The sequence below is a fragment of the Lacinutrix sp. MEBiC02404 genome (assembly GCF_053601575.1).
Genome location: NZ_JBSHNV010000220.1, coordinates 57,672 through 115,342, shown reverse-complemented (window position 1 = coordinate 115,342; position 57,671 = coordinate 57,672). Strand labels below are relative to the sequence as shown.

The following is a 57,671-nucleotide window of genomic DNA, read 5'->3' as shown; positions in this document are numbered from 1 at the left end:
TAACAACTAGAAATCTAAATACCATTTCTATAAACCCGTTTGTAGAAAACCATGTATTTATAAGCTCTTTTCAGGATGGATTATTAGAAGTAAGCGATGATGTTCCAACCATTTTGCATGACCAAACCAATAGTGGTTTGGAGTCTTTAGTGGTACCAAGCAATCCAAATGTAGTTAGTATTAGGCAAGGAGCTTCCAATTTTGATAGAAATGGACTTTTATGGACTATGACAGCAAGAGTAGAAAGGCCTTTAAAATCTTATGATCCTTCCACAGATCAATGGCAAAGCTATGATTTTTCATCCTTAATTCAAGACCCATTAAATGACGAATGGGGTTATGGGGATTTGGTAATCGATAGTAATGGTACCAAATGGTTTGGAGGTTATACTTTCGGACTTATGGGCTACAACGAAAATAATACTGGTGAAAAGTTAAACGCCATTTATACCGAAGAGCAAAATATGCCTTCTACAACGGTTACCGCGCTAGCTGTGGATAGTCGGAATCAAATTTGGTTTGGTACAAACAAAGGTTTAAGAGTATTGTATAATACATCTTCCTTTTTTACAGAGCCAGATCCTGTAGCAAGTGAAATTATTATTTTAGAAGATGGAGTACCTCAAGAGTTGTTGTTTCAGCAATTTATTACAGATATTGAAGTAGATGGATCTAATAATAAATGGGTGGCAACGCTTTCTTCAGGAGTGTTTTATTTCTCCTCAGACGGACAAGAAACTATTTATCATTTTACTAAAAGCAATTCGCCTTTACCAACAAACAATATTATAGATTTATCTATAGACAATTCTAACGGAACCGTTTATATAGCAACACAAAATGGTTTAGTATCTTTTAAAGCTGGAGGATCTGCTGCTTTAGAAGGTTTAGAAGATGCTTATGTGTACCCTAATCCGGTAAGGCCAACATTTAACTTGGAGCAGGACAAAGTGAAAATTAAAGATATTTCAGAAAATGTAAACATCAAAATTACAGATATCGAAGGTAATTTAGTTGCAGAAGCAGAAACAAGAACCAACACAAGATATAAAGGATATAATTTAGAAATAGATGGAGGAACTGCTTTTTGGAATGGTAAAAACCTTTCTAATAACACCGTAGCTTCTGGTGTTTATTTAATTATGCTTTCCGATTTAGACACCTTTGAAACTAAAGTTTTAAAAATAATGGTGGTGAGATAATGATTGCAAAAACCAATGCTATTGTTTTATCTAAAATAAAGTATGGCGAGAATGACTTAATTATAAAGTGTTATACTGAAGAATTTGGTGTCGTAAGCTTTTTACAAAAAGGAATTCTAAAAGCTAAAAAAGGAAAAGTAAAAAAGGCCTATTTTCAGTTGCTTACACTATTACAACTGGAAATTACATACCAAGATAATAGATCCCTTCAATATATTAAAGAAGTAAAACCCCATGTAATATATACTACGCTACATAATGATATTTTAAAAAGTACCATTGTTATGTTCTTGGCAGAGGTATTATCTACTTCATTACAAGAAGAGGAAGAAAACAAATCCCTTTATACGTATTTAGAGACCACATTGCAATGGCTAGATATGCAAGATAGTTGTCCTAATTTTCATTTGCTGTTTTTATTAAAGTTAACCAAGCATCTTGGTTTTTATCCAGAACAAAATATTCAGAATAGTCCATTTTTTAATTTAAAAGATGGGAGATTTCAAGATAAACCGACCGACTTTTATAGTATTTCAGGCGAAAATTTAACACTTCTAAAACAACTACTAGGCACAATTTTTGATGACCTATCTGAAATCAAAATAAATGCAAAACAAAGACAGGCCTTTTTAGCTATGTTACTGCTGTATTTTGATTTACATTTGGGCAGTTTTAAAAAACCCAAATCGTTAGAAATTTTTAATCAATTATTTAGTCCCTAACATGAAGTATTTTAGTATTCTGATTTTTTGCCTTTTTACAAGCCTTTTTACACAAGCACAACAAGTTCAGGTTATTAGTAAAGCTACCGGTGAAACCTTGCCAAGTGTTGCTATATATAATGAAAGTAAAACGAAAAGTACCACCACTAATTTGGATGGTGAAGCTAATTTAGGTGCCTTTGAAGCGCAAGAACGTTTATACTTTCAACATCTTTCCTTTGAAGTTTTTTCTATTGTAAAGTCGAAAATAATAGCTTCCAAAGTGGCGCTTCATCCTAACGCTCAAGATTTAGAAGAAGTGGTAATCTCCGCTTCCAAATTCAAACAAAGTAAACGAGATATTCCGCAAAAAATAACCAATATCAGTGCCAAGAATATTCAGTTTTCCAATCCGCAAACAAGTGCAGATTTATTAGAACAATCTGGACAAGTATATATTCAAAAAAGCCAATTAGGTGGTGGAAGTCCAATGATTAGAGGTTTTTCTACCAATAGATTACTACTTACTGTAGATGGCGTACGTATGAATAATGCTATTTTTAGAGGCGGTAATCTTCAAAATGTTATCTCTGTAGATCCGTTTAGTATTCAAAATACCGAAGTTACGCTAGGAGCCGGTTCTATTATTTATGGTAGTGATGCCATTGGTGGTGTGATGAGCTTTTATACCAAAACGCCAAAATTATCGTATACAGATTCTCTTAAATTTAATGCCAACGCAGCAGTTCGCTATGCTTCTGCTTCCAATGAAAAAACAGGGCATTTAGATTTTAATATCGGACTCAAAAAATGGGCGTTTTTTACCAATGCGAGTTATACCTATTTTGACGATTTAAGAATGGGATCACATGGTCCAGACGATTATTTAAGACCAGAATATGTAGCGACCATTAATGGCGAAGATGTTATGGTAGCAAATAGCAATCCGAAGATCCAAAAATTTACAGGCTATGACCAAATTAATCTTATGCAAAAAGTACGCTATGAAGCATCTAATGATTTAAGCTTCGATTTAGGTTTGTATTATTCTGCAACTTCAGATTATCCAAGATACGATAGATTAATACGTTATAGAGGTGATGATTTACGTTCTGCACAATGGGATTATGGCCCACAAAAATGGTTGATGGCTAACTTCGGATTAACAAAATTAAGTAGTGGTTCTGACTTCTATGATAAAATAAAATTTGTAACCGCGTATCAAAACTTTCAGGAAAGCAGAATCGATAGAGATTACCAATCTACAACACAAGATAATAGTGAAGAGCATGTAGATGCCTATTCTGCAAATCTGGATTTTGAAAAATTATTAAGTCCAAAATCCGAATTATTCTACGGTGTAGAATATGTCTATAACCAGGTGTTTTCTAAGGCATATGCAAGAAATATAGAAACCAACGAAACCGAGGCTATTGTGACTAGGTATCCAGATAATTCTAGTTGGCAATCTGCAGCAGCGTACGCGAGTTTAAAATATAAACCAAATACCAAGTTCGTTTTACAATCGGGGATCCGTTATAACCACGTTTCTTATACCGCAGATTTTACCGAAAACAATGTGTTTTTAGACCTGCCATTCGATACTACTCAGAGTGACTTTGGTGCATTTACAGGAACCGCAGGAATAAGTTGGTTACCAAATAAAACCATACAATGGAAATTGAATGCATCTACCGCATTTAGAGCGCCAAATATTGATGATGTTGGTAAAGTTTTTGACAGCGAACCAGGATCGGTAGTAGTGCCAAACGAAAATCTAAAACCAGAATATGCATATAGCGGAGAGTTAGGTTTGAAATTAGATTTTGATAATGTATTCATTTTAGATTTAGCAACCTATTATACCTATTTAGACGATGCCTTAGTACGTCGCGATTACACCTTAAACGGCGAAAGCGAAATTATGTACAATGGCGAACTAAGTAATGTGCAAGCGATGCAAAATGCGTCTAAAGCGTGGATTTACGGATTCGAAGTTGGTATGAAAATGAATCTGTCTAAAAAGTTACAGTTTACTTCCCAATACAATGTGATTGGTGGTACAGAAGAAGATCATGATATCGAAGTTCCGGTGAGACATATTGCTCCCAATTTTGGAAATACACATCTAACGTGGAAATCCGACAAATTGAAATTCGATGCTTATGCAGAATATAATAATGAGTTATCGTTTCTAAGTTTAGCACCTTCCGAAGCCGAAAAAGATTATATCTATGCGCTAGATAGCAACGGAAATCCATATTCACCTTCTTGGTATACGCTAAATTTTAGAGCACAAATGGAGGTGTATAAGAACACTACAGTGACGGCAAGTTTAGAGAATATTACAGACCAGCGTTATAAAACATATTCTTCGGGTATTGCTGCTCCAGGAAGAAATTTAATTATAGCAGTAAGTTACGCTTTATAATATTTACGTATTTTAATTTGGGCGTTTATTACTTCGCAAAAGCTACGTAATACCAGGCTGTACATTATATCTTTTTATGTTTTAAAACTTTAGGTGTACAATAGTATAAAGAAGTAATACAAGCTTTAATCTCGTGCAAAGGACTATAGTATAACATAAAAAGGATGCCATTTCCATCCTTAACGCAAAAAAGCCTTTCTAATTAAAGAAAGGCTTTTTGTTGTTTTAAGCATATCCGAGAAATCGATATTATTTAGTTTCTCTTAATCGCTTTTTTAGTGATTACTACATCATTAGATAAAGTGACTTTAGCAAGATAAGCAGCTTGGCTTAACTTATCTAAGTTATAGGTTTCTGTACTAGAGTTTCCGCTTAGGTTATACAGTAGTCTACCCAATACATCATACACTTTTACATTTTTAATTTGTAAAGCATTAGAAGTGCTAAATTTCACCGTACCATCTGGTTGTTCTATCATGGTAAGCGCATTGCTTAATTCGTTTTCATTTGTAGATAATCGGTTATCGTTAAATACAATTTCAAAACGATCATTAAATATACCGGTTTCCGAAGTGAAAGAATAATCACTTGCACTTAGATCATGAAGCACATCCATCAATTTATCGTGTAAATAAACCGTGTTGTTGATTAAGAAATCACCTTGTATTTCAGCAATGCTAAAGTTGTAAATAGTTGCTTCCGTAATACTCGTTGTAAATCCTAAAGGTATAATTTCATCTAGATCTAAGCTTTCCGGAGCTTTACCTTGAATGGCTAATTTGTTTTTACCAGATGCATCGGCAATAACCGAGTAAAGTGACGAATAAGAATCTGTTGCTAAATTCTTTGGCGCATCATAGTACATGCCATCATAAGCATTGGTTGCACCAGGAACATAACCAATTAAAATTTGGTTAAAAACACCATTGTCTGAAGTTAAATTAATCCATATTTTTTCATGTGGATTGCTGTTTTCTGTTCTAAAAAACTGATTGTTATTTCCAGTAACACGCATGCTATTATTAAAAATAACATCTGCTGTTTTTATATCTCCAGAAACCGTTGTTGCTGGTGCTGTATTAGACATCGATACAAAAAATGCTTGTCCAGAAGGAATAAATCGATCTGGTGTAACACCATCTCCACCAGAAGTTTGTCCTACACCATTGATAATCGCATAATCGCTTTGTGCAAAATTTAAAACCTGATTACCGTTATTGGTATCTGTATATGGGGAATTTTGAGACCAGAAAAAGATAGCGCCATCAGTAACACCTGAGGTTATTTCAGAAACATTATCGTCAATAACGGTGTTGGCAGCGAGAAAAGCATCTGCATTTATTGCAGAAGCATACGGGTTTCCTATAAGATTCCAGTTATTATCTAGAGATTCTAGATCGTTTCTATAGATAGGTGCGCTGTAGTCTCCAGTATGTAAAGCACCTTCAAAAGTATATTCGTAATTTGCTCCTGGCATACCAAAACCTGTTTGACTATGCATTGCTGCGTAACCAACAGCTGGTTGCATGATATCTGTGTTGCTGGTGTATTGCCAGTCGTCACCATTATCATCTATATCATCTTGACCAGATACGGTTGCATTGTTATTAGCCGTTTCTTTCGTTCGGTCTAAATAGTTTTGACCATTATACCAAAAACGTCTTGTTGGGTGCGCTTCTTGTAAGCCATTTCCAATAGTTTCATTTTCCACAGGAGAACTCCAATAGGTGTATTCGTAATAATTATTTAAAGGAGCTGTTCGTTTATTAACTTGTGTTACCGCATTGGTGTGTAGCGTATAAGTTCCGGCATTTACACCATCACCATGTTGTACAAAACTTCCTTTGTCTTCTACAAGAATACCGTCTAAACCAGTACCATCACCGTATACATCTACATTGTTCGCAACTTCCACGTAATCTCCATTTGCAATAACTAATTGGTTTCCTGCATTTACCAGTAATTGGCAAGCGCTAAAGCTACCACCATCATTAAGTGTGTTGTAATCTCCATCAATTATTGCTATAGTGTTTATATCTGGAGGAGTGCTGTTTGTCCAATCGGTACCATCCCAAGTAGTTGCGGCAGATTTTATTCTAACACTGTTAGAAGCGGTATAGCAAGTAGCTGTGTCTTCTCTTACTTCACAGTAATATTGATAGTCATTTAAAGTCAGCGTATTTAAAATATTAAGCGTGCTGCCCGTTGCTCCAGTATATATTGCACTATTGGTAACTGCAGTCCAAGAAGTGTCTCCAGGAGCGCTGTAATACCATTGGTATGCTAATGGGTTTCCACCTGCAAACCCTTCGGTAGCGTTTACATTTAATGTAGCGGTTAGATCACAATTAGAATTAGGATCGGTAGGCTGGGTAGTCACGATAGGAGGAACACCAACAGAAAAATCATAGTTTCCAATATCACTGTAATCTACAGGAGTAAAACTATCCCAATCATTAGTATTCCACGTTGTGCTTGGTGCAGTAATTCCTGAATTTTTTCTTCTATATGTATAGTTTTTTGTTGCTATAGTAAAATCATCTCCAGTGTAATCTGCAAGTCCCCAAAGATCTACCCAAGTTGTGTTTTTATATAATCTAATTGGGTCATTACTATTAACACCACTGGTGTTATTCGCTAAATCATAGCCATGAGATGCGTAATTAATTGTGGATTGTGTACTTCCAAACGCAACTACAAATACTTCGTTGTTAGGTAAAGTTCCAGTTAAGGCTATGGTTCCTGTTGCAGTCATGTTTCCATTACCATGAATACGTAATTCGTAATCACTTAAATCCACTGTGGCTCCTGTACCATTAAACAATTCTACATAAGAATGGGATCCAGAACCATGGTCTGTGATTTCACTAATAAAGATATCGGAAGGGGTACTAGCTGTACTTCCTTCGCAGTCTGAAATAAGTTGATCTATAACCGTAAAAAGACTGGAGCTTAAGCAGCCTAGATTATCATTAATTTCTAAACTTCCTGTGTTTGCACCAGCGGGAATGGTGACTTCTATTTCGTTGGCTGCAATTATAGTAACTGTAGCAGCAATACCATTTATAGATGCTGTTGTAGATACTCCAAAATTAGAACCACTAGAGGTAACATTCACTATGGTATTCACGGGGCCATTGTCTGGGGATAAGGTTAATGTTGCTCCTGCACAATTTCCGTTTCCTTGTACATCAAATTGGTAAGAACCTTCGTTTGCATCATCATTATTTATTGTTATAACTGCGGTTCTTAGACCAACGGCAGTTGGAGAAAAAGTGATTTCGAAATCTATCTCTGTTCCAGGTGCAATAATAGATACTCCGGGATTTAAAGTAATGGCGAATTCTGCGTTATTAGAAGAAATAAGACTAGATACATTTAAGTCTGCTGTACCTTCATTACTAATATGAAAAGTTTTTGGTGCAGAAGAATCTCCCATAGTTGTTGCTGCAAAAATAGTATTATATGCTGTGTTTGCGGCTGCTCCATCCGGAATGGAGTTACCTGAATTTCGCTCTATATCAATTTCGGGAACAGGTATAAAGCCTTCACCGGTTAGGTTTACGGTACAAGCTCCTTCGTCTAGATCGTTGTTATTTATTGTTAATATTCCTGTTCTTGTTCCGATAACGGTTGGTGTGAATCGCACGGTAACGGTTTGGTTATTTCCAGCAGTTACATTAAATGGAGCTGCAGGAGAAACAATAGTGTAATCTCCTATTATTCCAAGGGAGCTAATTTCTAAATCTACTGAACCATTGTTTTCAATATCAAAAGTTAGATCAGTATTGGTACCATTGCCTTGCGTTCCAAAATCGATGGTATAGCCACAATTTTGATTAGTTGCTGTATCGTCCACTAGTTGTAGTTCCGGATTTGCTCCACCTGAATAACAGGTCCAGTTTAAGTTTGAAATAAGTGTTCTTTCTCCACTATTTCTTAATTCTACATCAATAGCACCTGGAACATTTATTGTTGTTGAAAACGTTGTGCTTCCTGTTGCTGTTACGGCTATGTCTCCTCCGTATTGGGTTCCATTAATATAAACTTGTAATGTAGAGTTTCCAGAATAAATACGAGCATAATCAAATGTAATAACCCCGCATCCTCCAGGAAAAGAAGTGTCATTAGTTAATGAACCATTTCTTAGCATTATAGCTTCGTCACCAGCTAAGTCTTCATCCGATCTTGAATCTGTTGCTGTCCAATCAACTGAATTATCTCCTGTCCAATTCTCGGTACTATAAGAACTAGAATTTCCTGAATTATTAAAACTTTCACTTGCACAAGGCCCAACATAAACCACAAAGCTCACACTAATGATGTGTGTGCCCGTTACATTGGTAAAATCGTAAGAAGTTACTGGTCCTACAGAAACACCGTCTACCAATACGTCATCTACTGCATATCCTGAATCTGCAGTAAACGTATAGGTTTGGTCGGTACCACAAGTAACACTTGTAGTTCCACTAGGCGAAATAGAACCATTTGTTCCTGTTGTTGCCGTAATATTATAGGTGTCTGCTGTGTATACTGCAGTTATTGTATGGTCTGCGGTAACATTTGTAAATGTATATGTATTAGCGCTTCCTGCATTGGTACCATCTACAACCCAATTTGTAAAGGTATAACACGCATCTGGTGTAGCTGTAAAAGATTGGTCTGCATTATCTGCAACGTTTGTATTACCTGGAGAAATGTTACCACCAGTTGCTTGGGTAACTGTTATAAAGTTACCAGATAAAGGTGTTCCTTCTAATTCAAAATCATCCCATCCGGCATAATCACTTCCTCCGTCTTGCCTTGCAATCATTCTTAAAGCAACGCTGCTAGTTCCATTAGGAATGTTGATACTTACATCGGTCCAAGTTTGCGTGTTTTTAGTTAAGTTTACAACAGTTCCAAAAGTACCACCATCATAAGCAATTTGATATCTTAAATAATCAGCTCCATCGAATGCTTTTGTGTAATATCTAAATTTTATCGACACATTAGTATAGGCGCTAATATCTGTATCCGCTAATGTTAGTGTGTGATCAAAATTACCACCTCCATTTCCGTTATCTAAATCTCTTATAGCCCAAAAATCACCATCTGTACCTGCTGGATCACTATTATCTGCTCTAATAGCCCAGTAATCGCTACTGATATTGTATGATGCTGGAGATATATTATAACTCCAAGTTGGAGTGCTACTATCAAAATCCTGAATCGCTATTGTAGTCTGCCCAAAACCAGACACAAAAGCACATAAAAAAACAATTAATACTAGGGCGTATTTCTTAATCATAGGGAAAATGTTTTATTTTTGTCTTTCCTTTAGAAAAAACAAGCACGTAAATATACAGCAAACGGTATCTAAACGAAGCTGTTAAAGTTATGGTTTTGTTATCAAATTATTACCGTTATTTCCTATGAATCTACAAAGAACCTATTCTCTCGATGAAGCGCAAAAAAAACTAGAGTTTTACTGTGCATATCAGGAACGTAGTCATAAAGAAGTGGTTACAAAGTTGAAAGACATGCGTATGATTCCCGATGCCATAGATGTTATTGTGGTGCATTTAATTCAAAATAATTTCTTAAACGAAGAGCGTTTTGCTAAAGCTTTTGTTCGCGGGAAATTCAGAATCAAAAAATGGGGAAAAAACAGGTTAAAGCAAGAGCTTAAAAGAAAGGATATTACTAAAACAATTATAGATATTGCGCTTAAAGAAATTGATGCCGACGATTATTTAGAAACCTTTTATGCACTGGCAGAAAAAAAAGTAGAAACTATTAAAGAACCCAATAGTTATAAGAAAAAAAAGAAACTTGCCGATTACTTGCTATACCGAGGTTGGGAAAGTCCGCTTGTGTATGACGTAGTAAATACCTTAATAAAATAAGCCTTAAAGTAGAAGTACTTTAAGGCTTATGGTTTACCAAAACAAGTTGTAAATAATCGCGTTATAAATTAAAAACGACTCCTGCATTTACAGTAAATTGGTTGTGTAATTTTTCTGAAGGATCTAATTTTCCCGTATCGTATTTAGCAAGCGGTACATTTAATTCGGTGAAAACACCAAAACCGTCTGTAAAGAAATAACGAGCGCCAAGATGTGTACCAAAATTCTTTAATCCAAGGTTTAGTCCAGGATATAAATCGAAGGCATCGTCAATGTTTAATACGTTTCCAATATTTGCATTAATTCTTGCTTTGATATCAAATCTTTCATCGAAAGCTTTACCTACATAGTTTGTGTTAATTCCTAAAGAATAACTAGAAGAAACACCAACCGAAATATTTTCTCCTAAGCCATAATCAAAACTAGCAAAAATACCCGTTGCATTGTCTTGAAAATTAGCCCCAACTTGTACTTTTTTATCGCCATTTCCTGAAAAGGATTGTGCTTGTAAAAAGCTAATACTTAATAAAGTAATAAATAATAATATATTTTTCATTTGAAAATTTTTAAATTAAAACGATAGCAAAATTAGCTAATTTTTTTATTAGTATTAAGTAAAGCTTGCTTGTTTTTATAATCTATCCAATTTTGCCCTTTTATTTTTCGCATTACATTGTCAAAATGCCTCATGATAGCAATGTTATAGACTGCTTTTGCTAAGTTTTTTGGATTTTTAGAAATAGACCTTAAACTCATAGAAAAGCCGGGCGTTTTATATTTCATATAATGCCAATAGCCTTCTGGCATATATAGAACTTCCCCGTGATTTAATTCTGTAGTATATCCTTTTGCATGTTGTAAAGCTGGCCATTTGTTAAAGTCCGGATTAGAAAAATCAATATCTTCTCTAACAATTAAGGAATGCGGAATCTTATATAAGTACTTATTCTGATCTTGATTAAATAGGATGCATTGTTTGGTACCTTCAAAATGAAAGTGAAAAATATTGGCAAAATCGATATCATAATGCATAAATGTATGCGAGTCTCTTCCGCCAAAGAAAAGCATTGGTAGGCCTTTCATGAATTTTAAACCAAAATCGGGAAAGCTAAAATCTTTTTGAAGCTGAGGTACTTCCTTTAAAATATTCCAAAGAAAAATTCTATATTTTGTCGGTTCACTTTGCAGCAAATCTACATAGTCACGCATTTTCATGGTGGCATGTGCTTGGTTAAAACCGTCTTTGTAATGTACTGGCCTGTCATCATAAAGCGGTACTGTTTTATCACCAGCAACCTGCTTCATATAGTCTAAATTCCATTTTGTAAAAGCAGGCCAATCTTCTATACAGCGTTCTATTACCACAGGTTTTTGTGGTTTATAATAGTTGTCTAAAAATTCCTGTTTTGTAATGTTTTTTACTCTAGGAATGTCTTGAAGGTTGAGTTTCAATATAACGGATTTAAAAGACCAAAGTTACTAAAACCAAAGCAAACAAAAACGCTAAACTGGTATTGGTTATTGTTATAAAAAAAAGCTATATCTAGAATTGCCTTATTCTGGATATAGCTTTTTAGTAGTTATTAAATGTAATACTATTTATTTAAAATTATATTTTAAGCCGAATAACAAATTCCCTTTTGGCATTGGCACCAAGTTGGTTTCTGTATATTCTGTATTAAAAATGTTATTGGCAATTATAGAAATTTCAAATGCTTTTAAATTATAATTTACACTTGCATCTACAACCGCATAGCTTTCACCGGAAGATCTTTCGGCATATTTGTATATGATATTTTGGGATAGGTTTTTTATAAACTGTGTTTGTAAACTTGCTGTCGCATGGTGTTTTAACGAGTTGATAGAATATCTAGAAAAGGTACTAGAAACGGCTTTTAAATCGTCTTCTAAAAACGTATAACCTGTTCGAATGTTTTGTTTAAAAGCACCCAGTTTAAACCCATAGGCTGCGTTAAACTCAATACCTTTTGTGTTTAGATCTCTAATACTTGTTGCTTGCCATAAATCGGTTTCGTTCTCTTTTACAAAATCGATTAGTTTTTTAGAGTCTCTATTAAAAGCAGCAAAAGATAGGTGGAAGTTTCCGGTGTGGAATTTAATTCCCAACTCTTCAGCTATTGCTTCTTCCGGATCTAAATTCTCATTTCCTAAGGTCGAAGGATCGCTATAATATAAATCGGTGTATGTTGGTATTCTGTAGGTATAACCAATGTTTCCGTAGATTTTTAATTCGTCATTTAATGTATAACCAACATCTAAACCTGGAAAGGCATGAAATTTAAAATCGGAAAAATAATTAACAGCAACTCCTGGAGTTATGTCTAGTTTATCCTCCATAAACGTAAAACGATGTTCCAAAAACATAGTGGTCATAAATCGATTTCTAGAACCTAAATTATTACTCGATAAATACACTTTTGCAACATCCACCCCAAAACCTGTGATACCAATATTTGATCTGTAAGACGCGTCTATTGCAGCACCAACTTTATTGGTTTGGTGTAAATTTCTGTAAATAGAAGGATCTTGTCGCACAAAAACATACATGTCTTGGTTGCGTTTCCAGTATAATTTTGGCTTCAGCGTTAGTTTATCTTTTTTAATTTCGGAAGAAATACCAATTAAACTAGCTTGTGTTTCTTCGTATTGATTAATGGCAGACGGACTAGCATAAAAACCGTTAGCACCAAATTTTCTTTCTTGAAAGGAAGCGATTAAGTTAATTGGTGTTTTGTTGGTGTTGAAACTACTTTTGATGAAATAATTCTGATTGTCATAATCGGTATTATATCGGTATCCATCGGAAGTATTTCGGGAAACCTGAACAATATGGGAAGAATTTTCTAATTGACTACCAACCATAACCGAACCGTGAAGTTGTCCGTAAGATCCAGCTTGCGCGTTTAACGATACACTGTTTCCAATATTCTTTTTGGTAACAATATTTACTGCTCCTGTAAATGCATTTTGTCCAAATATTCTAGCCGCAGGACCTTTTATAATTTCTACGCGTTCTATAACTTCTATTGGTAAAGCCATGTTCATGGTGTGATGACCTGTTTGTGCATCTTCTACTTTGATACCATCTATTAAGAGTAAGGTTTGGTCAAAACCACCACCACGAATGTATAAATCTGCTTGCATACCAGCAGTTCCTCTTCTTCTAACATCTACTCCGGCAACTTGTTGTAATAAATCGGCAACGTTTGTGGTTGCACTTTTTTTAATGTCTTCTTGTGTAATTACCGTAATGGTTCTAGAATTTTTAGAAAACGGTAAATCGATGCGTGTAGAGGTAATCACTACGGAATCTAATTGTTGTTCTTTTTCTAATTCTTGTGCTTGCGTTGTTATGGTAAATACAGCAAGAAAAAGGAATAAAGGAGTTAATTTCATAATAAAATATATTCGTGTTTTTTAAGACTGCAAAAATCGTAACTTTCCGGATCATTAAACTAGTCCAGTTTTAAAACAATGAGTAGTCCGGTTGATAACATATTAAAATCTTTAATACATTTTGAAAAATCGCCAAACACTTCGATTTATATTCAAATCGCCCAACAAATTATCAATGCCATACAACGTGGCTATTTACCCGAAGGTACAGCATTACCAGGAACTAGGAAGTTTAGTGCGTTACTTTCTATAAATAGGAATACTGCGGTTGCGGTGTATGAGGAGTTGGCATCGCAAGGTTGGGTAGCTATTTTGGCAAATAAAGGCACGTTTGTTTTAAAGCAAGAAAAAAAAACAGCAGCGATAAAAGGCGTGTTACAAGGATTAGAAAAATTAGAAACCTACCCGGAAACCGCTGGATTTCCATTTCAATCGTCTTTTAATTTAGCTTCTACCGAAGATTTTTCCATACGTAAATACGTGATTAACGATGGGCAACCAGATTTAAGATTACATCCTACACACCAATTTTCGCGATGGTATAGTGCTTCTATGAAACGCGGCTCGTTAATTTCAAAATGGAATCAAAGGCAAGAGCAATCTTACACTACTTTTAGTAAACAGTTGTGCAATTATTTAAATGCTACGCGCGGTTTTTATATCCAACCAAATAATATTGTGAGTACGCGAAGTACCGAAATGAGTTTATATATTGTATCCCAGCTGCTCATTCAAAAAAAGGATGTGGTTCTTGTGGGGGATTTGAGTCATTACAAATCGAATATGATTTTTCAACAAGCAGGAGCCAATATAAAAACGATTCCTGTGGATGCACATGGAATGGATGTGGATTTTATAGAACAACACTTTACCAAAGGTAGTATTCGTTGTGTGTATGTTTGTGCGCATCGGCAATATCCAACAGCAGTAACGCTTTCTGCCGAACGACGATTAAAATTATTGCAATTAGCAAAAGCGTATAAATTTGCTATTATAGAAGATGATTTTGATTATGATTTTCAGTTTGATGGTTCTGCCATGTTACCTATGGCAAGTGCAGATAGTGAGGGCGTTGTTATTTATTTAGGACGATTAGGACAGTCCTTTTTTCCTAGTTTTCAAATCGGATTTGTAGTCGCTCCAGAAAATATTATTAAAGAAGCCAAAAACTATTTGCAAATACTCGATAAGCAAGGTGATTTAATTCAGAAGCAAATACTTACCGAACTGATTGATGAAGGGGAAATACATCGATTAATTAAAAAAAATATTACGGTGTATAAACAAAGACGGGATTATTTATGTGCCTGTTTAGAAACCCATTTTAAAGCGCATGCTACTTGGCAAGTTCCTGCGGGAGGTTTGGCAGTTTGGTTGTGTTTTACTCCCGGAATATCCCTTGTTAAACTTGCTGAAAAAGCAAAAGCAAACGATTTGGTTTTACCTAAAACGATACTGTATCAAAACAAAAATATTTGTGCGATACGTTTGGGTTTCGGACATTTAAACGCCGAAGAAATAGAAATTGTTATCCAAATTCTAAAGCAATCTTTTGATCAAGTGGTGCAGTAGATTAAGTAAGTGTCTTTATAATCTATTTATAGCCATTCAGATGCTGGTTTGGTAGCATCTAATATATCAATACTTAAAATTTGGGCTATTTGTTTTGCTATTTTAAACGCTTCTACTTTACTTGTTGTGGTGTAAGCTGTTATTTTTTGATTTCCATTGTGGAATAAATTTAATTGAATAACGGCATTAGACACATTTGCTTCAGCACTTAAAGCTCTTACTGTTGTAGTTTCTGAAGTAGCGAAAACGGAAACATATTCTATTTCAGGTAAATCTTTCCACTTTCCAAAATGAAGTCCAAAAAAAGAAATAATATTTCTATATTTTTTTGTTTTTAAATCTATTTCAGAACCATCAGAGTGAAAAAAGAAAGCAGCTATTCCGCAAATAATCATGCCGAAAAGATTACCAGATAGCAACCAGGATAATCCCATTGCAAAAAAAGCCAATCCAAAAATAAACTTCATTATGGGCACTTTTCTTTTGTAAACTATTTTATTCATTCATAAAGGTATCAAAGAGAGTGAAAAATTTCTCAGGTTCTTCTAAATATGGATTATGGCCGCTTTGTTCAAACATTTCAAATTGTGCTTGTGGCATAAAGGTTTTGTATTGCACTGCAAATTCTGGAGTAGAAACGCCATCATAACGACCAGCAACTATTAATGTTTTTGCTTTTACATCTTTTAATTGTTGTCTATAATCTTGGTTAATCATACTTCCGGAAACATCAAAATCACCATCTCGGCCAATAATAGTAACATATACATCGTGGCCCCAACCTCTATATTTATACTTTGGTGCATTTTGTTTCAATGTTGTATTGTGGTAGTAAATGTATTTGGTTGGAAAATCGCCATACACCGTTTGTAAAGGTTCTTGGCTAGATACGTAACCTAAAGCACGAAGCGAATCTACTTTTTTCCATTTTTCTGGAAAATGTGTTTTTGCATAATGGTTGTAACTATCACAATTGGCTTGCCACATCGCACCAGAATGAAAACCATTTATCAATACCATTTTATCTACATTGTCTTTATATTTTATGGCGTATGCTTGCGCAGGAACAGTGCCGTAAGAATGTCCGACTAACGATATTTTTTCATATTTTAAAAGGATACGAAGCTTCTCGATGAGTTCTACATCTGCTTCTACAGAATACTCGGAAACATCTTTTGCATCGTCACTTTTACCACGACCTAGCCAATCGAAAAACACTACGGTATTGGTTTTATAGTATTGTCCAAAATTCCCTTGCATATAATCATGCGAGTTTCCTGGTCCGCCAGGAAGAAAGAAAATAGGATCTCCAGCACCTAAAACTTCTACATTGATTTTGTAACCATCAATCGTATAGAATTTAGATTCAAATTTCTCGAATATTTCTGGATCTTGTTGTGCGGAAATATTTGCAGTTACTAGTAATAATGTAATACTAAATAGCTTTAATATGGTCTTCATGAAGAATTAGATTTATGTAAATATAAGCATTAGTTGAAAATATTAGGACAAAAAAAATCCGCTGGAAAAGCGGACTTTTAAAACTAGTGGTTTTTATTTTTTCGTTGTGTCTTCGATGATTTCTGCTGAAGTTCCGTCTGACTTTGGATCTTTACCTTTCAAATATTCTGGTAATTCCATTCCTGCCATATTAAACATTTCTTGTAATGGTGGCACCGATTTATACATTCCGGAAAGGAAGTTTGCGGTAGAAGATTTTCCATCTTTTCCACCTCCATTTTCCCAAACGGTAATTTTATCAATCTTAATATTTTTGATTGCTTCGGATTGCATTTTTACTAATTCTGGTAATTTATCTGCGATTAATAAAAGAACCGCATCTTTAGAATTGTTACCTGCAGCTTTTACTATTTGCTCCATACCAGCAGCTTGTTTGGTTAGTATTTCAAACTGACCTTGTGCTTCTGCTTGTGCTTTAAAAAGAATGGCATCTGCTTCCCCTTTTGCTCTTCTTCTAATTTGTTCTGCTTCCGCTTCTGCATCAATTTCTACTTTTCTTTTGTCAATTTCCGCAGGTACAATAATATCTGCTTCTTGCGAAGAACGTTCTCTTTCTGCTCTCGCTGTTTCCGCTTCTTTTTCAGCAGCATACGATTCTTGTAATGCTTTTGCTGTTTGTACTTTTTCGGAAGCAATTGCTACACGTTCTGCTTCTGCTTCTCGTTGACGACGTAAAGAATCGGAATTAGCAACCGCAATTTTTGCTGTATTTTCTCCTTCCACAGCTTGCGCATTTGCGGCAGCTACTTGTGTTCTTTCATCTTGTACTGCATTTGCCTCACCAATAGATCCATCTCTGGTTTTTTCTGCTACCGATTTTCTAGCGGCATTAATAGCATGTGCAGCAGCTTCTTTTCCTAAAGCTTCAATATATCCAGACTCATCAACAATATCTGTAATATTTACGTTGATTAGTTTAAGACCTACTTTTTTAAGTTCCGACTCAACACTTTGAGAAATGTTGGTTAAAAATTTGTCTCTGTCGTTATTGATTTCTTCAATATCCATAGAAGCTACCACTAAACGTAACTGACCAAAAATAATTTCTTGCGCTAGTTCTTGAATACTATCTTGATTTAAACCTAAAAGTCTTTCCGCAGCATTTTGCATAATTCCAGGTTCTGTAGAAACACCAATCGTAAAACGAGATGGTACATTTACACGAATGTTTTGTTTTGATAATGCGTTCACAAGATTCACCTCAATAGAAATTGGTGTTAAATCTAGAAATTGATAATCTTGAATTACTGGGTAAATAAAAGCGGCACCACCATGAATACATTTCGCCGATTGTCCGCCACCAACTTTACCGTAAACCACTAAAATTCTGTCAGAAGGACAACGTTTATAGCGTTTTACTAAAATTATAAAAAAGATAAAAATAAATAATACTGCAAATATTACAGCAATAGGAAATCCTAAATTAAAGGCTTCCTGTGTTAGAAGGTAGTTGTTCATATGTTTCTTGTTTAATTGGTTCTATGGGTTTTTTAGTTTCATTGACTATTAAGATACCATTGCTTGTGACATCTACTACTTGTATAAGTGTTCCTGATTTTATGTCGGTGAAAGAATCAGAAAGTGCTTCTAGTTCGCGCAAAGTACCTTGCACTCTTACGCTTACTTTTCCCATTCTGGATCGGTTTGCACCAATGGTTAAATATACTTCACCAATGGTGTTAATGGCATTTTTATAATCTAAAGTGCCGCTGTCTGTTAATTTTTTCATGGAATAAAACATGGCTGCCATGATTGCCATCATCAATAATCCACAACCTAATGCGGTAATTACAGTTACTGGTTTTGAAAATTCTGCGTTGATGCCTGCAATACCAATCCATCCAAAAATGGTAAAAAATCCAACTAGATTCTTAAAAGTGATAAATTGAAATTCGATACCAGTATCGGGATCATCAAAATCATCAAAATCGTCTCCACCATCTATACCAGTAAAAGTTGTTATGATAATAAAGGTGAATACCAAGGATCCAATAAATGCGATAATCCAAAAGAATTGTGCAAAAGAATCTAAAGCAGAAAACCATTCCATAGTTAGTAGGGATTTAAGATTAAGTTTGAAATATAAGACCTTTATACCTGTCTTACAATTTTATTTAGATAGAAGAATAGAAATGTATGTACTCTTCTTTTATGTTTTGCATACTGGAAGCTTCCAATAGTATACGCACATATATATGTAGCATATTTAATGGATTTGTTACAGAAAATTATTTAATATCGAATTCGGTATTGCAATCTTCACATTTATATTTGTCTTTGGTGTAAAACGGAAGCGTTCCAAATAGAAAGCCAATTAGAAAAGAAAAGAAGGATTTGAAATCGGTAATCGTAGAAACCAAAGCGATATGATTCCCGTTGCAGTTGGTACATTTTATGGCATTGCCTTCATCGTCTATGGAATACTTTTGAATGGTATCCAGAATATGCTGTGCTTGAAGTGCATCTTCTACATATACTTTTAGTTTTATGCCACCAATAGCGTTGCTCACCAAAGGATCCGTTTCTATGGTGAAATTATCACTTAAAAACACAGGAATACCTTCCGATTCCAATCGCCCTTTTATAATCTGCGCTTCGGTAGAATATTGGTATTTCGCTATGGTTTTAAATATGTCACTCATAATTTCCCGTATAAACGGGAATCTTTTAGTTAGTCTTAATGATTTCTTAAAGATACAAAAGACCTCACAGGTTTTTAAAACCTGTGAGGTCTAAATTATTAATATTTTTTTATTAAAAAATTATTGTTTTACGATAATTTTTATATATTTGTTATCGTTAAACAATAATAATATAAAAATGAAAACAACATTAAAACTTTTAAAAGTATTTATTATCATCTTGATTATTTCTTTAATCCTGCGTGCTTTTGCAAAATTATATGCAATAATTCATTATGCATTAGATTCTAGTACTAGAATAACAATAGAAGGAGAAGTCTTCCCAGGTACATGGAGTAATCTATCTATTATGATATATCTCATTATTGGTTCTCTTTTCATTTTCTTTTTGGCGTATTTAGCTTTTATTTTTAGAAAAGTAATTATCTCATTTTCTGAAAATAGCTATTTTTCAAGTGAAAATGCTATGCAATTGACTAAAGTAGGGAAAGGGCTAATTATTTATGGATTCGGATTGTTTATTTTAATTTTTATTCTAAATGTTTATTTAATAGATTTTACGCCTTACAATTCTGGACGTGCTTTTGGAATGGCTGTCGCAAAAGCAATTCCTATATTTATTTTTTCATCCTTTGTTTTGCTTATCGCGTCTATTATAAAAAAAGGAAATATTTTACAGAATGAAAACGAACTAACTATATAATTATGCCAATAATAGTAAATCTAGACATCATGCTTGCCAAGCGTGAAATGAAAAGTAAAGACTTGGCTGAAATTATTGGTATCACGACCGCAAATCTTTCCATCTTAAAATCTGGAAAAGCAAAAGCCGTTCGGTTTTCTACACTCGAAGCCATTTGTAAAGCATTAGATTGTCAGCCCAGTGATATTTTAGAATATAAAGAAGACTAAAAATGCTATCTTCGAGCTTTAAATGATTCCTTATGAAAAAAGTGTTACTACTCTTATTGCTTGTTTTTACATTCGCTTTCGCGGAAGCACAAAGTCCTCGTGAAAATATATCTTCTAATGAAGACGTATCCACAAGTTATTCTATTTCCTTTGAAAATGCAGCGCATCATGAAGCGCATATTCAAGCTACATTTACCAATTTACAACCTGGTGATACCGAAGTTAGAATGAGTAGAACATCGCCTGGTCGTTATGCTTTGCATGAGTTTATGAAAAATGCATACCACGTAAAAGCTACCGATGGAAAAGGAAATCCTTTAGAAACTAGTCGTCCAGATCCATATTCTTGGAATATCTCTGGTCATGATGGTACTATTAAAGTAAGTTATACTTTATTTGGAAATCGCGGCGGTGGAACCTATGCGCAAATAGATGAAACGCACGCACACCTTAATATTCCAGCAACATTTATGTATGCACCTAGCTTGGCTAATCAAGGATTGGAAGTTACTTTTAAGGTTAGAGAAGACCTGAACTGGAAAGTCGCTACGCAATTAAAGCATGTAAAAGGAAATACCTATTACGCTAGAGATTTACAGTATTTTATGGATAGTCCAACAGAAATAAGCAACCATAGTGTGCGTTCTTTTGACGTGGACGGACAAAAAGTAAACTTCGTATTGCATCATAATGGAACCGAAGCAGAATTAGATACGTATTTTGAAAAAGTAAAGAAAACGGTACTACAACAAAAAGCAGTTTTTGGAGAGTTACCACAATTCGATTATGGGGAATATTCTTTTTTAGCATGTTATATTCCTAACGCTTCTGGTGATGGTATGGAACATCGAAATTCTACGATTGTAACCAACACACGATCTTTAGCAGATGGCGGTTTAGAAAATAATATAGGTACGGTTTCTCATGAGTTTTTTCATTGCTGGAATGTAGAACGCATTCGTCCGCAATCTTTAGAACCTTTCGATTTTGAAGAAGCAAACATGAGTGGTGAACTTTGGTTTGCGGAAGGTTTTACCAGTTATTATGATGATTTAACGCTTTGTCGTGCAGGATTAATTAAGCAAGAAGAATACATAAAAGGATTGACAGGAACCTTTAATTATGTATGGAATTCGCCAGGAAGACAATTTTTTAATCCTATCGAGATGAGTTACCAAGCGCCTTTTGTAGATGCTGCACGTTCTGTTGATCCTGTAAATAGAAGCAACACCTTTATTTCCTATTATTCTTACGGAAGCATGTTAGGCTTGGCATTAGACTTATCGCTTAGAGAAAAAGGGTTGCAATTAGACGATTATATGAAATTGGTGTGGACGACCTTCGGAAAGATAGAACAACCTTATACGATTAAAGATTTACAAAATACTTTAAATATCTATGCTGGAAATGCATTTGGAGATCACTTCTTTAACGACTATATCTATAAAAGTGGCATGCCAAATTATAAAGAATTGTTCGATATGGTTGGTGTGAAATTAGAGCAAGATACTTCACAAATTGCATTTGGTGCACGAGTGAGAAAAGGAGTTATTACTAATAATACTACTATTGGATTATCTGCTTATAATGCAGGGTTAGAAAATGCGGATACCATTATTCAAATTGGGGAATATGTACTTTCCGATACTTTAGAACTAGATGCTATTTTGAAAAATTTTAAACCAAACGATGTAGTGAAAGTGGTTTACGAACGTTTCGGTCATAAAAGGGAAGCAACAATGACCTTTGTAGCAAATCCTAGCTATGCTATTGCGGTTTCAGAAACTAAAGAAGGATCTTTAAGTAAAAACAAGAAGAAGGCTAGAGCTGCTTGGCTAAGTGCTAAATAAGGATATTATAAAAGTAGAACTGTGAAAAACCTTTTAATTACGTATATTTAAAACATAAATTATAGACTTCCGTTTTCACGGAAAAGAAAACAAGTTCCTTATGCTACAACATGCTTCAGAATCCCTAACATTTTTTACTCCAGAGGTTATTGAAAATTCTGGTGCTGTTTTTTGTGACACAGGAATTTCTGCTGGTTTTCCGGCCCCAACCGAAGATTTTAGTGAACAAAGAATAAGTCTAGATCGGGAGCTTATAAAAAATAAGGAAACTACTTTTTATGCAAAAGTTAGCGGACAATCGATGATTGGAGCAGGACTAGACGATAAAGATTTATTGGTTATAGATAGAAGCATAGAGCCAACACATAACAAAATTGCAGTCTGTTTTTTAGATGGCGAATTTACGGTGAAGCGTTTAAAAATAGATGAGGAAGGACTTTGGTTACAACCAGAAAATCCGAATTATCCAATTATTAGAATTACCGATGCTAACGATTTTGTTATTTGGGGAATAGTTACGAATGTGATTAAAAAGGTGTAATCTTTTAGTATAACTTCCATTGAATTGTAAAGAATATAAAACAAAAAAAAGCTTCAGAAATTCTGAAGCTTTTTTTTATATAATATGTGTTTGTAATTAGTCTGCTAATACAATCACTTTATTGTTATTGATCTCTAAAGTACCAGAGTTAATTGCTAACCAAGTTCCTTTATCTTTTCCTTTAGTAAATTTATCTTTTACTTCTTCTTCTAAAGAAATATCGCCATAAATTTTCACGTTTCCTTCTTTTAAAAGAGAAACAATAGGAGCGTGATCTTTTAGTAATTCAAATTCTCCGTTTATTCCAGGAAGCGCAATACTTGTTACTTCTCCTTTGAATAAAGTTGCTTCTGGTGATACAATTTCTAAATACATATTCTTTTAGTTATTTGTTGTTAGTTGATGATTGTTGGAAAACTAGTAACCAACAACTATAAACTATAAACCAATTAAGCCTCTGCAAGCATTTTCTCTCCAGACTCGATAGCTTCTTCAATAGTTCCTTTAAGGTTAAAAGCAGCTTCTGGTAAGTGATCTAACTCACCATCCATAATCATGTTAAATCCTTTAATAGTTTCTTTAATATCTACTAAAACACCTTTAAGACCTGTAAATTGCTCAGCTACGTGGAAAGGTTGTGATAAGAAACGTTGTACACGTCTTGCTCTACCAACAGCCATTTTATCTTCTTCCGATAATTCTTCCATACCAAGAATAGCAATAATATCTTGTAATTCTTTATAACGTTGTAATAACTCTTTTACACGTTGTGCACAATCATAATGCTCATCTCCTAAAATATCAGCAGTAAGAATTCTTGAAGTAGAATCTAAAGGATCTACTGCAGGATAAATACCTAACTCTGCGATTTTACGTGATAATACGGTTGTTGCATCTAAATGCGCAAACGTTGTTGCTGGAGCTGGATCTGTTAAATCATCTGCAGGTACGTAAACCGCTTGTACAGATGTAATAGATCCTCTTTTTGTTGAAGTAATACGTTCTTGCATTGCTCCCATTTCTGTTGCTAATGTTGGTTGGTAACCTACTGCAGAAGGCATACGACCTAATAATGCAGATACCTCTGAACCAGCTTGTGTAAAACGGAAGATGTTATCTACAAAGAAAAGTACATCTTTCCCTTGTCCTTCACCAGCACCATCTCTAAAATATTCGGCAATAGTTAAACCAGATAATGCAACACGTGCACGTGCTCCAGGTGGTTCGTTCATTTGTCCGAATACGAAAGTTGCCTTAGACTCTTTCATTAAATTTTTGTCCACTTTTTGAAGATCCCAACCACCTTCTTCCATAGAATGCATAAAGTCATCACCATACTTGATAATTCCTGACTCTAACATTTCACGAAGTAAATCGTTTCCTTCACGTGTTCTTTCACCTACTCCTGCGAATACAGAAAGTCCACCGTGTCCTTTTGCTATATTGTTAATCAACTCTTGAATTAATACAGTTTTACCTACTCCAGCACCACCAAATAAACCAATTTTACCACCTTTTGCATAAGGCTCAATTAAATCGATTACTTTAATACCTGTAAATAAAACTTCCGTAGAAGTTGATAAATCTTCAAATCTAGGTGCTTGTCTGTGTATTGGTAACCCAGCAGCTCCTGCTTTAGGTAAATCTCCAAGACCATCAATAGCATCTCCAATTACATTAAATAGACGACCATAAACGTCATCACCAACTGGCATTTGAATAGGAGCACCTGTAGCAACTACTTCTGTTCCTCTACTTAAACCATCGGATGAGTCCATTGCAATAGTACGTACTGTATCTTCACCAATGTGAGATTGTACTTCTAATACTAAAAGCGAACCATCTGCTTTTTTGATTTCTAATGAATCATAAATCTTTGGAAGTTCAGCACCAGCGGCGAATTCTACATCGATAACTGGACCTACTATTTGTGCAACTTTACCTGTAACTTTTGACATTACTTTTATATTTAATGTTTTGGTATATTATTAATACGAAAAATAGTTTATCCAAAAAAGAGGAGTATACGGTTTTTTCGCGCTGCAAATATAGTGGTTTTAATTTAAAAAATATATCATAATCCTGAGATTTTTAAGCATAAAAAAACGCCTTCAAATTGAAGGCGTTTAAGTAGTATAATTTAATGTATATTATTGAAGTGTAGGAGGATAGTTTGTTGGGTATGTTCCAATGTCTACTAAATTTCCTGAAGCTTCAAAGTTAGATTCATACGTGAAATCTATTGCTTTCATGAATTCGTTTGCTAGTAAGGCATAACCTCTTGCTGTTGGGTGAACACCATCTAAAGAGAAAGCACCACCTGTTACAAGACTAGATGTTAATATAAAATCGCCATCTGCAAAACCACCATCATGTAATTGTTGCATTAAAGAATTAGCGTCTACAAAAGCAAAACCAGCAGTAGATGCAGCAGATTGTAATGTTGCGTTAAACAGATCTGTAGCTGTTTTTATTTCATCTTGTTCTTCCGGAGTTAAAACCCATTTATCTGCTAATGGTATTGCAACACCATTTACCGTTGCTGGGTTACCAGGAATAGCTTCTGTACCAATAAAATTAGATGCAGGTAATACTAATAGATCATTAGCGGTAGCTTGTCTCATGCTTACTAACCCAGGATTTACAGCTGTTAAGTCTGTAAGGTTTTCATCCATAATAACCACAGCATTTCCTTCGCCAGCTGAGAACGTAATTGTTCTTTTTATTATTTCTGCATCTGCATCGGCTTGAGAAATTGCATTTACACTTACTAAATAAGCGAATGCGCCTTGAATACCTGCGTTATAACCACCGTAAACGCTTGCACTGTTTAAAAATGCAGCAGTTCCTGCATCTAAAGGAATAGGGTTATGCGGTACCGTTGTAAAATGAGGAATAGTCGTTACATAAGGAATGTTAGCCATTACACCTTGTGTTCCTGAAGCTTGTAAAGCACCAACAATAAAACCAACTGTTTCATTAAAACCTACACCTGGAGGTCCAGCTGAAGGTGTAATCGTTCCTAATGTAGCATCAGCACCTGAAGTAGCATATCCTAATATATCATTATTACCAATCCATAAAGAAACAAAAGAAGGACCTTGCGCTAAAGCATCACCTAGAACCGTTGCATTTGGTGCAGATGCGATACGTACATAATACGGGTTTGCGGTTGCAGGGTCTGTTAATAGATTCCCAGGATTTCCATATCCATTGTATAATAAATGAAAACTTTTTGCACCAGGAACACCCATATTATTTTTGCTTCCTAAAGTAGGAGCAAAAGCTTCTGTTGTTGAAGTTGCTGGTAAACTAGCAGGTCCTGCACCATTAAAATATAGTCTAGGTCCAAAGCTTCCATCTGCATTTTGTGTTCCTCCAAATAATAAACCACCAATATTGTCATCCATTAATGGTAGGCTAAAACCACCACCACCAACTAGAGCGAATTTTTGCGATAACATATTAGGAAAAGAATTTTCTTGTCCTTTAATAAATAAAGCATTATCTGTAAATCCTGCAGTTAATGAATTACCAATAGATACATAGTTAGAAAAATTAGCAGAACCAGCTGTTAGTGCAGGAAGTACCTCTTCTTCTAAAGGATTATCTAAGAATTTTTCATAATCCTCTTCGTCATTACAAGCTGTAAACCCAATAAGGACAGCAGATAGTAATATATATTTTATATTTTTCATTTTGGTCATTTTATAAGTTATTAATTGTCCATGAAACATAATACATAGATCCAATAAATCCTGAACCGAAGGCAGTGAAATATTCTTTTCCTCCTAAATTAGTTCCACCAACTTTAATTAAAGATTTTAAGCTAGGGATTTTGTAGTTTATTTGCGCATCCACAGTATGGAATTCTGGTATTACACCATCACCAAATGTTGCTTCCCAAAAATAATCATCACTAAATCTATACGCTACATTAAATCCAAAGTTTTTAAATAAGTCGGTATTACCAAATGAAGCTTTAAACTTATGTTCTGGGGTGTTAAAACCTGTTTCAAAATCTGGGTTTGCACTTCTATCAAAGTCTTGTTTAGTAAAGGTATAACTTGCTCCTATATCATAATCACCAAATATTTTAGTAGAAAGACCTAGAGAAGCACCATAAGAGTTTACATCTACATTGGAGTTCGTATACGCACTGTATTTTCGTGTATCATTAAAATCGATAGCATCTACAGAAAGTGCACCATCACCAACAACACCATATAAAGGAGCTACAACAACTTCTTGAGATATAAAATCTTGGTATTTATTATAGTATGTACTAAAGTCAACTACTAATTTGTTAAATTTCCCTCTATATCCAATTTCTGCAGATGTTACCTTTTCTGGTGTTACTATATCTGGATTGGATACTACTAAATCACTGATATTTCCAGAGCGTTTGTATAAATCTACAGAAGATCCGCTATAGGAATTGTTATAAGCAGCAGCACCAGTTTGTGTAATGGTACTCTGAGCAGGATTATTTGTTGCATAGTCACCAGTATAACGATCTAAATTATCGGGAGCAGAACCAATTAAAACAGATTGTCCTGAATTTAAACCAATAAATAAATCTTGTGTCGTTGGGTTTCTAAAACCTGTTTGTACAGAAGCTCTAATATTATGATTTCTATTAAGTGTTAAACCTAAAGATAATCTAGGAGAAACAAAACCATCAAAGAATTCGGATTTATCATAACGAGCAGAACCAGTTATTTTTAAATCCATGTTTTCGTTTAATTCTAAATCTTTTTGAATTTGCGTATAGATACCAAATTCTGAATATCCAATCTCACCATCGGTATCTGTATAAATAGTTCCACCAGAATTCAAGGCATATTTTCTAAAAGACCCACCAACTTGAATATCTGCAAAATCTATCAAATGGCTAAAGTTATAGTTACCATCTGCATGGTAGTATTTAGACTCATCTTGAAATTTAGATCCTGTAACTAAATTAGGATCATTAATACTTCTTTGTTTTGCAGCATTAAATTCTGGAGAACCTGGTTCGAATCTACCATTTTCTGCAGCAAGTCTTGCCGCTGCATGTGCTTGTTCACTTGTAGTACCAGCAACTAAAGTTGCAGCAACATATGTGTTTATGTAATCACCAAACCAATCCGCATCACTTTTCCAAGCTCTGTTAATTTGAACACCGGTTACAGTCATATCATAAGAATCACCAGCATTATCGGTTACGATATAACCTCTTAAAAAGTAATTGTCGTTTTTTAATTCTAATTTATGTTGTTGCTGGAAGAAACCATCAATGTTATATCTGTTTGATCCTTGGTAAATTGTTGTACCAGTTCCTACTTTACCAACATAAGATATTTCGAAATTACTATCTGTAATTGGGCGATAATATAAACCCCAATCGGCTTTTACACTTTCGGCTTTATTTTCGGTTAGATCACTTTCGTTGTAACCAGTTCTACTAACAAAAACATCTGGAACAACACCTACTCCTCCTGCTAATACGTTGATGTTAGCAGAGACTAAATCTCCATAGACATTAACACCATTATAATTTATGTTATTAGCTCTAGTACCACCAGTTCTATCGGTGTCTACTTCACTAGTTGCAGCCCAATCTGTTCCTCTTAGGTAACCAAAGTTTATTTTTGCAGCAAATTTATCTGAAAACTTGTATGCCATACTTACACCTAAATCTGTGTACGGATTATCTCCTGAAGCTTTTTGAGAAGTGATACCTCTTTTAAAGGAAGCTCTAATACCTTGGTGATCGAAAGGATTCTTACTACGCATAAAAAGAATACCGTTAAATGCATTCGCTCCATATAAAGCAGAAGATGCACCTGGTAGTAATTCTACACTCTGTACATCCGTCTCTACCATACCTACTAGGTTTCCAATAGGGAAGTTTAATGCTGGTGTTGAATTATCCATTCCATCTACTAATTGCATGAAACGTGTATTTGCAAAAGAAGCAAAACCTCTAGTGTTTACAGATTTGAATGTTAAACTGTTTGTGTTAACATCTACTCCTTTTAAGTTTTCTAAACCACCATAAAAATCTGCGGAAGCTGTATTTTTTATTTCTTTTAAACCGAAACGCTCTACGGTTACTGGAGACTCAAATATACGTTCTGGAGTTCTAGAAGCGGAGATTACAACTTCATCTAAAGAAGTTCCTTCTGCTAAAATAAAGTTTAGGGTTTGGTTGTTTGCCGTTACATCTTGTGCGTTAGGCTCAAAACCAATACTACTCGCTTGTAGTGTAAATGGAGGGTTTTGATTTACTGTTAATGTGAAATTACCATCAAAATCGGTAACAGTACCAACTGAGGCACCAACAACAATAATGTTTGCACTAGGAATTGGTAAGTTGTTATCGTCAACTACTGTTCCTGTTATTGTTGTTTGCGCGTAGGTTAATCCACAAAAAAACAACAATAGAATTGAAAGAATTGTTCTCATTTTTTAGTTTTAGTTAAATTATTTGAGCCAATATAATTAAATATTATGATAACTTTAAGAAGTTTTTTTAAAAATTATGCGTGCATAGTATTATTTTCTCAATTCTAGTAGTTAAAATTTGAGAAATTCTTAAAAAAATATGGACAGAATAAGGTTTCTGTAAAAAAAACTATTTTATTACTCTACCGTAACAGATTTTGCTAAGTTTCTAGGTTGGTCTACATTTCTATCTAGCATTACTGCAATGTGGTAAGACAGTAATTGAAGCGGGATTGTAGTAAGTAAAGGCGTTAAAGATTCTAAAGTTTCTGGCACCTCAATAACGTGATCTGCTAAGTTTTTAACATTGGTATCTCCTTCGGTTACGATACCAATTATTTTTCCTGCTCTAGACTTAATTTCTTCTATATTACTTATTACTTTTTCATAATGACCTTTCTTTGTTGCGATAACAAAAACAGGCATTTGTTCATCTATTAATGCAATTGGGCCATGCTTCATTTCTGCAGCAGGATATCCTTCAGCATGAATATAGGAGATTTCTTTTAATTTTAAAGCACCTTCTAAGGCTACTGGAAAATTATAACCTCTTCCTAAGTATAGACAATTCTTAGCATCTTTATATATTTTTGCTACTGCTTGAATATGTTTGTCTGATAGTAATGCTCTTTCCACTTTTTCAGGAATTAATTCTAATTCTTGTAAATGATAGTGGTAATTAGAATTGGATATTTTTCCTTTTGCTTTTGCTAATTTTAAAGCAATTAATGTTAATACCGTAATTTGTGTTGTAAATGCTTTTGTAGATGCTACACCTATTTCTGGTCCAGCGTGTGTATAAGCACCTGCATCTGTTTCTCTAGCAATAGATGAACCAACAACATTACATACACCAAAGACAAATGCGCCGTTTTGTTTCGCAAGTTTAATAGCCGCTAAAGTATCTGCGGTTTCACCAGATTGCGAAATAGCAATCACGATATCTTTATTAGTAATTACTGGGTTTCTATATCTAAATTCTGAAGCATATTCTACTTCAACAGGTATTCTTGCTAAGTCTTCAAAAATGTATTCTGCAACTAATCCTGCGTGCCAAGAAGTACCACAAGCGACAATCGTTATTTTATCTGCTTGAAGAAATTTATCCAGATTATCATCTATTCCTGCCATTTTGATGATCCCTTCTTTTGCTAAAAGACGTCCTCTATAGGTATCTCTTATAGCATCTGGTTGTTCATGGATTTCTTTAAGCATAAAGTGTTCATAACCTCCTTTTTCTATCTGCTCTAAATTCATTTGAAGCTCTTGAATGTAAGGTGCTACAATAGAATCATCTTTTATTTTTCTAATTTTAATGCCTTTATTTACTCTAATAATCGCCATTTCTTCATCTTCTAAATAGATGGCATTTTTAGTGTATTCAAGAAAAGGAGAGGCATCACTAGCAATAAAATATTCGTCTTCACCAACTCCTATTGCTAACGGACTTCCTAGACGAGCGATTACTATTTCGTCTGGTTTATTTTTATCAAAAACAGCAATAGCATAAGCTCCTACGACTTGGTTTAGTGCAATTTGTACTGCTTTACCTAGTTTTACTTTTTGTTTTAGTTTTACGTCTTCAATAAGGTTTATTAACACTTCTGTGTCCGTATCGGATTTAAAGGTGTAACCTCTTTTCGTTAATTCGGTTTTTAGAGCTGCGTAGTTTTCTATTATACCGTTATGGATAATTACTAAATCTCCAGAGTTGGAAAAATGTGGATGTGAGTTTACATCATTCGGTACACCATGTGTTGCCCAACGTGTATGGCCAATAGCTAAATTACCATTAGTAGATATTTCTTCTTCTAATTTTTTTTGTAAATCTGCTACCTTACCTTTGGTTTTAGATAGTTTTAAGTTTTCGCCATCATAAATAGCGATTCCAGCACTATCATATCCTCTGTATTCTAGACGTTTTAATCCTTCTAAAACGATTGGATATGCTTCTCTATGACCTATGTAACCAACGATACCACACATAAAATATTTAGTTTTTTGGTTCTGTATAAAAAATTTCTAATTGTACTCTTTTTTCATCTGCTACATTGGGGTTTCCTCCATGTAAGACTGTTCCTTTTGGTGACATTACGGTTCCAGATGTTACCTTATCGTCACTTTCAAAACTACTATATTGAAAAATTTCATTAACGTTGGTGGTAACCATTAACCCTAATTTAAGGTTCATAGAATCTCTTAAAAGAATATTATTTAAATGTTCTGTTAATCTGATTTTATATTTCACACCATTACCATCGCTATCTCTTTCTAAAACAGTGGAGTGGTAATCTCTAGAATATTCTGGATCTGAAGAATTTGTAATATCAATAAAATAGTCTACAACAGGAATGTTGTTTTTTAAATCATAGATGATTACTCTATTTGGTTCTTGATCTTTGGTAAAATCTGCAGTTGCTTCTTGGTCTACATAAAAAACTAAATTTGCTTCGTTAATAAGACGTTGGTCTTTATACCTAGCTATAAAGTCTTCATAAGCATCAAACATACCGTTATTGTCGGTATCAGCAGTGTCAAACAAATCAATAACCGCCATAGAACCTTCTCCTCCTTTTAAATATAAATTTTTATCACCATCTACAGTATTCGCTGTAGCATCTGCTGTGATTATGGTATTGTCTATGTCTACATTTTCAAATGTGTTTACTCGGTTTCCTGTTAGATTTATCTGAAGTGTTTGATCTTCTCGGATTGGGTTAAGGTCGTCATCTACTTCGCCACTGTCATTGGTGTAATTAAGTTCTAACGTAGCGCTGCTAAAATCAAGCAGAATCAAATTACCATTATTACCAATAGCTTCTGCTTTAAAATAAAGACCTCTAAAGTAATTTTTAAAATTGTTTGCATTACTCAATTCAGGCATTCCTTCTTTTGCGAAAAACTTATTTTGCCAGTAATTAAGAGGCATATTTAGTTCTTTTCTAAACCTTGGGGTTAGTTTTTCTTCCTCTTCGTCATCACCTTCACCTGTAGTAATAGTTATTTCAGTCGGGCTTGGCTTGAAATGCGGGTTGTCAATGCTGCCATCTGTTTCCAGCAAAGTGGCTTCTATGTGATTGTCAAAGTTTATGGTTGTATTTGCATTGGAATAGTATTTTTGAAATTCCTCTACATTTTCAGAATCAAAATCTTTTAAGAAATAACCGTTTTCATAAATAGATAGTTTTATTTCAGAATCACCGTTATATAAAGAGTCTTTGGCAGTCATGGAATAGATGGATTCTCCATCTGTTGTGCTTTCCAATGTCGAAAAATAGGGTATCGTTAAAATAACAGATACCAATTCTGGTGAATCACCAAAATCAGGGTCATAAGAACCCGTTGGGAGTGTCGCTTGAGTTACAATATTTGCTGTCGTTATCCCGTATACAGGGTCTTTGTATACACCTAGTAGATTAGAAGATAAACCGTTCGTTTGAACGGGAGCAAGTTTTTTGTTATATGTGATTACAGAAAGTTTTTCTGAATCTGTACTAAAATTTTGAGATCCTTGGATGTCACTTTCTAGTGTAGAAAAATCTTTGTCACAGGCTACAAACGCTAATGTGATAAACGAAAGTAAACTTGTTACTTTAAGGGCTTTAATTGTCTTTTTCATAGTAATTGGATACAGTTAGCTTAAAACTTCTGTGTTGTAAAAATTGGTATAAGCTTCACTGAATTCATCTTTGTTTTTGTACTCTAATACTGGTTTTTTAGAGGATTCTAAATGTTTTTCAATATCTTTTGGTAGTTCTTCTGATCCAATGATTAAAGCATCTGAATAGTCAATAGCCACTTTCATAAGGTTTACAAAAGTTGGTTTTTTAAGCATTTCTATTGCATCACCTTCAATGTTGTCAAATTTCACTTTGTTAGACATGTCTTTGTTTAACGTTCCTTCAAAGTTTTGATTGTATATAGAAGTAACTATTTTACTTTCATTAAATAATGGTTCGTTTTTATAATACTCTTTAAGATATAAAGGTAATAAAGAGGCTAACCAACCATGAACATGAATAATATCTGGAGACCAGTTTAATTTTTTAACCGTTTCTATAACTCCTTTTGCAAAGAAAATAGCACGTTCATCATTATCAGGAAAAAGTTTTCCATCTTCGTCTGTTAAAGTCGCTTTACGTTTAAAATATTCATCATTATCTATAAAATAAACCTGAATACGTTCTTTTGGTATCGATGCAACTTTTATAATTAGCGGCATGTCTAAATCATTAATCACTAAATTAATTCCAGAAAGTCTAATTACTTCGTGTAATTGGTGTCTTCTTTCATTAATGTTTCCATATCTAGGCATGAATATTCTAATCTGACCACCTTGCTGGTTTACCATTCGAGGTGTTTCAAACGACATTGAAGAAATTTCGGTTTCTGGCAAATAAGGTACTACCTCAGATGATACATACAATATCCTCTTATCTTTCATATAGCTGTTTTTAATGTTTTTTAATGTAATATCTTACTCGCAGTCGACTTTTATTGTTTCAATAAATGGCAATAAGCGCGTTATATATACTTGTTGCTTTTGAAAATTCAAAATAAAAAACACGCAAAAGTACAAAATTTTATGCAGTTTGCCAGTAAAATATTAAGTTTGCAAACGTTAATTTTTATTAAAAATGAAGATTTTTTCCGAAATAAAACAAATTCAGAAATTTATTGGCCAATTAAAGGTCAAAAACCAAACGATTGGTTTCGTGCCAACTATGGGAGCATTGCATCAAGGGCATCTGTCTTTAGTCGCGCAAGCGCTAGCTAATAATGATGTTGCTGTGGTTAGTGTTTTTATTAATCCTACGCAATTTGATAATGCCGAGGATTTAAAAAAATACCCTAGAACTTTAGAAAAAGATGCAGATTTATTAAAAACCTTGTCTCCAGATATTATTATATATGCACCTTCTGTTGCGGATATCTATGAAAGCAAAGTAGAAGCAGCGCATTTTAGTTTTGATGGTTTGGAACATGAAATGGAAGGGAAGTTTAGAAACGGTCATTTTGATGGCGTTGGTACTATTGTGAAACGTTTTTTTGAAATTATAACTCCGGATAATGCCTATTTTGGAGAAAAAGATTTTCAGCAATTAGCTATTGTTAAAAAACTAGTTGAAAAATATCACATTCCTGTCAAAATAAATGGGTGTAAAATACATAGGGAGACTAGTGGTTTAGCAATGAGCTCTAGAAATATAAGGTTAAAACCAGCGTATGAAAGTGCGGCTCCTTTTATTTATAAAACATTACAGGCTGCCAAAAATAAGTTTGGCACAAAAAGTGCTAATAAAGTTACAGAATGGGTTTATAAAGAGTTTGCTAAACATGATTTATTACAATTAGAATATTTCATTATTGCCGATATAAAAACCTTGAAAACAGTAAAAAGAAAATCGAACAAAAAAAACTATAGAGCGTTTATTGCTGTCTATGCAGATGACATTAGATTAATAGACAATATCGCACTTAATTAATTATCTTTGCCACATGCAAATACAAGTAGTAAAATCTAAAATTCACAGAGTAAAAGTTACAGGAGCAGACCTAAATTATATTGGTAGTATAACTATTGATGAAGATTTAATGGATGCTGCAAACATTATTCAAGGTGAAAAAGTGCAAATTGTAAATAATAACAATGGAGCTCGTTTAGAAACATACGCAATTCCTGGACCAAGAAACTCAGGGGAAATCACATTAAATGGTGCTGCTGCTAGGTTAGTATCTCCGGGAGATGTGCTTATATTAATTACGTATGCTTTTATGAAACTTAAAAAAGCGAAAACATTTAAGCCTTCATTAGTTTTTCCAGATGAAGCTACTAACCTTTTAAAATAAGGTTAATGAAATGATTATAGTATAAGGGAACTCTCAACGTATTGGGGGTTTTTTTATTGTTTTTTTCTAATAGAAAATAGAAAGAAATAATTTGTAACTTGCATTTTCAATTCTCAAATTCTTAAAAAATGAAAGCATTAATCTACGCAGTAGTTTTACTTTTTACATTTCAATTTTCTAATGCTCAAGTACAATACGAAACTTTTGATTCGCAAAAACTAAATGATACGCGAGAAATAAAAATTCAGTTGCCAAGAGGTTATGATGAAAACACCAACAAAAGCTATCCGTTAATTGTAGTTTTTGATGGGGATTATATGTTTGAAATAGTGGCGGGAAACGTAGATTATTATTCGTATTGGGAGGATATGCCTGAAGCAATTGTTGTTGGTGTTAATCAAATAGAAAAGCGTAGAGATGACACTAATTATTCTGAGCAAAGCTCTTTACCAATAGATTCTGGTGCAGCATTTTTTGAGTTTGTAGGTATGGAACTCGTTCCGCATTTAGAAAAAAAATACAGAACAGAAAACTTTAAAGTAGCGATTGGTCATGGTGAAACAGGAAATTTTATTAACTATTTCCTATTAAAACCATTGCCGTTATTTCAAGCTTATATTAGTATTAGTCCAGATTTAGCGCCAGCGATGTCTACTTATATTCCGGAAAGGCTAAAAAGTTTTGAGACGAAACTCTTTTATTATTTAGCAACATCTACTAATGATGTGAAATCTATAAAAGCGAAAACCGAAACCCTAAATGCGAGTATTGCAGCGGTAGATAATAAAAATATACTCTATAATTTTAATACTTTTGAAGGTCCTTCCCATTATGCGTTACCAGCACATGCCATTCCAAAAGCATTAGAAAGTATTTTCTTGGTTTTTCAACCAATTAGTAAGAAGGAATATAAAGAGACTATTCTTAAATTGGAAGGTTCACCAGTAACTTATTTGTTAGATAAATACCAAACTATTGAGGATTTATTCGGAATTAAAAAACAAATATTAGTGAATGATTTTAAAGCAATATCTGCAGCTATAAATAAAAACGAACAATACAATTATTACGAAGAATTAGGGAAGTTAGCACGTAAGCAATACCCAGAAACTATGTTAGGTAACTATTATTTAGCACGTTTTTACGAAGAAACTAATGAGCCTAAAAAAGCGATGAAAACATACCAAACTGCATTTATGTTAGAAGAAATAGCAGGATTGACAAAAGATTTAATGCTTGAAAAATCAGATGAGATTAAAGCAGATTTTGGGTATTAATTTATCCTTTAAGGTTTTTAGTAAGAATAATTATATCAGTAATTAAAAAGGTTTCCGTTATCACGGAAAGTAAACATGGCTAAAGTAAAAACAACTTTTTTTTGTCAAAATTGTGGATCTCAATATGCCAAATGGCAAGGACAATGTACTTCTTGTAAAGAATGGAACACGATAGTAGAAGAGGTTATTCAAAAACCAGAAAAAAGCGATTGGAAAACACCAACATCTGCAAGTAAACGCGTTTCAAAGCCATTAACTATAAACGCAATAGACGCTTCAGAAGACGCAAGGCTAAACACACAAGATGAAGAGTTTAATAGAGTGCTTGGTGGTGGTATTGTACCAGGGTCTTTAATTCTTTTAGGTGGAGAACCAGGGATTGGTAAAAGTACTTTGTTGCTTCAAATAGCATTAAAACTGCCATACAGAACTTTATATGTCTCTGGAGAAGAAAGTCAGAAACAAATAAAAATGCGAGCAGAACGTATTCATGCAAATAATGATACCTGCTTTATACTCACAGAAACCAAAACTCAAAATATATTTAAACAAATTGAAGCACTAGAGCCAGATATTGTGGTTATAGATTCGATACAAACCCTTCATAGTGATTATATAGAATCGTCTTCTGGTAGTATTTCGCAAATTAAAGAATGTACTACAGAACTTATTAAATTTGCAAAAGAAACGGCAACACCTGTTATTTTAATTGGTCATATTACTAAAGATGGAAACATTGCTGGTCCAAAAATATTAGAGCACATGGTAGATACGGTTTTGCAATTTGAAGGAGATAGAAATCATATTTTTAGAATTCTTCGTGCCAATAAAAATCGTTTCGGATCTACGAATGAAATTGGGATTTATGAAATGCAGGGTTCTGGTTTAAAAGAAGTATCTAACCCGAGTGAAATATTAATATCCAAGAAAGACGAAGAATTATCTGGTAACGCCGTTGCTTCTACAATTGAAGGATTAAGACCACTTATGATTGAGGTACAAGCATTGGTGAGTACAGCGGTTTATGGTACGCCACAACGAAGTGCGACTGGGTTTAATGCTAAAAGATTAAACATGCTTTTAGCCGTTTTAGAAAAACGTGCTGGTTTTCGTCTAGGAGCAAAAGATGTTTTTTTAAATATTACAGGTGGAATATCTGTAGATGATCCAGCTATTGACTTAGCGGTTGTAGCGGCTATTTTATCTTCTAATGAAGATGAAGCGCTGCCAAAAGATTATTGTTTTGCAGCAGAAGTTGGTTTGTCTGGTGAAATTCGCCCAGTACAACGTGTGGAACAGCGTATTTTAGAAGCAGAGAAACTCGGTTTTTCTACTATTTTTGTTTCAAAATATAATAAAATATCCATCAAACCTAAAGGAATCAAAATTCAATTAGTCTCCAAAATTGAAGATCTAGTAGCTTTAATATCTTTTTAAAAGCTTAACAATTAGTTTTTTATATGCAAAAAGTGCGCTTTAATGTATTTTTATTGCAGATTAACGATTAAATGCATTTAGTAAAAAGTAAAGTAAGATGTTTGTGCTTCTATAATGATAAGTTTGTCAACAGTTTAGAGCTGTTTCTTTTATTATTATAGAAATCTTCCCTCAAGATTTTAAGATTTAAATTAAATAGTCCCAAACTATTAAAACTTAAACCCAAACCTAAATATCTAGCATTGATATTGATTTCATGCTATTATATTTAAAATGATTACCTACTTATGAAAAATCACTTACAATTCTTCGCGCTTTTTTTAAGCTTATTTACTTGCAGTTTAGTTGGTTATTCTCAAAATCTAAAAGATATTGACAATGATGGCGTCTTAAATAGTATAGATGTTGATGATGACAATGATGGTGTTTTAGATACTATAGAATGTCCAGCAATTTCGGGAGCAACTTCTCCAAAATCGGATGCAATAAGTTGGTCTAAAAACGAATTGGATGTTTTTGTTATAGGAAACAATACCAATGGTTTAGGATATCAAGAGTCTGGTTTCGAGCAAGAAGTATATAGTAAAGGACAAACGTTGACTGTTTTAGATGGGATATTGGATTATTCTTTTCCTGTAAGCTCTTCTGTTCCTGGATCAGGAGGAGCAAGTGTTGGTGCTTTTGCAAATGGCACTTTATCTTTTGAAGATAACTATGTGTATAGATCTTATGATATCGATCAATTTAGAGCAACAACTTCTAACGGTTTTATTTCTGGTAATTCTGGTTCTGGAATTTTTGTTTATCCAGAAGTTGGAAATCAAACAGGGGATTATTATTCTGTAAATATTAATTTTACAGAACCAGTTGCTTCTTTTAGTTTTGATCTGGTGGATATATATGATACCAATGCAGATACAGCTGTTGTTAACTATGAAGTGTATGTAGACGATATTTTGGTTGCTTACTTTAGTGATTCCTATTTTGGAAATGATGCAACAGGAACTATTAATTTATATGATGCCGATGGTGTTTTTAAAGCTAGTATAGCTGCTGGTCAAAATAGAGAAAATACAATAGGTTTTGCTACAGAAAATATGATAAGCAAAGTTACTATAAAACATATTGTTATTTCTGGAGGTTTAGCAGCCGGAACGCATGATCCTCACGGATTAGATACTTTTGCATATAGTTTTTTATGTGGTAGTCAAATAGATTTAGATGATGATAATGATGGTATTCCAGATAATATTGAAGCACAACCAACAGTAGGTTATATTGCGCCAAGCGGAACCGTGAATACTTCAGGTGCTTATCCTGGTTTATGGGATAATTACGGAACAGGTATTACGCCAGTAAATACAGATGGAACAGATTTACCAGATTATTTAGATTTAGATTCTGACAATGATGGTATTCCAGATATTCAAGAGAATGGTATGGCGAATGCAATTACGAATGTAGATACCGACAATGATGGTTTAGATAATATATTTGAAGGAAGTGATGTAAATGATTATTATGATGTAAATGATGAAATAAGTGATCCTACAAACCTTTCTATTTTACCAGATACAGATGGCGATTTATTTGCTGGAGGAGATTTAGATTACAGAGATGACATCGATGTTTTTATCGAATCTGCAACTTTAGATTTTGATGGGGAAGATGATTATTTAGATACAGATCCTTATATCACAAATTGGACAAATGGTACCATAATGAGTTGGGTTAAATTGGAGCACACTTCTGATGGAAATCTACCAAACCTATATAGTATTGCTGGTCAAGAAAATATGAGGTTATATGTAACTGCTGGTAGAACACCTGCGTTTTATGTTATAACACAAGATCAGGTTACTGCAGGTAGTAGTTACCCAGCAAATAATATTCAAGTACAACCAGATCCTTCCTTGAATGTGAAGCTTAAAAATGATTTATGGTACCATGTAGCTGGTGTCTTTAATTCTGCAGATCAAACGGTGAAGTTATATTTAAATGGAAAATTAGTTGGAACCACAACAGATGCTAATTTAAACTCCAAATTAATAACTGAAAATTTTAATGGAACCCCTCATGTTTATTCCACAAGAGAATTTACAATAGGAAGATATCCAACAAACACAAGTGTTGCTGGTTCTGGGCACTTTAAAGGAGATATAGATGAAGTACGAGTTTTTGATGCTGCTTTAACCGAAGCGCAAGTACAACAAATGGTATATCAGGAAATTGAAAATAATTCAGGAGTGTTAAGAGGTACTGTAATACCTAAAGATATTCAGGATTTAGGTACTTCAGCAAAAGTGTCATGGAGCAATTTAAAAGGGTATTACCCAATGTCTAATATCGTTAATAGTACAACATCCGATTATTCTTCAAACAATAACGATTTAAAACTTCATAATATAAAAACGATTGTAGAGCAAACAGCACCAATGCCTTATGAGTCTATAGCAAATGGCGCATGGACAACCGAAAATACTTGGTTGCATGGTGATGTTTGGGATATTACAGATGCAGCAACTAATAAAGATTGGAGTATAGTGCATATTAAAGATAACGTTACTGCTGCACATGCTGCAAAAAACTTAGGATTGTTTATAGACGCTGATAAGACCTTAACGGTAAATGGAGATAATCATGTAAATAATTCATGGTATTTAGAATTAGACGGTACAATAGATTTCAAAGCAGATTCTCAATTAGTTCAAGGTATTCATAGTGATTTAGTGACATCTGCAACAGGAAAAATATTAAGACGCCAAGAAGGAGCATCTAGCTACTATTGGTATAATTACTGGAGTTCTCCAGTAGGAACACCTAACGCTACGACTTTATCTAACAACAATAGTGCTTCTAATAATGGAAATAATACGGCATATAGTCTTGATATGCTTAAAAAAGGAGATGGTAGTGCTATTCAATTTACAAGTGCTTATAATCAAACGGATCAGCTAAGTACAAGATGGATGTACACTTATGAAAATGGAGTAACCTATTATGACTGGGGAACCGTAATACCAACAACAACTATCAATCCGGGAGTTGGGTATATTCATAAAGGAATGGGTGTTGGTACAGAACAACAATATTTATTTGAAGGAAAACCAAACAACGGAACCATAAAAATTAGTGTAACAGATGCTGGAGGTGCAGGTTCGGTTTCGGGAGTATCTAAAACGGAGTATTTATTAGGTAATCCGTATGCATCTGCAATAGATGTGCATAAATTTATAGATGATAATCAATCTGTTTTAGGTGGAGGTGGAAGTATTCAGCTTTGGCAACAATGGGCTGGTGCATCACACACAACCACAGAGTACGAAGGAGGATATGCGCATATAAACAAAACAGGAAGCGTTATGGCGTATCAGTTTGTAGGAGCGCTCGGAGCACATAATGGTTCGCAAGATGGTACCATGAAACCAACAAAATATTTACCTGTAGGACAGAGTTTTATTGCCGAAATAGCGAGTACTGGTTCTGTAGTATTTAAGAATAGTCAAAGGGTTTTTATTAAGGAAGCAGATGCGAATGGAGATGATGATATGGGATCTGTATTTTTTAGAGAAGCAGCTTCTAGTAATTCGGAAGATTCGGAAAGAGAAGAAGATGTACTACAAAAAATGCGAATTGAGTTTCAAGCTATAGATGGGCAAGCAACACGAAGAGAATTGTTATTAGGTTTTAGTGATATAACAACAGATGGATATGATTATGGTTACGAAGCAAAAAATACAGATGATAATCATGACGATTTAAGTCTGTTATTAGATGGAGAAACAATGACTATTCAATCTTATGCAGCAATCACTAATGATAAAGTAGTGCCGTTAGCTTTAAAAACTTCAGGAAATAATAGCTACAGTATTAAGTTAACCGAAACAGGTAATTTAGCGGAAGGCCAAGAGGTTTATTTAAAAGATAATCTTACAGATACGTATTTTGATTTACGTCAAGAGGTAGCATATATATTCACGTCGGAAGCAGGAGAGTTTAATGAAAGGTTTGAAATAGTCTTTGAAGAAAATCAAAGGTTAAGTACAGAAGATGTATTGGCAAATGATACTACCGTAATTTATTATAACAATAATAGTGATTTGTTATATGTAAAAGGACTAAACACTAGTGCAAGTAAAATTGCTTTAACTAATATGTTAGGGCAAACGGTGTATACAAAAACTAATGTGTCTAGTACTACTTTAGAAAACGGAATAGCTATAAATAAACTAGCAACCGGAATTTATATTGTAAGCATGCAAGCAGAAGGAAATCAAATCCTAGATAAAAAGATAGTTATTGAGTAGTGTGCTATTAATCTGTAACTAAAAAAAAGTCAAAACGTATGTTTTGGCTTTTTTTATGCTTTTAAATGAATGTTTTTTTTAAGGGAATAAATAGTGTTTAAATATGCATCATTTATTAATAGGGTTTTTTAGATTGTTTGGAGTGTCAATATTCTTTTTTAGTAAATGAAGGGCATGTTTCTGTTATGTATTGAAATAAGTAACGACTACAAAAAGTGATTAGTAGTGAAAAGGTAAAAAAAAATAATATTAATTATTTGTGTATTTCAGTATTGTTTTTGTGCTTTTTATCGATAATCGACATTTATTAATGTTATATTTTTCAACTACCTTTGCAGCTTAAATGCATCTTGCGTGTTTTTTTGCGTTTAAATAGATTATACCCAAATCGCATATAGTTATGAAAAATTTTACTCCTTCTTTAGTTCACCCATTATGTGAGCGTTCTACTTTACCTACTAAAGGGAATCGCATTTCTTTTGCTAAACTAGTATTTTCCATACTATTTCTACTTAATACGGTTGTGGCTTCGGCGCAGTGTGGTTATGATATAACAAATCCAGGAGGTAATGACCTTGTAGATTGGAATGGGCATTATATTTCTAATGTAACTATAGCAGGAGATAATGTGGCAACAGGAATTAATAACGATAATACCAATACTAGATATTCCGATTTTACAAGCATGTCTGCAGATGCTACTGCAGGTAGTACCTATACTTTTTCTATAACTAAAAATAATAATCAAGGTCTAACTTGGGGGAATACTCAAATAAGAATTTGGATCGATTATAATAATGATGAAAATTACACCCAAGTATTCACTCAGACTTATAACTCAAATAATAGTGCTGTACAAAATATAACAGGTAGCTTTACTATAGCAAATACGGTAACATCAACATCTTCTAAATTAAGAATACAAGCCGCTTTTTGTGCTTCTTGTAGCGGTAATGGAGCTATTTTATCTGCAGATGGTTGTGATTTTACAGGTACATACAGAGGTGATGTTGAAGACTATACTTTAAATTTTGCACCACCATCTGCAACACCAGTAACTGAAGATGATACCTTAACGGTAGAAGAAAACAGTACTGCAGGTGCAAGTAATCAAGTAGATGTATCTACAAACGATTATATAGGAACCATAGGTGGGGATGCAGATGATTATAGTTTAGTGTCTAATGGTGTAAATGGTGGCGTAACCGAAATAAGCGATGGTGTTTTTCAATATATACCAAATGCTGGTTTTTTTGGTACCGATAGCTTTACTTATGAGTTATGTAATTTTTCTACCATTGTAACTTGCGAAACGGCAACGGTTAATGTTACTGTAAATGAAGAAAATCCTGTTGTGTATTGCACGCCTGATGCGAATCATTTACAAAATAATAATAGATACTATATTTCTAATGTAGATTTTGCAGGAATTAGTTATCCAACAACAGGAACTGAAGGACAATACCAAGACTATACAAGCCAAACAGGAAATGTTACAGCTGGATCAACAGTTGCTGGTAATATAACCGTAACACTTCCTACTTATAATGTAAATAATAGAAGGTTACTTATTTGGATAGATTTTAACCATAACGGTGTTTTAGATGATGCAGGAGAAGAGTTTGAGTATAATATTTCAGGATCAAATACTGTAGTTATTCCTATTAGTATTGTTGTGCCTACAGCATCTTATTTTGGTAATACTAGAATGCGAATTGGTGTTAGTAGTGGTACTAATTCTACTCCTTGTTATGCAAATTATGTTTCAGGAGAATACGAAGATTACACCGTGAATATTTCACCAGCTTCTGCGCCACCAGTGGCAAACTGTCAAGATATAACGGTAACTTTAGATAGTGATGGAAATGCTAGCATAGTAGCTGGAGATATTGATAACACTACTACGCCTTCTTCAGACGATGGAGGAACTCCAAGCTTAGCTATAGATATAGATACTTTCGATTGTACTAATTTAGGTGCTAATACGGTAACTTTAACCGTAACCGATGATGAAGGACAAACAGCGACTTGTACTTCTACGGTTACTGTAGAAGCATTTACAGGTGCTTTAGTAGCACCAACCTTACCAACTATAAATGCAGCTTGTACGTATACTGTACCAACACCTGCAGATATATCTTATAGTTGTGTTACTATTACACCAACCACAACAGATAATACTACTTTAACAAGTAGTGGTACTATTACTTGGTTATATGATGATGGTAACGGAAATACAGATACTGCAACACAAACGGTAAACATAACTTCTGTAGCACCAACCAATATTGTGGTTTCTGCAATTACACAAACAGAAGCAACTGTTTCTTGGGATGATGCTTTAGGTAATGAAACCTACTCTATAAGATATAGAGCGGTTGGAGATACTGTATGGACTACCGTTGCTGTAGCAACAAACACGTATACGATTACAGGTTTAACTAGTTTTACAGATTACGAAGTACAAGTAGCAAGCGTTTGTGGTGCTGTTGTTTCAGCATATGCTGCAAGTACTACTTTTAATACATTATATGTAAATAGTGCTTGTGTGCCTAATGCTACTAATGCAAACGCAAATTATTATATTTCTAATGTGTCTTTACCAGGTGAAAATGCTCCAGGAATAAATAATGCTTCTTTTTATGATAATGGGTATGCAGATTATACAGCAACGCCAAGTGCAGACGTAATAAGAGGAAGTACATATCCAATAGAAATTGAAGTGTCTGCTGCTGCTGCTAGTGAAAATAGATCTGGTTGGACGGTGTATGTCGATTTAAATGGAGATGGTCAAATTTCAATAGCAGAACAAGTTTCTACTATTGATGGGGAAGACAATAGTTTATCTAATACAGACAATACCTTTAATGGTAATATAACCATTCCTGGAACAGCTGTTATTGGTAGTGTATTAATGCGTGTTGGTGTAAGAAGGTATCATGATTCCGATAACCCTTGTGGTAATACAAACTTTCAACGTGAAGAATTTGAAGACTATATAATAAACATAGAAAATGACGCTACCGCACAAGAAATTGAAGTTTCTGGTAATGGTATAAATATTCTTTCAGGTAGTACAGTTACAGATACAAATAACTATACCTATTTTGGTATTTATGATATCAATTCTGGTGCAACTACTAGATCTTTTCTTATAGAAAATTCAGGTATTGCAGATTTAGTATTACAAGCGCCTTATGTTACTGTGGCAGGATCTGCTGCATTTACTGTAGGGACACAGCCTGCATTAACCACTTTAATGCCAGGGGAATCTACCATATTTACTATTGCTTTCGATCCAGATATGATAGGAAGCTATTCTGGAGTTGTTTCTATCTTGTCTAATGATGTAGACGAAAATCCATTTACTTTTACAGTAGAAGGAGAAGGAGCACAAACCTTCCCAGATACCGATGGTGATGGCGTGCCAGATAATATAGATATAGATGATGATAATGATGGATTAACAGATAGCGAAGAGTCTATTACTTGTGCGAGTTACCCTAATGCTTCTACTACAGATTTAGTGTTTTTAAATGAAAACTTTGGTGCAGGTACCAACCGTATTCAAATTAATGGAAATTACGCAGGAGCAACCACAACATATTGTTATGAAGATGGTTCAGGATCTTTATGTCCTTCAGAATTTAATTCTACAAGTGTAAACGATGGAGATTATACCGTACACCATACCATTACCAATAATGATGGTAATGTAGACGGTATTGATACCGATATTTCTAATTGGGCAAATGAATTTTGGTATGATGGATTAGATCATACTCCAGGAGATACTAACGGTAGAATGGCAATTTTTAATGCCAGTTATGATCCAGGCGTTTTTTATAGCCAAGATATAACAGGTATTACGCCTGGTGTGCCAATTCAGTTTGGTTTTTATGCTATAAATATTGACCGTACAGATGCACCAGGAATTGGTGGTAGAAAAAAACCTGAGGTTATTATTACTATTTATGATGATTTAAGAAATGTATTAGCTTCAGAATCATCTAACTTAATTCCAGCAACAAGTTCTGTTGGAGATTGGATAGAGGTTTCGGCAAGTTTTATAAGTACGGTATCACAAATTACAGTAGAGTTAACGAATGCGCAAGATGGAGGTGCAGGAAACGATTTAGCTATTGATGATATTTTTGTAAAACAAACACTTTGTGATTTAGATGGAGATGGTGTTGCAGATGTTATTGATTTAGATAACGATAATGACGGGATACCCAATGTCGTAGAATTAGGGTATGTAGATAATAATTATGATGCTACAGTGTATAATGATACAGATAATCCTTGGGTAGATCTAAATGGTAATGGTATGCATGATGCTTATGAAGGTTTAACTGCTTTAGATTCCGATGGAGATGGCGTTCCTAATCATATTGATTTAGATAGTGATAATGATGGTATTTTTGATAATGTAGAATATAATGGTTTAGGAGATATAGATATTAGCGGAGATGGTGTAGCTGAAGGTTTTGATTATCAGGACGCATCAATAGGTAATACAACAGATGATCCAGATGGAGATGGTATTTTACCTTCTATTGATGATAATGATGATGATACCGATGGCGTTTTTGATACCGATCATGGTACTTTTAGTTATAATGACCCTCTAGATAGTGATGGTGATGGTATCCCAGATTATTTAGATATAGATAGTAATGATGCGACTAATAATCCTGCCAATGGTACCGATATTAGTGGTACTATTTATGCCGGCCTTGATGCCGATGGTGATGGTGTTATTGATGGGAATACAGATGATGATAAAGATGGTTTATTAAATACTTTTGATACCGATGATGTAAACTTTGGTTCGCCTAGAGATTTAGATGATTCGTATAGCCTTTTCTTTGATGGTCGTAATGATTATGTAGAAGATGTAAATGTGATTTCTAGCGGAAAAGCAACTATAATGGCTTGGATAAAATCAGAAGGAGATAATACCTTAAATACAGATCGAGTAATTGCAGGTCAAGATAAGTTTTACATTGTGGTTAATGATGCAGATAATAGCGTATCCATAATGTTAAATGGTACTGCTGTTATTACTTCTACAGATGTGGTTGTAGATGCAATATGGACACATGTTGCCGCTACTACAGATTATACAGAAACGGTACTTTATATTAATGGAGAAGCACAACCAGGTAACGCTTCAGTTAACGGTGTTCCTTATGATATTACATCTAAAGTTACTATTGGTAGACTTCCAGATACAGATGCAAACTACTTTCATGGTGAAATAGATGAGGTAAGATTATTTAATATTGCCTTAACGGAAGAAGAAGTACAAAGAACCGTATACCAAGAGCTAGAAGAAAATGAAAGCTTCAACCAAGGAAAAATAGTACCTAAAGATATATCTACAACAGATATTGGTAATAATCTATTGCGTTACTATAAAATGGATGGCTATAAAGATGATATAACCGATAATAAAGTAACGCCTACAATAGATCAATCTACTGGCGCTAAGCTATATAATATTAAGAAAATTTATTTTCAAACAGCACCATTGCCTTACAAAACAATCCGAGATGGAGAATGGACAACCGTAGCAAATTGGCAACATGGAAACGTTTGGGATATTACAGATGTTGAAAATAATAAAGATTGGAGTATTGTTCAATTACATAATAATATTTCAACAACAGCATCACATGCAAATGTCGGATTATTTATAGATAGCAATAAGACTTTTACAATTAATGGCGATAATGAAGTAAACAATAGTTGGTACTTTCAATTAGATGGAACTTTAGATTTAAAAAGTGATTCTCAGTTAATACAAAAATCAAATAGTGATTTAGTAACATCGGCAACAGGGAAAATATTGAGACGTCAAGAAGGAACGTCAGATTATTATTGGTATAACTATTGGGGTTCGCCAGTAGGAGAAACGGGAGTTACTACTTTAAGTGATAATAATACCTCTAGTAATAATACAAATAATACGCCTTTTAAAATCAACATGTTAAAAGATGGAGATGGCAATGGCCTAAGTTTTACAAATGCGAATAACCAAATAGGGACTTTAAGTACACGTTGGATGTATACTTATAAGAACGGAGTTACCTATTATGATTATGAAAGCCTAAGTACAACAACAGCTATAAATTCTGGTGTAGGTTATATTCATAAAGGAACAGGAGAAGGAGCAGGAGAAGGAGCAGAACAAGAATATATTTTTGAAGGTAAACCAAACAATGGAACCATAAAAGTAAGCGTGTCTGATGTAGGAGGTGGAGGATCTGTGGCAGGGGAATCCAAAACAGAATATATTTTAGGTAATCCGTATCCATCGGCATTAGATGTTCGGCAATTCATAGACGATAATCAATCGGTATTACAAGGAGATATTCATTTATGGCAACAATGGGCAGGAACATCACATACTACCACAGAATATGAAGGAGGTTATGCAACAGTTAATAAAACAGGAAGTGTTCTGGCATACCAATTTGAAGGCGGTATAGGTGGAAATAATGGCTCCCTAGATGGTACGAAAAGACCTACTTGGTACTTGCCAATCGGGCAAGGTTTTGTAGTAGAAATAACAAGTGATGGTTCTGTAGAGTTTAATAATAATCAACGTATATTTATTAAAGAAACAGATGCAGATGGAACTGTAGAAAATGGTTCTGTGTTTTTTAGAGAAGCAACGCAGGATCGTTCTGATGATTCAGAAAGGGAAGAAGATATCATGCGAAAAATACGATTAGAGTTTAATGCATTAGACGGTCAAGCAACACGAAGAGAATTGTTATTAGGGTTTAGTGATTTTACAACAGACGCATATGATTATGGATATGAATCTAAAAATACGGACGAAAATCATGATGATTTAAGTCTGTTGTTAGAGGATGAGTATATGACAATACAAGCATACGCAGCAATTTCTAATGATAAAGTAGTGCCGTTAGCATTAAAAACATCAGGAAGTAATAGCTATAGTATTAAGTTAACAGAGGTAATTAATATAGCTGATGAACAAGAGGTTTATTTAAAAGATAACCTTAGAGATGTGTACTTTGATTTACGAGAAGAGGCAGCATATACATTCTTATCCGAAGCTGGACAATTTGATGAAAGATTTGAAATCGTTTTCGAAGGTGCAAGATTAAGTACAGAGGAAGTAACAGCAAATAATGATGCAATAATTTACTTTAATTCAAATCAGAATTTACTTTATGCAAAACAACTTAAAGAAGATGTTGCATCATTAGTTGTGCATAATGTTTTAGGTCAAAATGTATATACTAAAGAAAATGTAAAAACTTCAGACTTAGAGAATGGTGTTTCTCTTGAAAACACAAGTACTGGAGTATATTTAGTTACTATGAAAATGAAGAGTAATTTAACTGTAACTAAAAAAATAATAATTCAATAAATCTCATAATTTATATTTTAAATGAAAAAAACTTTACTTTTTCTAATGATGTTGTGCGCTTCCTTTATTTATGCACAAGGACCAATGATGCCGCTTTCGTCTTCGGTAACTAGTGGCTCCGATTGGACAACTACAAACTTAACAGCAGATCTGGCTTTTAACTTTCCTTGGGAAATAACATATGCGCCAGATGGAAACTTATGGTTAACAGAGCGCGTAGGAGAAAAAATCGTTAGAATAAGTACTTCAGGTGGACCAATTACTACCATGCTAGATTTAAGTAGTAAAATAGAGTATTCTAAGCAAGGTGGATTAATGGGGATGGCTGTTCATCCAGCTTTATATTCCAATCCTGCTGCAACTTCTAATAATTATGTCTATGTAGCATATACCTATGCAGATAATGGTTTAAAATTAAGAATCGCGAGGTTAGTTTATGATGTTAGTTCAGGTACTTTATCTGAAGATATTAATCTAAATGCAAACGGATCTATTTTAGAAGGGCTTCCTGCAAGTGCAGATCATAATTCAGGACGTTTAATATTCGGTCCAGATTCAAAATTATATTATACTATTGGAGATCAAGGAGCAAATCAATTTGATTATTCTTGTAATCCTAATTTAGCGCAGGTGTTACCAACATCTCCAACAGATTATGATAATTATCCAGGGAAAACATTACGAATTAATTTAGATGGTTCTATTCCTTCCGATAACCCGGTTTTAAATGGTGTACAAAGTCATGTCAATACGTATGGTCATAGAAATGCACAAGGAATTATATTTTCTCAAGATGGAACATTATATGCTTCCGAACATGGTGCAAAAGTCGATGATGAAATAAATGTTATTAAAACTGGTAAAAATTATGGTTGGCCAGAAATTGCAGGATACTATGATAATATGGCGTATAGCTATTGTAACTGGTCTTCTTTAGGTGTGGATTGTAACGCAGGAGATTTTAGTGATCATAATTGTCCAGCAGGAGCAGATACAGCAACAGAATATGAGTCTTATCCTACTGCAGGAGATGTACCTACTAATTTTCAACCGCCAATAGGTACTTATGGTGGTACGGTAGCAACAGATCCTCCAGGAGGTTGGTTCACATGGCCAAGTGTAGCACCTTCAAGTATCGATATACATGAAGCTGGAAATATTCCAGGTTGGGGACGTTCGTTATTAGTGCCAACTTTAAAAAAAGGAACTATTTATAGAGCTAAATTATCTCCAGATGGAAATGATGTGGTAGGCGATGATGACCAAGGTTCTATTGATGGTTATGAAGAATTTCACTCTTCCAATGATAGATATAGAGATATTGCAATTTCGCCAGACGGATTAACTATTTATGCCGTTACAGATAATAGCGGAGGAACTTCTGGTCCATCTTCTGGTTCTGGTGTTTCTATCGAAAATGGTGGAACCATCGTTAAAATTCAGTATGTTGGCTTATTAGTTTCTAATCCACCAGTAGCTAATTGTCAAGACATAACAGTGACTTTAGATCCAGACGGAAACGCAACAATAATGGCTAGTCAGATAGATAATGGTTCCACAGGAGGAGCTGCGGGAATAAATTCTGTGGTTATAGATAAAGATACTTTTAATTGTACACATGTTGGTGCTTCTCAAACCGTTTGGTTAACAGTTACAGATAATGACGGTAATGAAAGTAGATGTTCATCTACAGTAACCATTAATCCTAATCCATCGCCTTCACCATTTGTGGCACCAACACTAGATAATATAATAAGTAATTGTGAAGTTACAGTGCCAACACCAACTTTAATAAATAATGGGTGTGTCGAAGTAACAGCGACAACATCAGACAATACTACATTTGCCGCAGGTCAAAGCGGAACAATTACATGGCTTTTTGATGATGGTGTAAATTCAGATTCAACGACACAAAGTGTAATGGTTAATGCATTGCCAGTACCAGCTAATGTTTCTGTAACTCCTGGATCCACTTCAGCAGATGTATCTTGGGATAATATAGACGATGTAACATTCCATATTAGATACCGTGAAGAATTTGGTGCTTGGACAACCGTTAATTCAGCAATTAATGCAACTACAATAACAGGTTTAACATTGTCTACTAATTATGAATTAGAAGTTCGTAGCGATTGTGGTTCCTCACAATCTGCTTATAGTAATACCGTATTGTTTACTACTTCAACTGTTACTTATTGTGATGCTTATGGAAAGAACATCGGACAAATAAGTAATGTGCAAATGAATGGAGAAATGGGGACGTTTATAAGTAATGCTTCCTCTTCTAATGAAGGCTATACCGATTTCACTGGGGTTTCTCCAATAAGTATGAATGCTGGTAGTGGTTATTCTTTAACCATTTCTACAAGCTACACCAATCAAATAGGAATAGCAGTTTGGATAGATTTTAATCAAGATGGAGATTTTGAAGATGCAAACGAAAAAGTTTGGGAACATGCTTCTAATAATTTATATGGTAGTAGTCCAAACAGTAAAACAATAGCTGTTCCTGCAAGTGCTTTTCCAGGAAATACTAGAATGCGTATTGCATCTAGACAATATTGGATACCTAGTGGTGATGGAGGTCATGAATCTTGTGGTCTAATTCTTAATAATGATAATAATAGTCAAGTGGAAGACTACACCGTAAACATTATTAATAATACACTTTCAACTTCAAATAGTACTTTAACTAATATTTCTGTATATCCAAATCCTTTAAAAGATAATGTGGTTGTTAGTTTACCTTCTGGTTTTAATTATCAAGAATTAACAGTATTGTTATTCGATTTGCAAGGTAGAGTTATTCGTAGTGAAACCGTAACTAATTCCCAAAGTGAAATACATTTCACAGGGTTAGGAGAATTAAGTAATGGTGTTTATTTTATGCGTATTACAGAAGGAACTAAAACTTTAATTTCAAAGAAGCTTATAAAAATATAAGTACTTTAAAATACGAAACAAAAAGCCTCTGAAATTTTCAGAGGCTTTTATTTTTTATAAACTTAACAAATTCGCCGAAATTCATTAATTTCGCAACTCTTAAAAGTAAACGATATAATGAGCACTACATTTCCTGAGTATAAAGGCCTTGACTTACCAAAAGTTGCAGATGAAATCTTAAACTATTGGCAAGAAAATAACATCTTCGAAAAAAGTGTAACTACTAGAGAAGGTGCAGAACCTTATGTGTTTTTTGAAGGACCTCCTTCAGCAAATGGATTACCTGGAGTGCACCACGTACTTGCTCGTTCTATTAAAGATATTTTTCCGCGTTACAAAACCATGAAAGGTTTTCAAGTAAAGCGTAAAGCAGGTTGGGATACACATGGTTTACCAATAGAACTTGGCGTAGAAAAAGAACTAGGAATTACTAAAGAAGATATTGGTAAAACTATTTCTGTAGAAGATTATAATGCAGCATGTAGAAAAGCAGTAATGCGTTATACCGATATTTGGCACGACCTTACCAATAAAATGGGGTATTGGGTAAATATGGACGATCCATATATTACCTATGAACCTAAATACATGGAAACGGTTTGGTGGCTGCTTAAAGAGATTTATTCTAAAAATTTGATGTATAAAGGCTATACTATTCAGCCATATTCACCAAAAGCAGGAACAGGACTTAGCTCGCATGAGGTAAACCAACCTGGAGCATATCAAGATGTAACAGATACAACCATTGTTGCACAGTTTAAAGCATTAGAAGAAACATTGCCAGACTTTTTACAAAACGAAGGCGATATTTATTTCATGGCTTGGACTACAACACCATGGACATTACCAAGTAATACCGCATTAACTGTTGGTCCGAAAATAGATTATGTTTTAGTAGAAACGTACAATCAGTATACCTTTGAGCCAATTAATGTAGTTTTAGCAAAAGCTTTGGTTAATAAACAGTTTGATGGAAAGTTTAAACGCATTGAAACGAAGCAAGAATTATTAGACTATACATCTGGAGACAAAAAAATACCATATTTTGTAGTAAAAGAGTTTGTAGGGAAGGATTTAGTTGGCATTAAATACGAACAATTATTACCGTATGCTTTACCAAATGATAATCCGCAAGATGCCTTTAGAATTATTGCTGGAGATTTTGTTACTACCGAAGACGGAACAGGAATCGTACACACAGCACCAACTTTTGGAGCTGATGATGCATTAGTTGCTAAGCAAGCAACTCCAGAAATTCCACCACTATTAGTAAAAGATGAAAATGACAACTTAGTACCACTGGTAGATTTACAAGGTCGTTTTAGACCAGAAATGAAAGAGTTTGGTGGTAAGTATGTGAAAAATGAATATTATAACGATGGCGAAGCTCCAAAACGTTCTATAGATGTCGAGTTAGCGATTAAGTTAAAAGAAGAAAATAGAGCTTTTAAAGTCGAAAAATATAAGCATAGCTATCCACATTGTTGGCGTACAGATAAACCAATTCTATATTACCCGTTAGATTCTTGGTTTATTAAAATTACTGATGTAAAAGGAAGAATGCATGAGTTAAATACTACCATTAACTGGAAACCAAAATCTACTGGAGAAGGACGTTTTGGAAACTGGATTGCAAATGCAAACGATTGGAATTTATCCCGTTCTCGTTATTGGGGAATTCCATTGCCAATCTGGAGAACAGAAGATGGTAAAGAGGAAATATGTGTAGGTTCTGTTGGTGAGCTTAAAGCGGAAATGGCAAAAGCAGTTACCGCAGGCGTTTTAGCAAAAGATATTTACGAAGATTTTGAAGTTGGAAACAACTCCGAAGAAAACTATGCTAAAATAGATTTACATAAAAATATTGTAGATGAAATTGTACTAGTTTCCCCAAGCGGACAACCTATGCAACGTGAAAGTGATTTAATAGATGTTTGGTTCGATTCTGGTTCTATGCCGTATGCACAATGGCATTACCCTTTTGAAAATAAAGAGAAAATTGATAATAACGAATCCTTTCCTGCAGATTTTATTGCCGAAGGTGTGGATCAAACACGTGGTTGGTTTTATACATTACATGCAATTGCATCGATGGTTTTCGATTCTGTAGCCTATAAAAATGTAGTTTCTAACGGATTGGTTTTAGATAAAAACGGACAAAAAATGTCGAAGCGTCTAGGAAACGCAACAGATCCTTTTGAAACATTATCTACGTACGGAGCAGATGCTACGCGTTGGTATATGATTGCGAATGCAAATCCGTGGGATAATTTAAAGTTTGATGTCGATGGTATTGAAGAGGTGAAACGTAAGTTCTTCGGAACACTTTATAACACCTATTCTTTCTTTACTTTATATACAAATATTGATAAGTTTAGTTATGCGGAAGCCGATATTCCGTTAAACGAAAGACCTGAAATTGATCGTTGGATTCTTTCCGAATTAAACACTTTAATTCAGAAAGTAGACGATTTTTATGCAGAATATGAGCCAACAAAGGCAGCAAGAGCAATTTCAGAATTTACACAAGAATATTTAAGTAACTGGTACGTACGTTTAAGCAGAAGACGTTTCTGGAAAGGCGATTACCAAACCGATAAAATTTCAGCATACCAAACTTTATATACGTGTATGTTAACCATAGCGAAACTTGGCGCGCCAATTGCACCATTTTTTATGGATAAACTTTACCTAGACTTAACAAAAACAACACAAACAGAAACGTTTGAAAGTGTACATTTGGCAGAGTTTCCAAAGAGTGATACCGCTTTTATAGATAAAGCCTTAGAACGTAAAATGGAAGCAGCGCAAACGATATCATCGTTGGTTTTATCGTTACGAGCTAAAGAAAAAATTAAAGTACGTCAGCCATTACAAAAAATTATGATTCCTGTGGATTCAGCGACGCAAAAGGAAGATATTTTAGCAGTAGCAGATTTAATAAAACACGAAGTAAACATTAAAGAGATTGAACTTTTAGAAGATGCTTCCGATATATTAGTAAAACAAATAAAGCCTAATTTTAAAACATTAGGACCGCGTTTTGGTAAGGATATGAAAGCGATTGCAGGAGAAATTCAGAAGTTTACTGCAGTAGATATTAAAAAAATCGAGCAAAATGGTGTTTTAGATGTTGAAGTTAACGGAAAAAGTATTACTTTGGAACTAAGTGATGTAGAGATAACATCGCAAGATATAGAAGGTTGGCTTGTAGCAAATGAAGGTAATTTAACCGTTGCCTTAGATGTTACCATATCGGAAGAATTACGTGAAGAAGGAATTGCTCGTGAGTTAGTAAATAGGATTCAAAACTTACGTAAAGATTCCGGATTTGAAGTTACAGATAGAATAGATGTAAAAATTCAAAAAGACGACCAAATTGTTAAGGCTGTGGAAGCGAATATCGAGTATATTAAAACCGAAACCTTAACCGAAACGTTAGAGATTGTAGAACAAATAGATACTGGTATAGAAATTGCTTTTGACACTATAAATACCAAATTATTTATTACAAAACATTAAAATTATGGCAACAGATATTAACGTAAGATTCCCAGATAAAGATTTAGCAGAATTTAAAGCGCTAATTTTGGAGAAAATACAAAAATCACAACACGATTTAGAGCTTATTAAAAGTGCGTATATGAATAACCATACCAATGGTACAGAAGATACTTCGCCAACATTTAAAGCCTTTGATGAAGGTAGTGCTGTGATGAGTAAAGAGTCCAACTCGCAACTAGCGATTAGACAAGAAAAGTTTATTCGTGATTTAAAGAATGCTTTGATTAGAATAGAAAATAAAACCTATGGTGTTTGTCGTGTAACTAAAAAACTTATTGCTAAAGAACGTTTAAAATTAGTGCCTCATGCTACTTTAAGTATTGAAGCGAAAAACATGCAATAACAAATTCCTGTGAAAACAGGGATCTTATTATAAATAAATAGTAAAACGCTTCAATTTCTTTGAAGCGTTTTTATTTATATAACCTTTTTATCCTTTCAAAATAGCCTGCACAGAGCGTAGTCTAAAGGAAGCATCTTAATATAATGAAAAACAGTGTTTACATATTTCTCTTTTGTTTTACAAACTTACTACAAGCGCAACATATTACAGAAAAATCATTTGCGGCTAATGGCATAGCAAACATTATTGTGGATGGTGAAAATGTGTTTAAAATTGTTGTCGAGGCGAAACCTGTAGATACCATTAGAATACATTCTAGAGTAGAAGGCGAAAATAACGAAGACATTGTTTTAGTTGCTGAAAATAAAAACAGAAATCTGTACATAGCTGCAAAAATACAACCCCTTTTTAAGGATGCAAATGATAAATTAAGTGCACATAAAGTAATTTCAATAGAACTTGTTATTGTGATTCCTGAAAACAAAGAGCTTTTAATTAATTCTAATATTGCTACTGTTATCGTAAAAGGACAATATAAAAATGTAACCTTAAGTCTTTCCAGTGGGAATTGCTTTTTTCAAGAATATAAAGGGGATGCAAAAATATATACCATAGATGGAAATATTGCCTTGCAAACAAACCAAGCAAAACTTAGCATTACCTCAAAAAATGGTGCTATTTCAAAAGAAGAAATAGATGTAGGGAGCCATGAAGTGCTAATTAAAACTATAAATGGGAATGTAACTATAACTAAAAGTCAATAATATTCCTATTTTTGTAGAAACCGTTTCTTATCTAAAATGGTACCTTGAGCGCAATCAAAAGGTCTTTTAATAGGAGTTAACTTAAAAAGATTCCCATTTTCATGGGGAATACTATGAATCTAAAAAAATCGATAATACTTATCATCCTCATTCTGCTAATAGATCAAATTAGTAAAGTGTATATAAAAACACATTTCCTATTAGGAGAAAGTGTGGAAGTTTTTGACTGGTTTAAAATCTATTTTATAGAAAATGACGGAATGGCTTGGGGAACCAAGATTAGCGATTTTGTTTCTTTTATTAACGACAGAACAGGAAAAGTAGCACTTACCCTTTTTAGAATTGTTGCCATTGTAGGTATTGGTTATTGGTTGGTTTCTGCAATTAAAAAACAAAGTCCAAACGTGCTTGTTCTTGCTATTGCTTTAATTTTTGCAGGTGCTTTAGGTAATATTATAGATTCTACTTTTTATAGTTTATTGTTTAGCGATAGTTACCACCAAGTAGCTTCCTTTTTACCAGAAGCAGGAGGTTATGATGGTATATTACATGGTAAAGTAGTAGATATGCTTTATTTTCCATTATGGAAAGGGTACTTGCCAGAATGGC

General features: G+C 34.1%; 36 protein-coding genes (2 of these 36 cut by a window edge). 20 read left to right on the top strand and 16 right to left on the bottom strand.

Annotated elements, in window-relative coordinates:
• The 3 genes in view from porZ to ACVCXO_RS14910 are tightly spaced (at most 1 nt apart) and all read left to right on the top strand, a layout consistent with a single transcriptional unit that may run on beyond the window.
• Positions 1 to 1,202 carry the 3' portion of a type IX secretion system anionic LPS delivery protein PorZ gene (porZ, locus tag ACVCXO_RS14920; RefSeq protein WP_452230389.1) on the top strand. 1,153 nt of this gene lie to the left of the window's left edge, so 1,202 of the gene's 2,355 nt are visible here — the last part of the coding sequence; the start codon falls outside the window, past its left edge; its stop codon occupies positions 1,200 to 1,202.
• Positions 1,202 to 1,924 carry a DNA repair protein RecO gene (gene recO, locus ACVCXO_RS14915; RefSeq protein WP_452230388.1) on the top strand — a complete coding sequence of 241 codons (723 nt, stop codon included), beginning with the start codon at positions 1,202 to 1,204 and terminating at the stop codon, positions 1,922 to 1,924. The genes porZ and recO overlap by 1 nt, the downstream gene beginning before the upstream one ends.
• A 1-nt stretch (position 1,925) precedes the next feature.
• Positions 1,926 to 4,334 carry a TonB-dependent receptor gene (locus ACVCXO_RS14910; RefSeq protein WP_452230387.1) on the top strand — a complete coding sequence of 803 codons (2,409 nt, stop codon included), beginning with the start codon at positions 1,926 to 1,928 and terminating at the stop codon, positions 4,332 to 4,334.
• A 253-nt stretch (positions 4,335 to 4,587) separates the two neighbouring features.
• Here the strand turns inward: ACVCXO_RS14910 and ACVCXO_RS14905 are convergent, their stop codons facing one another.
• The gene (locus ACVCXO_RS14905) at positions 4,588 to 9,624 is read right to left on the bottom strand and encodes a choice-of-anchor D domain-containing protein (protein ID WP_452230386.1); all 5,037 of its coding nucleotides are present in this window, start codon (positions 9,622 to 9,624) and stop codon (positions 4,588 to 4,590) included.
• A gap of 124 nt (positions 9,625 to 9,748) precedes the next feature.
• Here ACVCXO_RS14905 and ACVCXO_RS14900 point away from each other — a divergent pair, with 124 nt between their 5' ends.
• Positions 9,749 to 10,222: a regulatory protein RecX gene (locus ACVCXO_RS14900; protein WP_452230385.1), complete on the top strand. Its 474-nt coding sequence runs from the start codon at positions 9,749 to 9,751 to the stop codon at positions 10,220 to 10,222.
• 61 nt (positions 10,223 to 10,283) lie between these two features.
• On the opposite strand, the gene ACVCXO_RS14895 is transcribed toward ACVCXO_RS14900, so the two are convergent.
• From ACVCXO_RS14895 to ACVCXO_RS14885, 3 genes are all read right to left on the bottom strand, one after another.
• Positions 10,284 to 10,778 carry a DUF6646 family protein gene (locus ACVCXO_RS14895; RefSeq protein WP_452230384.1) on the bottom strand — a complete coding sequence of 165 codons (495 nt, stop codon included), beginning with the start codon at positions 10,776 to 10,778 and terminating at the stop codon, positions 10,284 to 10,286.
• Positions 10,779 to 10,810: 32 nt separating this feature from the next.
• Positions 10,811 to 11,674: a cupin-like domain-containing protein gene (locus tag ACVCXO_RS14890; RefSeq protein ID WP_452230383.1), complete on the bottom strand. Its 864-nt coding sequence runs from the start codon at positions 11,672 to 11,674 to the stop codon at positions 10,811 to 10,813.
• A 147-nt stretch (positions 11,675 to 11,821) separates the two neighbouring features.
• Positions 11,822 to 13,639 (bottom strand): TonB-dependent receptor, encoded by a 1,818-nt coding sequence (locus tag ACVCXO_RS14885; RefSeq protein WP_452230382.1) that lies wholly within the window; start codon positions 13,637 to 13,639, stop codon positions 11,822 to 11,824.
• Between the two features lie 78 nt (positions 13,640 to 13,717).
• Between ACVCXO_RS14885 and ACVCXO_RS14880 the strand changes: the two genes are divergently transcribed.
• The gene (locus tag ACVCXO_RS14880; protein WP_452230381.1) at positions 13,718 to 15,211 is read left to right on the top strand and encodes an aminotransferase-like domain-containing protein; all 1,494 of its coding nucleotides are present in this window, start codon (positions 13,718 to 13,720) and stop codon (positions 15,209 to 15,211) included.
• A 26-nt stretch (positions 15,212 to 15,237) separates the two neighbouring features.
• Here ACVCXO_RS14880 and ACVCXO_RS14875 read toward each other — a convergent pair whose 3' ends face one another.
• The 5 genes from ACVCXO_RS14875 to ACVCXO_RS14855 form a co-directional block, all read right to left on the bottom strand.
• Positions 15,238 to 15,678 (bottom strand): hypothetical protein, encoded by a 441-nt coding sequence (locus tag ACVCXO_RS14875; protein ID WP_452230380.1) that lies wholly within the window; start codon positions 15,676 to 15,678, stop codon positions 15,238 to 15,240.
• A gap of 28 nt (positions 15,679 to 15,706) precedes the next feature.
• Positions 15,707 to 16,672, bottom strand: a complete 966-nt coding sequence (locus ACVCXO_RS14870; RefSeq protein WP_452230379.1) for an alpha/beta fold hydrolase — start codon at positions 16,670 to 16,672, stop codon at positions 15,707 to 15,709.
• A gap of 93 nt (positions 16,673 to 16,765) precedes the next feature.
• The gene (locus ACVCXO_RS14865; RefSeq protein ID WP_452230378.1) at positions 16,766 to 18,190 is read right to left on the bottom strand and encodes a flotillin family protein; all 1,425 of its coding nucleotides are present in this window, start codon (positions 18,188 to 18,190) and stop codon (positions 16,766 to 16,768) included.
• The gene (locus ACVCXO_RS14860; protein WP_452230377.1) at positions 18,156 to 18,782 is read right to left on the bottom strand and encodes a hypothetical protein; all 627 of its coding nucleotides are present in this window, start codon (positions 18,780 to 18,782) and stop codon (positions 18,156 to 18,158) included. The genes ACVCXO_RS14865 and ACVCXO_RS14860 overlap by 35 nt, the downstream gene beginning before the upstream one ends.
• A 178-nt stretch (positions 18,783 to 18,960) precedes the next feature.
• Complete coding sequence (locus ACVCXO_RS14855; protein WP_452230376.1) at positions 18,961 to 19,374, bottom strand: DUF2007 domain-containing protein; 414 nt, start codon at positions 19,372 to 19,374, stop codon at positions 18,961 to 18,963.
• Between the two features lie 178 nt (positions 19,375 to 19,552).
• Here ACVCXO_RS14855 and ACVCXO_RS14850 point away from each other — a divergent pair, with 178 nt between their 5' ends.
• The 4 genes from ACVCXO_RS14850 (at position 19,553) to ACVCXO_RS14835 (ending at position 22,677) form a co-directional block, all read left to right on the top strand.
• Complete coding sequence (locus ACVCXO_RS14850) at positions 19,553 to 20,077, top strand: DUF2975 domain-containing protein (RefSeq protein WP_452230375.1); 525 nt, start codon at positions 19,553 to 19,555, stop codon at positions 20,075 to 20,077.
• A 2-nt stretch (positions 20,078 to 20,079) separates the two neighbouring features.
• Positions 20,080 to 20,286: a helix-turn-helix domain-containing protein gene (locus ACVCXO_RS14845; protein WP_203460250.1), complete on the top strand. Its 207-nt coding sequence runs from the start codon at positions 20,080 to 20,082 to the stop codon at positions 20,284 to 20,286.
• A 32-nt stretch (positions 20,287 to 20,318) separates the two neighbouring features.
• On the top strand, positions 20,319 to 22,136 hold the full coding sequence (locus ACVCXO_RS14840) for a M61 family metallopeptidase (RefSeq protein WP_452230374.1): 1,818 nt from the start codon (positions 20,319 to 20,321) through the stop codon (positions 22,134 to 22,136).
• Positions 22,137 to 22,236: 100 nt separating this feature from the next.
• Positions 22,237 to 22,677 carry a LexA family protein gene (locus ACVCXO_RS14835; RefSeq protein WP_452230373.1) on the top strand — a complete coding sequence of 147 codons (441 nt, stop codon included), beginning with the start codon at positions 22,237 to 22,239 and terminating at the stop codon, positions 22,675 to 22,677.
• Between the two features lie 96 nt (positions 22,678 to 22,773).
• On the opposite strand, the gene ACVCXO_RS14830 is transcribed toward ACVCXO_RS14835, so the two are convergent.
• From ACVCXO_RS14830 to ACVCXO_RS14800, 7 genes are all read right to left on the bottom strand, one after another.
• Positions 22,774 to 23,052 (bottom strand): F0F1 ATP synthase subunit epsilon, encoded by a 279-nt coding sequence (locus ACVCXO_RS14830; protein ID WP_452230372.1) that lies wholly within the window; start codon positions 23,050 to 23,052, stop codon positions 22,774 to 22,776.
• 74 nt (positions 23,053 to 23,126) lie between these two features.
• Positions 23,127 to 24,635, bottom strand: a complete 1,509-nt coding sequence (gene atpD, locus ACVCXO_RS14825; protein WP_452230371.1) for a F0F1 ATP synthase subunit beta — start codon at positions 24,633 to 24,635, stop codon at positions 23,127 to 23,129.
• Positions 24,636 to 24,827: 192 nt separating this feature from the next.
• Positions 24,828 to 26,375 (bottom strand): G-D-S-L family lipolytic protein, encoded by a 1,548-nt coding sequence (locus ACVCXO_RS14820; protein ID WP_452230370.1) that lies wholly within the window; start codon positions 26,373 to 26,375, stop codon positions 24,828 to 24,830.
• A 10-nt stretch (positions 26,376 to 26,385) separates the two neighbouring features.
• Entirely contained in the window at positions 26,386 to 29,127 is a 2,742-nt protein-coding gene (locus ACVCXO_RS14815; RefSeq protein ID WP_452230369.1) for a TonB-dependent receptor, read from the bottom strand.
• Positions 29,128 to 29,304: 177 nt separating this feature from the next.
• Entirely contained in the window at positions 29,305 to 31,152 is a 1,848-nt protein-coding gene (gene glmS, locus ACVCXO_RS14810) for a glutamine--fructose-6-phosphate transaminase (isomerizing) (protein ID WP_452230368.1), read from the bottom strand.
• Positions 31,153 to 31,159: 7 nt separating this feature from the next.
• Positions 31,160 to 32,785 carry a DUF4270 domain-containing protein gene (locus ACVCXO_RS14805; RefSeq protein WP_452230367.1) on the bottom strand — a complete coding sequence of 542 codons (1,626 nt, stop codon included), beginning with the start codon at positions 32,783 to 32,785 and terminating at the stop codon, positions 31,160 to 31,162.
• 15 nt (positions 32,786 to 32,800) lie between these two features.
• The gene (locus ACVCXO_RS14800; protein ID WP_452230366.1) at positions 32,801 to 33,610 is read right to left on the bottom strand and encodes a glycogen/starch synthase; all 810 of its coding nucleotides are present in this window, start codon (positions 33,608 to 33,610) and stop codon (positions 32,801 to 32,803) included.
• Between the two features lie 193 nt (positions 33,611 to 33,803).
• Between ACVCXO_RS14800 and panC the strand changes: the two genes are divergently transcribed.
• From panC to ACVCXO_RS14745, 11 genes are all read left to right on the top strand, one after another.
• Complete coding sequence (gene panC, locus ACVCXO_RS14795; RefSeq protein WP_452230365.1) at positions 33,804 to 34,652, top strand: pantoate--beta-alanine ligase; 849 nt, start codon at positions 33,804 to 33,806, stop codon at positions 34,650 to 34,652.
• A 13-nt stretch (positions 34,653 to 34,665) separates the two neighbouring features.
• Entirely contained in the window at positions 34,666 to 35,016 is a 351-nt protein-coding gene (gene panD / locus ACVCXO_RS14790) for an aspartate 1-decarboxylase (protein ID WP_055444308.1), read from the top strand.
• 128 nt (positions 35,017 to 35,144) lie between these two features.
• A complete protein-coding gene (locus ACVCXO_RS14785; RefSeq protein WP_452230364.1) occupies positions 35,145 to 36,293 on the top strand; it encodes an alpha/beta hydrolase in 1,149 nt (382 codons plus the stop codon).
• A 75-nt stretch (positions 36,294 to 36,368) separates the two neighbouring features.
• Positions 36,369 to 37,730, top strand: a complete 1,362-nt coding sequence (gene radA / locus ACVCXO_RS14780) for a DNA repair protein RadA (protein ID WP_452230363.1) — start codon at positions 36,369 to 36,371, stop codon at positions 37,728 to 37,730.
• A gap of 287 nt (positions 37,731 to 38,017) precedes the next feature.
• Positions 38,018 to 42,037, top strand: coding sequence for a LamG-like jellyroll fold domain-containing protein (locus ACVCXO_RS14775; RefSeq protein WP_452230362.1), 4,020 nt, complete (start codon positions 38,018 to 38,020; stop codon positions 42,035 to 42,037).
• A 400-nt stretch (positions 42,038 to 42,437) separates the two neighbouring features.
• A complete protein-coding gene (locus ACVCXO_RS14770; protein WP_452230361.1) occupies positions 42,438 to 49,448 on the top strand; it encodes a GEVED domain-containing protein in 7,011 nt (2,336 codons plus the stop codon).
• 21 nt (positions 49,449 to 49,469) lie between these two features.
• On the top strand, positions 49,470 to 52,391 hold the full coding sequence (locus tag ACVCXO_RS14765; RefSeq protein ID WP_452230360.1) for a PQQ-dependent sugar dehydrogenase: 2,922 nt from the start codon (positions 49,470 to 49,472) through the stop codon (positions 52,389 to 52,391).
• Positions 52,392 to 52,508: 117 nt separating this feature from the next.
• Positions 52,509 to 55,913, top strand: a complete 3,405-nt coding sequence (ileS, locus tag ACVCXO_RS14760; RefSeq protein ID WP_452230359.1) for an isoleucine--tRNA ligase — start codon at positions 52,509 to 52,511, stop codon at positions 55,911 to 55,913.
• 4 nt (positions 55,914 to 55,917) lie between these two features.
• On the top strand, positions 55,918 to 56,298 hold the full coding sequence (locus ACVCXO_RS14755) for a TraR/DksA family transcriptional regulator (RefSeq protein WP_452230358.1): 381 nt from the start codon (positions 55,918 to 55,920) through the stop codon (positions 56,296 to 56,298).
• A gap of 143 nt (positions 56,299 to 56,441) precedes the next feature.
• Positions 56,442 to 57,062 (top strand): hypothetical protein, encoded by a 621-nt coding sequence (locus tag ACVCXO_RS14750; RefSeq protein ID WP_452230357.1) that lies wholly within the window; start codon positions 56,442 to 56,444, stop codon positions 57,060 to 57,062.
• 113 nt (positions 57,063 to 57,175) lie between these two features.
• Positions 57,176 to 57,671, top strand: the 5' portion of a protein-coding gene (locus ACVCXO_RS14745) for a lipoprotein signal peptidase (RefSeq protein ID WP_452231160.1). 131 nt of this gene lie beyond the right edge of the window; only the first 496 of its 627 coding nucleotides appear in the window; the start codon lies at positions 57,176 to 57,178; its stop codon lies off the right edge, out of view.

Excerpts from the sequence above, each read along its gene's own strand:
- ACVCXO_RS14765 (WP_452230360.1), top strand. The coding sequence starts at position 49,470 with ATGAAAAAAACTTTACTTTTTCTAATGATGTTGTGCGCTTCCTTTATT.
- ACVCXO_RS14855 (WP_452230376.1), bottom strand. The coding sequence starts at position 19,374 with ATGAGTGACATATTTAAAACCATAGCGAAATACCAATATTCTACCGAA.
- ACVCXO_RS14805 (WP_452230367.1), bottom strand. The coding sequence starts at position 32,785 with ATGAAAAAGACAATTAAAGCCCTTAAAGTAACAAGTTTACTTTCGTTT.
- ACVCXO_RS14865 (WP_452230378.1), bottom strand. The coding sequence starts at position 18,190 with ATGAACAACTACCTTCTAACACAGGAAGCCTTTAATTTAGGATTTCCT.
- ACVCXO_RS14775 (WP_452230362.1), top strand. The coding sequence starts at position 38,018 with ATGAAAAATCACTTACAATTCTTCGCGCTTTTTTTAAGCTTATTTACT.
- ACVCXO_RS14755 (WP_452230358.1), top strand. The coding sequence starts at position 55,918 with ATGGCAACAGATATTAACGTAAGATTCCCAGATAAAGATTTAGCAGAA.
- ACVCXO_RS14750 (WP_452230357.1), top strand. The coding sequence starts at position 56,442 with ATGAAAAACAGTGTTTACATATTTCTCTTTTGTTTTACAAACTTACTA.
- ACVCXO_RS14875 (WP_452230380.1), bottom strand. The coding sequence starts at position 15,678 with ATGAAGTTTATTTTTGGATTGGCTTTTTTTGCAATGGGATTATCCTGG.
- ACVCXO_RS14910 (WP_452230387.1), top strand. The coding sequence starts at position 1,926 with ATGAAGTATTTTAGTATTCTGATTTTTTGCCTTTTTACAAGCCTTTTT.
- ACVCXO_RS14880 (WP_452230381.1), top strand. The coding sequence starts at position 13,718 with ATGAGTAGTCCGGTTGATAACATATTAAAATCTTTAATACATTTTGAA.
- ACVCXO_RS14820 (WP_452230370.1), bottom strand. The coding sequence starts at position 26,375 with ATGAAAAATATAAAATATATATTACTATCTGCTGTCCTTATTGGGTTT.
- ACVCXO_RS14870 (WP_452230379.1), bottom strand. The coding sequence starts at position 16,672 with ATGAAGACCATATTAAAGCTATTTAGTATTACATTATTACTAGTAACT.
- ACVCXO_RS14800 (WP_452230366.1), bottom strand. The coding sequence starts at position 33,610 with ATGAAAGATAAGAGGATATTGTATGTATCATCTGAGGTAGTACCTTAT.
- recO (WP_452230388.1), top strand. The coding sequence starts at position 1,202 with ATGATTGCAAAAACCAATGCTATTGTTTTATCTAAAATAAAGTATGGC.
- ACVCXO_RS14840 (WP_452230374.1), top strand. The coding sequence starts at position 20,319 with ATGAAAAAAGTGTTACTACTCTTATTGCTTGTTTTTACATTCGCTTTC.
- ACVCXO_RS14815 (WP_452230369.1), bottom strand. The coding sequence starts at position 29,127 with ATGAGAACAATTCTTTCAATTCTATTGTTGTTTTTTTGTGGATTAACC.
- glmS (WP_452230368.1), bottom strand. The coding sequence starts at position 31,152 with ATGTGTGGTATCGTTGGTTACATAGGTCATAGAGAAGCATATCCAATC.
- ACVCXO_RS14850 (WP_452230375.1), top strand. The coding sequence starts at position 19,553 with ATGAAAACAACATTAAAACTTTTAAAAGTATTTATTATCATCTTGATT.
- panD (WP_055444308.1), top strand. The coding sequence starts at position 34,666 with ATGCAAATACAAGTAGTAAAATCTAAAATTCACAGAGTAAAAGTTACA.
- ACVCXO_RS14770 (WP_452230361.1), top strand. The coding sequence starts at position 42,438 with ATGAAAAATTTTACTCCTTCTTTAGTTCACCCATTATGTGAGCGTTCT.
- ACVCXO_RS14905 (WP_452230386.1), bottom strand. The coding sequence starts at position 9,624 with ATGATTAAGAAATACGCCCTAGTATTAATTGTTTTTTTATGTGCTTTT.
- ileS (WP_452230359.1), top strand. The coding sequence starts at position 52,509 with ATGAGCACTACATTTCCTGAGTATAAAGGCCTTGACTTACCAAAAGTT.
- ACVCXO_RS14835 (WP_452230373.1), top strand. The coding sequence starts at position 22,237 with ATGCTACAACATGCTTCAGAATCCCTAACATTTTTTACTCCAGAGGTT.
- atpD (WP_452230371.1), bottom strand. The coding sequence starts at position 24,635 with ATGTCAAAAGTTACAGGTAAAGTTGCACAAATAGTAGGTCCAGTTATC.
- ACVCXO_RS14885 (WP_452230382.1), bottom strand. The coding sequence starts at position 13,639 with ATGAAATTAACTCCTTTATTCCTTTTTCTTGCTGTATTTACCATAACA.
- radA (WP_452230363.1), top strand. The coding sequence starts at position 36,369 with ATGGCTAAAGTAAAAACAACTTTTTTTTGTCAAAATTGTGGATCTCAA.
- ACVCXO_RS14845 (WP_203460250.1), top strand. The coding sequence starts at position 20,080 with ATGCCAATAATAGTAAATCTAGACATCATGCTTGCCAAGCGTGAAATG.
- ACVCXO_RS14860 (WP_452230377.1), bottom strand. The coding sequence starts at position 18,782 with ATGGAATGGTTTTCTGCTTTAGATTCTTTTGCACAATTCTTTTGGATT.
- panC (WP_452230365.1), top strand. The coding sequence starts at position 33,804 with ATGAAGATTTTTTCCGAAATAAAACAAATTCAGAAATTTATTGGCCAA.
- ACVCXO_RS14830 (WP_452230372.1), bottom strand. The coding sequence starts at position 23,052 with ATGTATTTAGAAATTGTATCACCAGAAGCAACTTTATTCAAAGGAGAA.
- ACVCXO_RS14895 (WP_452230384.1), bottom strand. The coding sequence starts at position 10,778 with ATGAAAAATATATTATTATTTATTACTTTATTAAGTATTAGCTTTTTA.
- ACVCXO_RS14785 (WP_452230364.1), top strand. The coding sequence starts at position 35,145 with ATGAAAGCATTAATCTACGCAGTAGTTTTACTTTTTACATTTCAATTT.
- ACVCXO_RS14900 (WP_452230385.1), top strand. The coding sequence starts at position 9,749 with ATGAATCTACAAAGAACCTATTCTCTCGATGAAGCGCAAAAAAAACTA.